Origin of the sequence: Pedobacter arcticus A12 (assembly GCF_000302595.1) — a bacterium.
GTDB classification, from domain to species: domain Bacteria; phylum Bacteroidota; class Bacteroidia; order Sphingobacteriales; family Sphingobacteriaceae; genus Pseudopedobacter; species Pseudopedobacter arcticus.
Genome location: NZ_AKZJ01000014.1, coordinates 115,344 through 173,014 on the forward strand (window position 1 = coordinate 115,344; position 57,671 = coordinate 173,014).

The following is a 57,671-nucleotide window of genomic DNA, read 5'->3' on the forward strand; positions in this document are numbered from 1 at the left end:
CTTTTGTAAACTTAAGGACGTAATTGAGGTTATAACTCAGGTTTTCCCAGCTTTGTTTATCGTAATTGTGGCTAAGGGCGTCACTAATTGTGGTGTTTGTGTTATTGTTTAACAAGATGTTGCCGGTATTGCTATCATGAGTGTATTTACCCGTATTGCCGTTAAATAATAAGCCAAAGGTGTTTTTGTCATTTAAAAAATAATCGGCGCCGGCTCTAAAATTGTGGGTGTTTAAAGGTTCGTTGGTTTTGGTGTTTTGTAAAGATGTACGATCGGGTTTGCCAGAAGTGTTGTTGTCATCATAAAAATTACGGACAAAATCCAAATACTCAGTTTCTCCGCGATAAGCATAATTGTAATTTCCGTAAAGGTTTACTTTTTCAGAACGATAGTTTAAACTTGTTCCGCTTCCATATCTTGCGTTTCTACTACTGCCACCGTTTACCGTAACCGAACCGTTGAAACCTACTGCCGTATTTTTCTTCATCACAATGTTGATGATTCCGCCGTTTCCAGCAGCATCATATTTTGAGGAAGGATTGCTCATCACCTCAATTTTACTGATGGAGGTAGAGCTAGTTCCTTTTAAAAGGTTAGCTAGTTCTTTGCCGGATAGGTAAGTTAGTTTTCCATTTAACAACACCATCGTCCCTGGGCGACCTTTCAACGAAACGCTACCTTCATCATCTACCGATACGCCAGGAGCTTTTTCCAACAGTTCTAGAGCGGTACTTCCTTCTGCCAAAATGCTATTTTCCACGTTGATTACCATACGGTCAATACGCTGTTCAATCAGTGGTTTTTGTGCAGTTACCACAACCGTATTTAGCATTTTACCTCCGTCTGGTTTCATTGCTAACACTCCTAAGTCGAGCCGTTTTAAGCCTTCGTGATTGAAAGCATCACTGTTGTAGGGTTGAAAACCGAGGGAACTGGCTTTTATCAGATATGTTCCGTTGATGATATTATCGAAATAAAATGAGCCAGCACTATCTGTTAAAGTGCTTTTAACTTGTACAGAGTCTGGGAGCTTTAACATAGCGACTCCGGCATACGGTATTGCTTGGGTATGGTGGTCAACTAATTTACCAATAATACGGTTGTTTTGGGCGTGTAATGTCCCGGTTGCCAAAATTAGGCAACTTATAAAAAGTGTCTTTTGAAACATAATAAGAAGAAGTATATCGCTTTGTTGAACCGATTAATTAGGTGCTGATTAAGCTTGGATATTGCTTATTAGCTGCTTTCGTCTTTTTCGGATTTTCTTTTTCCACCTGCCCCACCAAATGTAAAAGCCGGTAATAGGTAAACTAGCGCAAATAATACTGATGAAAAAGAAAAGTATTTTGGTGGGGAGTCCGCCAATAGCACCAACGTGTAAAGAGAAATTATTTCGCCTTAACCAATTAGCAAATTGTTCATCTTTTAGTTTGTATTGAGAGGACGGTAATTCTTTTAAAGTGTGTTGATCTAGATTAACATAGCGCCAAGAACCATTATGCATATCAACACATAGTTCAATAACATCTGATGCTTTTTTAGGGAACGAAACAATAATTTGGTCTTTGTTGTAGTCACCAATTTCATTCTTACCTTTTTTCCAGGCCTTATCAACTTGTTGTAAAGAAACAAGTTGTGGGTTTTTGGTAGTGTCTGATTTAGAGATAATTCGCTCTGTTTTAACTCCTCCACTTAGCCAATAAACTCCATTGTTAAACCAAGAAAAACTCATGATTAATCCAGTAACGGCAATAATTAATGCTATAGTGAGCGAATAGAACCCCAAAACGCTATGTAAATCATAATTTAAGCGTTTAAAACGAGCTTTCCATTTTACTGTAAAGCTGTTGTTTATTTCTTTTTTGTTCCACCTTTTTGGCCACCACATGATAACGCCACTAAGTAATAGAAAGAAAAAAATAAAAGTTCCCCAACCCACAATTGGTTCACCTATTTTTTCGGGAAACCAAAGATGAAAATGCCCTTCTTCAATGAAGTGGAAAAAATCTTCATGATGAACCATGGCCACTATTTCCGCAGTATATGGATTTACATATACCATAGAATCGGAATTCAAACTGAAATGGACGGTTTTCCCTTCTCCGTGGTACCAGATGGAGTAAATTTCTTTGTTCGGCAAAGCATTAGCCACAGCTTTATACAAAACCGAAGGCGCTAATTGTTCTCCTTGTTTTTCGGTATGTAGCCAAGGGCTTGTAAGCTGTCGAATCTCTTGTTCAAAGACTAAAATACAGCCTGTAATACTTAAAATTATAACGATAATGCCAGATACAATTCCAAGCCACAAGTGTAGCCAGGCATTAATTTTCAAAAAAATATTTTTTGCCATTTTAACTTTAATAAGAATCAGGAAAATTGTTGATTAACTGCATAAAAAGGCTGAGCGTTAGCTTGGTCAACCTTTCCACACGTGATTAGAATTATAGCTCATCAATTCTTAAGATGTAGTCAAAATCTCCCTTGATGTTTATTCCCTTAGTAACTTCATAAGTTGTAGTGTTTAAGCTCCAAACGTAATCGTTTGTGCCTTCACCATTAATTACAATATGAACTTTACTGCCATTTACAATAACGCTTTGTAAATAATCGCTGTTATCTCTTGGCAAATCAGTAAGCTTTTTAACCAGAGTTTTGTTGTGCAAGTCTATTATGGCAAACTCATAAGTATGGTTACTAGCAAGGATGCCTGTGTTGTTGTATTTTATAATAGCCTTACCGTTTCCAATAGCCCATAAGCCAATGGCATCGCTTCCGGTGACAGCACTTACGTTAAATTTATAAGACTGATCAATAGTTGTTGTGCCTTTCTTGTATCTATACACTACGTTTGGCAAAGTTTTGTTCACCATTTGAGGGGTAGTTAACATGTATACATCGCCATTGCTATCTACGTTTGAAGACGCAGTCCATAAACGGCTGCTTCCGTTTCCGGCAGATGCGGCATCTTCTTCTGTACCTATCATTGTTAAACCTGTACTGCTATATTTTGCTACGGCAAATAATGCTTTATCGTAACTTGGATCTGGCCAGTCTTTAGCATAATTGAATCCGAAATAAACATTCCCGTCAGAATATTCTAAATTCCCAATGCGGTAACCGGTATAACCTGTAGGAAGCGCAGGAAGTGTTAGTTCACCATTTACAAATTTGAAAGTTTCGATATCTACAATAGAATAAAGTGTTTTGGTATAGTCACCATTTGGACCAACAATAAGTAAGGTTTTATCGTTAACCCAAGTATAGGTGGCAGAAGCAAAATTCACGTGTACATACGGCACCTCTTTTACAGCCGTCCAGTTGTTGCTTTTTAGCTCAAATTTTACAAAAGATCCTTCTTCTTCATTGACGTAATAATAATATCCTTTATGAGGAATAATTCCGTAATCTGCCTTTCCTGTAATTTCTCTTCCGTTTCCTGATAAGGAAACACTGCCGGTGTCTACTGAATTTACACCAACCACATATTGTGCGGTATTTGGCCAATTACCAACTTGTATCCACAAAAAGTAATTTCCATCCGTTTGGTTGTCCGGAGATGTTTTATCTTTTGAGCAGGAGAACAAAACAACTGATAAAAGTAATAGTGCTACTGATTTGAATATAATTTTCATGATTTTTTTGGGTTTAATTTTTGCTAATAAAGTATCTTAATTTTACGTAAAAGGCTCTTCCTTCTTTCTGGAGCTTGAAATTATCGTATGCTAATTGATTTGTTAGGTTGTTACATTCTAAAGAGATGTTGTATTTCGATTTTTGGAAAGAAGAGGTAAGACTTGCGTTATGGATAGTTTGTGAAGGAATATCGTCGATTACGGCACCCAAACCCTCCCATGTTCTATAATACCAGTGAATGAAATTTGTGCTCCAGTTGAACTGAATTCTGGTATCTTTTCCAATCAAATCGTTTTTACCAATTCCAAGGTCTGCATTACCAAAAAACCAAGGTTGGTTGGGTAATCTCTTGTTGTAAGTATTTTCATTGCTAGTACTATTTGCCGAACTAAAACTGATAGATTTTTGATAGCTCGCGTTTACAGTTGCGCTTAAAAGATTTTTATAATTATATCTAATTTCCGCTTCAGCACCGCTGATGTTAATTTTATCTAAATTTTCGTAAATCGTTCTGGGTGTATTAGATTGATAGACTTTGGCATAAATAAAATCTTTTGCATAACGCAAAAAGCCATTCGCTTCTATAAATAACTGATGATTATGGTTTAATGTTTTAGAGTAAAATGTACCCAGATTTAAATTATAACTATGCTCGGGCTTTAAATCTAAATTAGCAATGGTGTTAACGCCATCTCCAAACATTTCTGAAGCTTCCTGTAACCTGTACGCTTTTTCAAACGAGAATTTCACCCCAAAATCCTTAATTACATAATAGCGGCTAGATAAACCATAACCGAGAGAATTGTCTGAACTACTAATATTCTCATAAACCGCAGTAGCCGAAGAGTATTTGTTTAGCTTTAACCCTAAACCATAATATTTTGTAAAAAAAACATTGCTCCATTTATTACTGAACAAATCTTGCTGATACGCCAAACCAACAATGTTTTTTCTCACAAGTCCGGGGTTATCATCCGAAGTGGTAACCAACTCATTAAAAGTGTTGTTTTCTACCCCGTCCAATACGTAATTTAGGTTAAATGAATGCTCGTTATTTATTTTATAGGAAACATTGGTACGTCCAATAATATGCGGTCTGGTTAAATTGTTTATAGTGAAAAAAGAGCCCATTTCTGGCGAGTCGCTATAAGCGTAAATATTGTTCCAATAATATTTTCTTCGGGCTGTATCGGTAACAATAGAAATATCTTTAGAGTAACCCCAATACGTATTTGCATCTAATCCTTTTACAAATAAGTTTCTTTTTGAATACCTAAGGCCGGCGTTTAAGCTATGCCCATGTCTTGTTGCCATACCGTAAACATTTCTCTGGTCCGTTCCGGTTTGCAATTGTTGGTCAAAACCAGTGTAAGAAAAGTTAGCAAACAAGGCATCTGCGTAAGACTTATTGCTGACGCCAACTTCTGCTTGCCCGAATGCAGATTTATACCGGTTATGGAAGCGTTCTGCGTCAAGCGTGATAAACTCGCTGGTTCCGTCTATCGTAATTTTATTGCCAACAATATTGTCTCCAGTGATTCCTCTAACACCTATCATTTTGTAATTGTTGTCCGAATAGTTGGTAAAACCATTCAGTCGCAAAGTGAGCCCATTTTTTTTATCGACAAACTGAGTGCTTAAAGCATTTTTGTTGGTATTAAAAGAACCGTAGGTGGTACTAAAATCAACATAATTTTTAGTATTTCTATTAGTGATGATATTTACCGCGCCACCTAACGCGTCTGAACCTAAAGAAACAGGAACCACTCCTTTATACACCTCAATGCTTTCCGCGAGATTTACAGGGATGTTGTTAAAACTCATGGCTGTTCCTAATATCTCCAGCGGAATACCATCAATAAAAAATTTAATCTGTTTACCTGAGAGTCCGTTTATCGAAAATTCAAAATCGCTACCCACGCCACCTTTTTCCCGAACTTTTACGCCAGTAGATTTATTTAAGAGCTGACTTAGATTGGTGTTTGTATTTGCAAACTGCTTAGTTTCTATGGTGTTTACCGCGAAACCAGATTCCCTTAATTCCTGCGTTTTGGTTTTCCCGATTACTGTAACCATTTGCATTTGCGTACTGCTTTCTTCAAGCATCAGCGTAAGGTTTAGAACCTCACCTGTTTGAACACTTACTTTCTTTTGCAAAGTTTGGTAACCTATATAAGAAACGATAAGAGTGTAATTACCTGCTTTTAGGTTTTCAAAGACAAACTTTCCGTCTTTATCTGTTTGGGTGGACTTAGCCAATTCCTTCAATTGTACGGAAACCTGCACCATTGACCCTTGTTGGTCTTTTACCTGCCCTGAAATTTTGCTGAAATTCTGAGCCGTGGTTATCAAAGAGAAGAAAGATAGCATTGCTATGAGTTGAAGTTTAAAACCTATGTTGTTCCAAGTAAGCATAGTTTATTGATTATGAGTTTTTTAGATTATTTATAGAAATGGTACTTCAATAAATCAAAGCATAAATACCCTGCATATATTCCGCTTCCTCCATGGCGGAGTAAAAGTTTGTCCATTCGTCTTCTGTAAAAGAAAAACAGATATCTGAGTTTGGGGTATGCAAAACCAAGCGTTCTTCGCCATCTGGGAAATGGTAAAAACTCTGGTTAAAATCAGGGCTTTCTGTATATTTTTTAAATGCACTAAACTGACTGGGCGAAAAAGTAAGCATAATGTTTCCATGCCAAATGTAAATGTGTTTGCAAGCCGCACAATAGCTAATGTGGGCTGTTCCTTTTTTGCTTAATGTTAGTTTGTTGCACATACGGATAGATGTTTTTCATCTTCCCAATCCTCTGCAGTTCCCTAAAAATTTCGGCAATTGCAAAGAAATCAGAAGATGGCGAATTTTATTTTATACAGGATTTAAACACCATATAATCCGGTCAACGAAAACACGAATTATATAGAACTTAGCTAAAGCAGTTTAATTTTTTGGAGACAATTTAGTAATGGCAGAAATATCTGTACCACCGCCTGTTATTAATGCACCAGCAGTAGCAATCCCAGTTTTAAGATCTATCCCATAAATACGGACTTCCGTGTTTGTTTTAAATGCTTTGTAAGCTTTTCCGTTTTCTGCGTATAAACTTCCTATTCCAAAATAGTAATCGCCACCATGTAAAGGCAATCCTGTTACCGGTGTAATGGTTTTTGTAGGAAGGTCAACAATTGCCGATTTGAATTCGTAAGAATCGAAAAGAAATCCCCAAAGTAAATTATCTTTTTCGCTAGGGACATAAACAATGTAAGCTTTCTCTCCTCCGATTGGGTATGCCGCCAACACTTTTCCTTTAAGTGAACTTGCTTGAATATCGAAGAAATAATTAGCATCAAAGGAGGTTTGTCCTTTGTTGATACGCAGAATCCCCGAATTTTTTGATGCTTCGAGCATTTCATAACCAGCTGCCAAAGAATTTGATGAAAATGTATAAACGTTTCCTGATGCTGTACGGATAATACCTGTATTTGTATAATACATGCCAATAGCTGTTGTACGCGTATCTTCAATTCTTGAAATAAAATTTAATGAGGGATAATCATAAATTCTTATAAATGCCTTATCTTGTTTCATATCCCAATCTGCATTTCTGTTGAAACCAGAAACATAAACTTTACCATCACTTACAGTAACGCCTGTAGGGAAATCGAAATATTCATTTCCAGTGCTAAAATCATTGAATTTACGGCTGGTAATAATCTGCTGTGCCGGATCATAGATCATTAATTCGTTGCTTGTTGAGCTTCCTTCCCAGGATGCACCGATAATTAATAATTTGTTATCGTCCGTTACTCCGTAAGCGTAAGTAGATTCAATAAATACCCTATTTCCTGCTATTAACTGACTTGCGCTATTCAAATAAAACGGCGCCGCACCTTCTACTTCATTATCACAGGCAAACATCGTATTGGCAACGGGAATATAAGAACCTCCTTGTTCGATACCTTTTCCTGTCATATCTATAGTGCCAGTCATTAACTGTTGAATAGAGTCAAGTGCCAGCATATAATTAGCGTTCCAAGTGTCTGTTTGGTAACCGATAACGTATCTGCTTCCCGGTATATCACCTGATTTTTCTGTTTTGTCCTTTTTACAAGAAAATAGTAATGCTGTAATTACCATTAGCGATAAAAAACTTTTAGTTGTTTTCATTATTGTGATTTTAGTTGATATGATTTGTTTTTAGTTTTTGAAATGGATTAATTTTTTATAAAATACCTGAGCTTTAGCGTAAAGGATCTGCCCGGTTTTTGAACATTGTAGTAGTCATATATCTGCACATTTGTAATGTTGCTGCATTCTAAAGCAATGTTGTACCTGCCATTTTTTAAAGAATAAGCTAAGTAGCTAGAGTAAAAAACTTGTTTAGGAATTTCTTTTTTGTTTTGCCCACCTAAAGAAGGGGGATTTAGATAATAACTATCGGCAAAACTGCCTACAAGGTTAATTGAAAAGACATCTTCAGCAGATCTGAGTTTTTTAAATTGGAAACCTAAATCGGCGTTCCCGTACAAAATAGGGACATTAGGTATTTGTTTTTTATATAGATAATTATTCAGCTCTGTACCCACCTGACCAGCTTTATCCATATTTAAGGTTTTTTGATAGGTACCATTTAACTCAAAAGTCATCCAGTTTTTAAAGCCATATAGTAGAGTAGCATCATAACTGGAAATTTGAACGTTTTTAAAATTAACGTACTGTATAATTATAGCGGGTTTTCCGGCTTGTATAAAATCAGAAGCTTTTCGGTAAAGAAAATTCCCTTGAATCCCGAAATGGTGATTAGGATATGATTTTTTATAGGAAGCCCCAAAGTTGAAGTTATTGCTACTTTCAGGCTTTAAATCAGGATTAGGTTTTGTTGTAAATCCTCCGTCGCCTAACAACTCTGTTGGTGATTGCAGTCTGTAAGCATGTTCAAAAGAGGCTTTAATTTGTAGCTGGTTTGGTATGATAAAATAAGCGGCCGCGGTCCCATAACCTATTTTGTTGAATGAAGATTTTATCATGGAACTATCAATCGCCATTACTGCGCCCTGCAAATCAAACATTTTAGTGAAAGCTGTGTAGGTTAGGTTTTTATCTAATGCAGATAAATTATACGAGAAACCTAGAATGTTTTTATTAAGATAGGGATTACTGATTTTGTAGGTAGTACTATATTCGTTGTTCTCTTTACGCTTATACCCTAAATAGGTGTAATTTAATGCCAGATAATGGTTTTCGTTAAGATTATATTTAAAGTTGGTATTGCTTTGCAGCGATTTAACATCAAACACCATGATTGTTTTGGTTGGTCTGATTTCGCCACCGCTAGTTTCATAGTTTCTAACTATAGAATTTCCGGTCCAATCATACCTTCTAGATGAAGTATCCACTTTTCGCTCCTCGGCAATGTTATAAGAAGCAGCGATACTTGCCTCAAGGCTTTTAGTAAATAATCCTGATTTTTTATATTTTAAAGACGGTACTAGGTTTTTGCTTTCGGTAAAAGCATCTCCCACCACCCTTAACATAGTAGCGCCCTGTTGTGTTTCTTTATGATTAATGCTTCCGGCTAAACCCAATAACAGGTAGTCTGCAAATTTTTTGTCTTTTACACCAACTTCTGCCATAAGCGTGGCTTGCCTATAACCATCATGAAAGTGTTTGTATTTTTGTATCGGTCCAAATGCGCCAGAAACAGGGTCTGCAATGCTAACATCAACTTTGTAACTATTGTCGGAATAGTTAGTAAAGGCACTGAAATTTGTTAGAATACCGTTTTTGCTAGTAAATCTGCTGTTAATGGAGGCTTTATGCGTATTAAAAGAACCGAAACTATAGGAGGCATCTATAAAACGATTGATACTTTTATTGGTTACAATATTTACTGCGCCACCAAGTGCATCTCCGCCAAGTTCAATGGGTACAACACCTTTATAAACATCTATGCGCTCGGCTACATTTGAAGGGATATTATTAAGGGTAAATGATGAACCATAATTATCTATCGGAATACCATCCATAAAAAACTTTACCTGATTTCCCGAGAAGCCATTTAGCGAAAATTTAAATTCTGACCCCATCCCACCAGATTCACGAACACGTATTCCAGTACTTCTGTTTAAAATTTGGTTTAAATCCACGCTGGTATTTGCGAATTTTTTTGTTTCTATGGAATTCACTGTAAAACCAGACTCTCTAATTTCTTGCGCTTTGGTTTTACCCATTACGTTAACGGACTCTAATGTCTGTACACTACTGGCCAAAGAAACATTGAAAAGTAGACTAGCACCTTCTTTAAGCGAAACCTGTTTTTGTTGTGCAGACATCCCCACAGAAGAGATAAGTAGCGTATAATTGCCTGCGTTAAGGTTTTCCAGCTTAAAAATTCCATCAACATCTGACACGGTGGAAGTTGCCGCGTTCTGAATTTTTATAAGCGCTCCTGGAATTGGCAAACCATCTTCATCGGTAATTTTACCGGTAATTTTTGAAGTTTTATTTTGAGCGAAAGAAACTGAAAACAGCAGACAGCAAATGCTAGTCAGCAAAATTTTTTTAATTTGCATTAATTTAATGTTACACGTTAAAGATTGCCGCTTCGCAGCGGTTATTTAGCCGTACGGTTGCCGCCGTACGGTTTTTTAAATAATCTTTTAGAATTGCCGTTCTATAAATTATTATTTAATTAGTGCCTGAGTGCTCTCGGCAACCAGCAAAGAGCAAACAGAGCTTTAATATTATTTAATTACTTCAAAGCTGGATGTTGCACCTTGCCAAGTTGCGGTATAGTTTTTTTCGTGATGCTCACCGGTTATTTTCTGATAATCGGTAACCTCCAACACATAACGACCGGCCCATAATGGAGAAAACTCAATTTCTCCGTTTTCATCTGTTTTATACTCTTTGCTCCATCCCGCTGGTGAAAAAACGCTTACATTTTTATCTGCTAAAACTTTTCCGTTTAATATTGCTTTAATTTTTACTGGCGTATTGGCTTTGTAAACTTTAGCATCAATAACAGATGCGTGTAAAGGGCTTGAAATTTCGTTCCAGTTTATAGCACCTGCTTTCCCTACCGCAACTGTTGCCAAAGAAGAAAACTCATATTTGGTAGTTCCGCCCAGTTCTTTAGCTTCATGCACTACGCTTAGCACATATACACCATCGCTTTCTGGTTTAAAACTCGCGGAATAAAAATTAGATCCGGGCGTAGTAACTAGCTTAATTTTTTCTTTTCCCGGAGTGCTTAGCCACAATGAAAAGTCTTTAACATCCGAATACCATTTGCTTACCGAATCTCTTTCATTGCTTACATATTCTCCATAAAATATTTTTACTTCTTGGCTTATGCCAATTTTACCTGTTATTTTAGTTTCTATCCATAAGGCATGGGCAAAAAGCTGGCTGCTTGTCGCGATTAGCAGTAATGTAAATAGTATTGATTTTAAATTATTCATCATTTTTTGTTTAGATTTTGTTTGTATTCGTTTGTAATATTGGAAGTTCTTCTTGTAGTACTAATTTCTTTGAGATCCTTTTGGGAACAAAGTTTCTTGGTACAGTACTTCGCGGTGTTGCACTAAAATCGGTCTGACTTGGTGCTTTAACTTTTCTATTTTTACCGTATTTTCTGCCCCACCATACCAAAAATCCCGTTATCGGTAACGATGCGCCAATTAGGCTTGCTAAAAAGGCCAGAACTTTCCCGGGGAAACCTAAAATGCTCCCTACATGGATATCATAATTCATTTTCCTCAGTTTTCCGCCAAATCCCGCTTGCTCATAATCCTGATCATATACCGGACTTGTTCCTTTGAGTTGTTTTAAGGTATGTTGGTCAAATTGGTAGCTTTTGTTATTATAAAACTGTCCGCTTGTTGGATAAACGTAGATGCTGATCACAGAGCTTGCTTTGGCTGTATCTGGGAAACTGTAGTAAAAACCTTCTGCTTTTGGGTTCTCTGCCATCGCAAATAAAAAGGCTTTGTCAATAGCTTGTTCTGACGCGTAAAATTTTTCGGTTTGTAAAGAATCAGATTTTAACCTGCTGAACTCTCCTAAAGATTGCCCGCCCGAAGTTGCCCAATACATACTTTCGCTATACCATTTTATCCCGTAAACCATCCCGGTTAATGCAATTGCCAATAGGAACAATAGCGAGTAGAATCCTAATACATTATGCAAATCGAGATTTACGCGTTTAAAAGAACCTCCCCATTTAATTTTAAAGCTTTTTTCTGTTGTTTTTTTGTTCCATTTTTTAGGGTACCACCAAACTAAACCGGTAATTAGCAATACCACAAAAATTAAGGTGGCATAATTTACAATCGGTCTCCCTATTTCATAAGGCATCCACAAAAACCGATGACCGCTTAATATGAAATCAAAAAAATTCACATCTCCTTTTTTGCGCTGTTTATTACTGATCACGTCTCCAGTGTAAGGATTCACTTTTAGGGTTGCTCCTTCGCCTTGTCGGCTCCCAATACCCACATTTACGGCTCTCCCTTGCTGATAAGTAACGTATAAAATATTTTTATCAGTGTATAGCTGTGTTGTGATTTTTGCTAATTGAGAAGGCACCAAAACTGGTTTGTCCTGTTGCTGTATAACGGTTTCGGGTGCTAATAATGCGTCTATCTCTTCATTGAAAACCCAAATGCATCCTGTAATGCAAACAATAAATACAATGATGCCGGACCCTAATCCCAACCATAAATGCAACCAGTTATTAACTTTTCTAAAAGCCATATTTTTATTTAGACTAATTATTAATAAGGCAAAGATATAAGTAGAATGTCAAATTCCAAGAGTTATTTATAATTATTCTAAATAATATTAAAATATTTACGTTGCCACCTAGAGCTCATTTGAGGTTTGCTTTTATTTAAGTACTAAGATTATCCCTTATAAAAACTGCGGGTGCGTGATGTCATTTAGAGCCTTTGGATGTAAAAGCGTATGATGTTACAAATGCCTAAATCAGTAAGATTATTAAACAATCAAGCCGAAATGTTAAAAAAAGCTAAAACATATAGCCTTTTAGCCTAAAAGCCTTAAATAAAATCTTATTTTTACCGCCCAACATTGCCATATTGACGTAAATTATTGCATGGCTTAGTTGTTGATTTCAAATAAAATATCCAAAAAAAGAAAATGTTAAGTTTTATCAATAAAATATTCGGTAGCAAATCCGATCGTGATGTTAAAGCTGCAAGACCTCTTGTAGAGAAAATTAAAGCAGAATACGAAAAATTAGGTAGTCTTTCTCATGACGAGTTAAGAGCGAAAACTCAAGATTTTAAGCAACGTATCAAAACTTCTTTAGCAGATATTGATGCCAAAATTGAGGAGATAAAAACAAACGTACTGGATAGCCCAGAAATGCCTTTGCATGAAAAAACGGAGTTTTACGATGAGATTGACCGTTTAGGCAAAGACAGAAACAAAAAACTAGAAGAAACTTTACTAGAGATATTGCCAGAAGCTTTCGCTGTGATGAAAGATACGGCTCGTCGGTTTACCGAGAATGAAGCGATTGAAGTTACGGCAACAGATTTCGATAGAGAGTTAGCAGCCCGCAAACCAAACGTAGTAATCAAAGGAACTACTGCCTTGCACCACAACAGCTGGTTGGCTGCCGGAACAGAGGTGAAGTGGAACATGGTGCATTACGATGTGCAGCTGATTGGTGGTATCGTTTTGCATGAAGGTAAAATTGCCGAGATGGCAACGGGTGAGGGTAAAACCTTAGTTGGAACTTTACCAATTTACTTAAATGCACTTTCTGGAGAAGGAATTCACGTAGTAACAGTCAACGATTATTTGGCTCGTAGAGATAGTGAGTGGAACGGCCCAATTTTCGAATTTCACGGTTTAGCGGTTGATTGTATCGATAAACACCAGCCTAACTCGCCACAAAGAAGAAAAGCTTACCAAGCAGATGTGGTTTACGGAACCAACAACGAGTTTGGTTTTGATTACCTGCGTGACAATATGACACGCTCGCCAGAAGAATTGGTACAAGGCAAACTACATTATGCAATTGTGGATGAGGTGGATTCGGTTTTAATTGATGATGCTCGTACACCTTTGATTATTTCGGGTCCAATTCCACGTGGCGATGAACATGAGTTTTATGATTTAAAACCACGTATTGAACGTTTGGTAAATGCGCAAAAAAACTATGTACAGGGCGCTTTAAACGAAGCAAAGAAATTAATTGCTGACGGTAAAACTGGTCCAGACGAAGGCGAAGGTGGTTTAGCTTTATTTAGAGCTTACCGTGGCTTACCAAAAAACAAAGCATTGATTAAGTTTTTAAGTGAGTCTGGGATGCGAACCATCCTAAACAAAACAGAAAACTATTACATGCAAGATCAAAACAAAGAAATGCCAAAAGCAGATCAAGAGCTTTTCTTTGTGATTGATGAGAAAAACAACCAAGTTGAGCTTTCAGAAAAAGGTATCGAATTGATTACCGCTTCTGGTGAGGATGCTGGCTTTTTTGTGATGCCAGATGTAGGGACGGAGATTGCAGATATTGAAAAATCGAGCATGACTAATGAAGATAAGGCCTCTAAAAAAGACGAATTAATTAGAGATTTCTCCGTAAAATCAGAACGTATCCACTCGGTAAATCAGCTTTTGAAAGCTTATACTTTATTTGAAAAAGATACAGAATACATCATTGACGAAGGAAAAGTTAAGATTGTTGATGAGCAAACGGGGCGTATCATGGACGGTCGTCGTTACTCAGACGGTCTGCACCAAGCTATTGAGGCTAAAGAAAATGTAAAAGTAGAAGATGCAACGCAAACTTACGCTACCATAACGCTTCAAAATTACTTTAGAATGTACCATAAGTTAGCCGGTATGACGGGTACTGCGGTTACAGAAGCAGGTGAGCTTTGGGAAATCTATAAATTGGATGTGGTAGAAATCCCAACCAACCGCCCGATAGTTAGGGATGATAGACAGGATAAAGTTTACCGTACCACTCGTGAAAAATACAATGCCGTAGCAGAAGAAATTGTAGAATTAACACAAGCTGGTCGTCCGGTTTTGGTAGGTACTACTTCGGTAGAAATTTCCGAATTATTAAGCCGTATGCTTAAGATGAAGGGAATTAAGCATAATGTATTGAACGCAAAACTACACCAACGTGAGGCGGATATTGTTGCTGAAGCGGGTAAACCAGGGCAGGTAACTATCGCTACAAACATGGCCGGTCGTGGTACAGATATTAAATTGGGCGAAGGCGTAAAAGCAGCGGGTGGTTTAGCCATTGTTGGTACCGAGCGTCACGAATCTCGTCGTGTGGATAGGCAGTTAAGAGGTAGAGCTGGTCGTCAAGGAGATCCAGGTTCTTCTCAGTTCTTTGTTTCTTTAGAAGACAACTTAATGCGTCTTTTCGGTTCAGAGCGTATTGCAGGCTTAATGGTGCGTATGGGTATTGAAGAAGGTGAAGTAATTCAGCATTCAATGATTACCAACTCTATCGAAAGAGCACAGAAAAAAGTAGAGGAAAACAACTTTGGTATTCGTAAGCGTTTATTAGAGTATGATGATGTGATGAACTCACAACGTACGGTAATCTACACCAAACGTAAAAACGCATTGTTTGGCGAGCGTTTAGATGTGGATATCGAAAACATGATTTTAGATGTTGTTGACGATGTTGTAGGTGAATATAAAGACAATAATAACTACGAAGGCTTTAAGTTGGAGGTGTTAAGACTTTTTGCTTTCGATAGTCAGGTTACAGCAGATGAGTTTACAACGTCGAACGTTGCCAAGTTAGGCGACCGCGTTTTTGACGAAGCGCAGGCTTTCTACAAACGTAAATCACAAGAAGTTGCAGACCAAGCTTACCCAGTTTTAAAAGACGTTTACGATACCCGTGGAGAAAGCATTGAAAGTATTATTGTTCCGTTTACGGATGGCTCTCACGGTATACAAGTTGCAGCACCATTAAAGAAATCGGTAGAAAACAAAGGTAAAGAAGTGGTAAAAGCTTTTGAAAAAACCATTTCGCTTTCGCTGATTGATGATACCTGGAAAGAGCATTTGCGTGAAATGGATGATTTGAAGCAATCTGTACAAAACGCAGTTTACGAGCAAAAAGATCCATTGGTTGTGTACAAAATGGAAGCTTTCAACCTATTTAAAGGCATGCTTGGCGTAGTTAATAAAGAAGTGGTAAGCTTCTTGTTTAAAGGAATGATTCCGGTACAAGGTAATGCTCCTTTAAGAGAAGCAATGCCACAACCAAAAACTGATATGAGCAAGTTAAAAACCTCTAAATCAGATACGGTAAACGAAAATAACGGTGTGCCAATTGAAGACACTAGAGAGTTACAAAAACCACAGCCTGTAAAAGCTGAAATAAAAATAGGCAGAAACGACCCTTGCCCTTGCGGTAGCGGTAAAAAATACAAAAGTTGCCACGGACAATCTTAAATGGATATTAAAAGGAACATATTTACAATAATAATTAGCTTAATCGCCACCGGTGCATTTGCACAAGAAGCCGGAAGGGTTACTGTTGTAAAAGATCCTTTAATAGATAGTTTAATAGCCCGAAGAATTGCACTCAACAAAGGCGTTACCAAAGACGGTACGCCTATTGTTGTTTTTGGTTACCGTGTACAGGTTTTTTTTGGCAACGATAGAAAAGAGGCTTATAATGAACAAGCCCGTTTTAATTCTTTATATCCCGAGTTGGCAACTTATATTTCATACACACAGCCAAATTATAGGGTTAAGGTTGGCGATTTTAGAACCCGAGCAGAAGCGCAGAAGCTGATTACCGAACTGCGCCCAATATTTCCAACACTTTTTATTTTTAATGAGCGCATCAATCCGCTTAAAGCTGATGAATACCATGTTGATAGATAAAATAAAGCATTTGGCTAAAGAAATCCATGCCGATGTAATCACAAACAGAAGACATTTACACGCAAATCCAGAGCTTTCTTTTGAAGAGTTTAAAACAGCTGCCTTTGTTAAGGCAGAGTTAGATAGACTTGGAATTCCTTATGAAGATATTGCCAATACTGGAGTTGTAGGGATTTTACAAGGAACAAAAGCATCAGAGAAAGTAATTGCCTTGCGGGCAGATATGGATGCTTTACCAATTACAGAAGCAAACGAGGTAGCATATAAATCAAAAAATATTGGGGTAATGCATGCCTGTGGTCATGATGTACATACTTCATCTTTATTAGGTACAGCTCGGATTTTATCACAATTAAAAGATGATTTTGGCGGAACCATTAAATTGATGTTTCAGCCAGGAGAAGAAAGGTTGCCCGGTGGCGCAAACTTGATGATCCAAGAAGGTGTTTTAGAAAATCCGAAACCTACGGCGGTAATGGGACAACACGTAATGCCTTTGATAGAAGCCGGAAAAGTAGGCCTTCGTTCTGGTAAATACATGGCCTCCACAGATGAACTTTATGTAACTATAAAGGGCAAAGGTGGACACGGTGCACAACCCCAGCAAAATATCGATCCGGTGGTGATTATGGCGCAAATTATTACGGCGTTACAAACTATTGTAAGCCGTTACGCAGATCCTAGGTCTCCATCTGTGCTATCTTTCGGAAAAGTGATTGCTAATGGTGCTACCAATGTTATTCCTAACGAGGTTTATATGGAAGGTACTTTTAGAACGCTAAACGAGAAATGGAGAGCAGAAGCACACGTGAAGATGAAGAAAATGGCAGAAAGCATTGCCGAGGGCATGGGCGGAACTTGTGATTTTAATATTCAGAAAGGTTATCCTTTTTTGGTTAACGAAGAGAAGCTAACCGCTAGAGTAAAAGAAGCAGCTATAGATTATTTAGGTGAAGAAAATGTTTTGGATTTAGATATTTGGATGGCAGCAGAGGATTTTGCTTATTTTTCGCAAGCAAGCGATGCCTGTTTTTACCGTTTAGGAACACGTAACGAAGCAAGAGGGATTACCTCTTCTGTACATACACCAACATTTGATATCGAAGAAAATTCGTTGGGCTTAAGTACCGGTTTAATGGCTTATTTGGCTGTTAAAGAGTTAGGGAATTAAGCTTCCATCTTTTTATACTCCCGATTTTCAGAATCGGGAGTTTGAATAAAAACTGTGTTATGAAACTCAAATTAGCTTTACTTGGATTTTTTATAGTGATTGGCACAAGTATTCTGTTTGCACAGGAACCAGTTGCCAAACCAAAACTCTACAATCCAGAAGCTGATGCAAAACAAGAAATAGTTGATGCCGTAGCAAAAGCTAAAACTGAAGGAAAACATGTTTTTTTGCAGATTGGCGGTAATTGGTGCGTATGGTGTTTGCGCTTCAACAAACTGGTAACCGAAAACCAAGGACTCAGTACCATCCTCAAAGAAAACTACGTAACCCTACACGTAAATTATAGTAAAGAAAATAAAAACGAAGAAGTATTGGCTAGTTTGGGTTATCCGCAACGTTTCGGTTTTCCTGTATTTGTAGTTTTAAACGCAGAGGGTGAACGCATTCATACGCAAAGTTCCGCTTACCTCGAAAATGGAGAAGGGCATGGCGTTAAATTGGTTTCGGAGTTTTTACAATCATGGACCCCAAAAGCGATAAGCCCAGCTACTTATAACAAATAGTGGTAAATTTCGTTATCTTCGGGTACATCAAACCAATTTCTCATGAAAACCTTTATCACACTATTATCAGCTACTGCTTTTTTATTTGCTGCTTGTAACCAAAACCAGCCTAAACAAACTACAGAAGAAACCACAACAGAAAACACAAAAGTAGCTACACAATGTTACCTAGGCTTATCTGGAAAAGATTCTGTTACCATGTCTATAAATAATATTGATGGAAACGTAACTGGTACTTTAGTTTTTAATTTTTTAGAGAAGGATGATTCTAATGGTGATATTAAAGGCTCTTTCAGTGGTGATACACTATTTGTAAATTACGTTTTCAATGCTGAAGGAACGGTTTCTAAAAGCCCTTTAGTTTTCCTTAAAAAAGGAGATGATTTACAACAAGGTTACGGAGACATTGTAACTTACTTAGGCAAAACTTATTTCAAGGATCATTCAGCAATCAAGTTTGATCAAGGGTTTTTGCTTAAACCAGTTGATTGTAAATAGGTTAGTTTTTATTTATTTTGGAAGCTTCCCATCCTAGCATCGCAGTTTTCCTATTTAGTCCCCACATGTAACCACCCAACTTCCCACTATTTTGGATCACCCGGTGACAAGGAATTAGAAATGCAACCGGATTATTCCCAATCGCTGTGCCCACTGCTCTGGCTGCGTTCGGCGAACCAACTTCCAATGCAATACTCCCGTAAGTATTTAATTCACCAAAAGGAATGTTTAACAAAGCTTCCCAAACTTTCAACTGAAAATCGGTTCCTTTTAAATGTAGTTTAATTGATTGCGGAGCAGTAAAATCTTGTTGTAAAACATAAATTACCGATTGCTGCAAATCGTCTAAAACTTCTTTAAAATCGGCTTTAGGGAAATCAGTTTTTAATAATTCCAATGCCAATTTACTATCCTCATAAAAAGCCAAATAGCAGATTCCTTTTGTGGTGCTTGCAATTAAAACATCGCCAAAATAAGAAGAAGTAAAACTGTAATTGATATGTAGTGCTTGTCCGCCATTTTTAAATTCTCCGGGTGTCATTCCTTCAATTTTTACAAACAAATCATACAATCTGCTGGTGCCAGATAAACCTGTTTCTAAGGCCGTATCAAAAAGATTTAGAGTTTCATTTTTATGCAACAACTGTTTGGCATAATTGACATTGAGGTATTGCGCAAACTTTTTCGGGCTGACACCTGCCCAATCGGAAAAAATCTTTTGAAAGTGGAACGGACTTAAGTTTACATGCTCGGCAATTTGCTCTAAACTAGGTTGTTGCTTAAAATTATCAACAAGGTAAGCGATTGCTTTTGCAACGAGCTGATAATTAAATCCTGTTTCTGTTTTCATCGTTTGCAAATTAAGATTTATTGAAAGATTACGAAACCCGAAACTTGCGGTTTGTTGGAAAAAGGTTTACTTTGATAAATGAGTATGGACAGTAAGTCACCAGAATAAAAAAAATGACATTATTTAAAAACAAATATCGGATAGAGTCAGCAAGATTGCAAACATGGGACTATGCTAGCGAAGGATCCTATTTTATAACAATCTGCACCAAAGATAGAAACCACTATTTTGGAGAAATTGTTGGGGGCGAAATGAAATTATCAGGGGCAGGGATATTGGCAGACGTTTTTTGGTATGAAATAAAAAACCATGCAAAGAATATTGAATTGGGCGAATTCGTGGTGATGCCAAACCATATTCACGGGATTTTGATTTTACATGCAATGGATATATCGGGTGTAGAGACAAGGCATGCCTTGCCTCTATCACCCGTTGCATCACCCGTTGCATCACCCGTTGCATCACCCGTTGCATCACCCATCGCACCGCCACCCAATTTACCATCAATCCCGTCATCGCCCGAAAAAACCATCGGACAAACCCGTTTTCAAAATCCCGGTAAAAATTCAATATCATCCATTATCGGAGGATATAAATCTGCAGTAACCAAACATTGTAATCGTTTAGGTTTTGAAAATTGTTGGCAACCTCTTTTCCACGATCATATTATTCGCGATGCCCAAGCGTTTGAAAACATACAAAATTATATCGCCACAAATGTTAAGAACTGGAAAGAAGACAAATTTTGCTCACCTAAACGATAGTATGATTTCTTTCGCGACATTCAGTTTAAACGGTAAAAACATTATAAACGCTCAAAAAATTAGTATTGATCCATGCACCTAACCTACAAACCCTTCAACCTACAACTAAAATACCCATTCACCATCGCCAAATTCTCCAGAACATCAACACCCTTGATGCTGATTGAATTGGAGTACGAAGGTTTTATTGGTTACGGCGAAGCATCCATGGTTCCCTATATGGGCGAAAGTGTGGAAACCGCAACTGCGTTCCTAAAAAAAGTCGACCTCAACAGATTTTCCTTTCCTTTTGATATGGAAGAAATCATCAATTACTTAGATGAAACTGCATCAGGACAACCGGCGATAAAAGCCGCAATTGATATTGCTTTGCATGATTTAACCGGGAAACTATTAGATAAACCCTGCTACGAATTATTTGGGTCGCAGCTCAGTTTAATGCCACAAACAACTTACACCGTTGGGATTGATGAACCAAAAATCATCATTAAAAAAGTAAACGACGCTTTAACTGACGGTTTCAAACTGCTAAAAGTCAAACTCGGCAGAGACAGCGATAAAATCCTAATTGAGACCATCCGTAAAATAACCGATCTACCGATTTATGTGGATGCAAACCAAGGTTGGGTAAATAAAGAAAAAGGGTTGGAAATGGCACATTGGTTAAACACCCAAAATGTAAAACTGATTGAACAGCCCATGCATAAAGAAGACGTTGACGGAAACGCCTGGCTTACCGAAAGAAGCCCGATCCCAACGGTTGGTGACGAAGCCGTACAACGCCTGCCTGATGTAGCGAAAGCAAAAGGTGTTTATCATGGCATCAACGTTAAAGTGATGAAATCTGCTGGAATGTATGAGGCTTCCAAAATGATTGCTTCGGCAAAAGCCAATAATTTAAAAGTGCTGATTGGTTGTATGAGCGAAACCAGCATTGCGACTTTGGCCGGTGCGGCGCTTGCACCACTTTGCGACTGGGCAGATTTAGACGGCCCTTTCTTAACTTCCAACAACCCCTTTAAAACGCCAAGATTTGAAAACGGTCGCTATGTTTTATCTGCAAAACCCGGGTTAGGAATTGAATTTATTTAAGCCGTATTAGCGAGCAAACACAAGGCTTTTAACTTTTCGCTTTTAACTTTCCACTTTTTTCTCTTCTTAAGTATTAACTTTATCGCACAAACAGAATTGAGCATGGTTTTTGCTAAATCTGTTGTTTAAGATACACCCAAATGAAAGATAAAGTTAGAGTTAGATTTGCTCCTAGTCCAACCGGAGGGCTACATATTGGCGGGGTTAGAACCATTTTGTTCAATTACCTTTTTGCAAAACACCACAATGGTGAATTTATTTTAAGGATTGAGGATACAGATCAAACTCGCTTTGTACAAGGAGCCGAGGATTATATTTACTCTTGCTTGAAATGGTGCGGTATTACAGTAGATGAAGGTACACGAGAAGGTGGCAATTACGGTCCTTATAGACAGAGCGAACGAAAATCTTTATACAGAGAGTATGCTGAGAAATTGGTAGCTGCCGGACACGCCTATTACGCTTTCGATACTTCGGAAGAATTGGAATGTAAAAGACAGGTAATTGAGAATTTTAGATACGATCATAGTTCTAGAAAGCAGTTAAGAAACTCATTAACTATTCCACATGAAGCCGTAGAAAGTTTAATTAGAGAAGGAGCGCCACATGTGATCCGGATAAAAATGCCAGAAGATGAGCAGGTAGCCTTTCACGATATGATTCGTGGAGATATTGCTTTTCACAGTAGCGAGGTTGACGATAAAGTATTGCTTAAGGCAGATGGAATGCCTACGTACCATTTAGCAGTTGTAGTGGATGATTATTTGATGAAGATAAGCCACGTTTTTAGAGGCGAAGAATGGTTGCCATCTGCACCGGTGCATATTTTACTTTGGAAATATTTTGGATGGGCTGATGAAATGCCAAAATGGGCGCATCTTCCGTTAATCTTAAAACCGGATGGAAACGGTAAGTTGAGCAAACGTGACGGTGAACGATTTGGTTTTCCCGTGTTCCCTATCAATTGGGTTGATGCGAATACAGGTAACAAAACTGAGGGATTTGTAGAAGCAGGTTTTGTACCAGAAGGCTTTATAAATATGCTTGCCATGTTGGGCTGGAATGATGGTACCGACCAAGAGATTTTTAACATGGAAGAATTGATTGCCAAATTCTCTTTAGACCGGATACATAAAGCAGGCGCTAAGTTTGATTACGAGAAAGCAAAATGGTATAATGCCGAATGGATTAAAGCAAGTTCGGCAGGGCATTTACTGCCACAGGTAAAGCCATTTTTAAACCATAAAGGAATCAACAATATCGACGATGCTTATTTGTTAGATGTGATTGAAATGGTAAAAGAACGTTGTGTTTTATTACCCGATTTTTATGAGCAAGCTTCGTTTTTCTTTACCGCACCAGTTCACTGGGATAGCAACGCTGTTAAACCAAAATGGAATACAGGTAAAGACGCATTTTTTAGAGAATTTGCTGATCAGATCAAAGACAAGAACGATTTGTCTAGTGCAGCATTAGAAACTATATTTAAAGATTTAGCCACCGAAAAAGGAATGAAAGTTGGCGAGCTCATGCTTCCCTTCCGTATTATGTTGGTTGGTGGTAAATTTGGTCCACAGGTTTTTGACATTGCAGAAAAAATTGGTATTACTGAAACCATCCATAGAATCCACAACGCTTTAGAAGCATTCAAATAACCAAGATTATGATTATCCTTAAAATAAAAATCCCTGTTCTAATTAAAGAACAGGGATTTTTTATGTTTGAGCGCTTTCAGCCTTAAACTTATTGCTTTCGGCTAGGAAAGAATTACATCATACCGCCCATTCCACCGCCACCCATTGGAGGCATTGGAGCTGAACCTGCTTCTTCTGGCTCATCCGCTAACACACATTCTGTGGTTAACAACATCGCTGCAATTGAAGCTGCGTTTTCCAAAGCTACACGAGAAACTTTAGTTGGATCGATAACACCAGCGCTAATCAAGTTTTCGTAAACATCTGTACGGGCATTGTATCCGTAATCTGCTTTACCTTGTTTTACATTATGAACAACGATTGAACCTTCGATTCCAGCGTTTGCACAAATTTGACGTAAAGGCTCTTCGATTGCTCTTTTGATAATTTTGATACCAGTAGTTTCATCTTCGTTAAGTCCTTTTAAGTCGTCTAAAGAAGCAACCGCTCTAATGAAAGCAACACCACCACCAGCAACAATACCTTCTTCAACCGCTGCTCTGGTTGCGTGTAAAGCATCGTCAACTCTGTCTTTCTTCTCTTTCATCTCAACCTCTGAAGCAGCACCAACATAAAGTACAGCAACACCACCAGAAAGTTTAGCTAAACGCTCTTGTAATTTTTCTTTATCGTAATCAGAAGTAGTAGTCTCAATCTGAGTTTTAATCTGATTTACTCTAGCTTTGATATCTTCAGAAGCACCAATTCCATTAATAAGGGTAGTGTTATCTTTATCGATAGTGATTTTTTCAGCCTGACCTAAATCTGCTAATTCTGCGTTTTCTAATTTGAAACCTCTTTCTTCAGAAATTACCGTTCCGCCAGTTAAAATAGCGATGTCTTCTAACATTGCTTTTCTTCTGTCTCCAAAACCTGGAGCTTTAACAGCAGCAACTTTCAGAGAACCGCGAATTTTGTTAACTACCAAAGTAGCTAATGCTTCGCCATCTAAATCTTCAGCAATAATTAAAAGAGGCTTGCCGGTTTGAACTTGTTTTTCCAAAATTGGCAACAATTCTTTCATGTTGCTGATTTTTTTGTCGTAGATTAAAATGTAAGGATTTTCTAATTCAACCTCCATTTTATCTGCGTTGGTAACAAAGTACGGAGAAAGGTAACCTCTGTCAAACTGCATACCTTCTACAGTTTTAACTTCAGTTTCAGTTCCTTTAGCTTCTTCAACAGTAATTACACCGTCTTTACCAACTTTAGCCATAGCTTCAGCAATTAAAGAACCGATAACATCATCATTGTTTGCAGAAATAGATGCAACTTGTTTGATTTTGTTATTGTCTTCGCCAACAGATTGTGACTGAGATTTTAAGCTTGCAACAACAGCAGTAACTGCTTTGTCAATACCGCGTTTCAAATCCATTGGATTTGCACCAGCAGCAACGTTTTTAATACCCGCAGTAACAATTGCTTGAGCTAAAACCGTAGCAGTTGTTGTTCCGTCACCTGCAATATCAGCAGTTTTAGAAGCAACTTCTTTTACCATTTGCGCACCCATGTTTTCCACGGTGTCTTTCAATTCAATTTCTTTAGCCACAGTAACACCATCTTTGGTGATGATTGGAGAACCGAATTTTTTATCGATAATTACGTTTCTACCTTTTGGACCTAAAGTTACCTTAACAGCATTAGCTAAGATATCTACACCGCGTTTCAAAGCATCGCGAGCTTCTACATTATATTTAACTTGTTTTGACATTTTTTTTAGATTTTTAGTATTTAGTAGCTAGTATCTAGATGACCTGCGTACTGAAAACTTATAAACTTAATTTTACTTTATTGGTAGAACGTAACTAGCATTTGCCACACTATAAGTGTCTTAATACTTGTTACTAACATCTTGCTATTCTTACAGTACTGCGTAAATATCAGCTTCTTTCATAATCAAATACTCTTTTCCTTCGTAAGTGATTTCAGTACCTGAGTATTTTCCGTATATAACTTGATCCCCAACTTTAACAGTCATTGGTTCATCTATTTTACCGTTTCCAACTGCTACAACAGTTCCACTTTGAGGTTTTTCTTTTGCTGTATCAGGGATGTAGATACCTGAAGCGGTTTTTTCTTCTGCAGGAGCAGCTTCTACCACTACTCTATCTGCGATAGGTTTAATGTTCAATGCCATAATTGTTTATTATTTATAATTTTTATTTTCTGTTTGTGATTCATCACACAATATGCCAAATGAGAAAAGTGTCAATATTTCACCACATACGTCAGCAAGCTTAAAAGTATAGAAATAAAAAATGCCAGCTTGTCAGTTTTTAAAAATAAAAAGGTCACTCCTTTATTGGGAGTAACCTTTTTATTTTTGAGGCGTTTTATTTATTTATACCAATCGGTAAACTGAGTGCCACCAGAAGCTGCCCAGGCACCAAATTTCGCATAAGCTTCGTTTACTGCTTTGGCTTCGGCAGGGTAGGTAAAAGGCTCGGTAAACTGTAAAGCCCAAGGCCAGTTATTTGTACCGATATAGTAATTTCCCATACTCGCATTTGACCTGTCGTCTTGGTAACCGAACAGCGCATTATCTGCTAAATTTGTTGGTGTTTTACCGGGTAAATGAATTTCGTGACTTCTTCTTCCATCACTAATTAAAAATGGATTATAAGGTGCACCGCTCAATATATTAGCAGGCTGTGGACTAACAAATTTAATCTTCACACTTACCATATTATTTCCATCACTGAGTGATTTTTGATCATCAAATGGGATGATTACTGCCTTAGCTTGACCGGCTTCTGTACCGTTAGCATTGGTTTGGATGTAATTTTTTGATCTAACCTGCCCGCTGGTTGAAGCAATTACGGTTGAACTAAATGGTAATTCTAAACCAAAACCATTATGGTAATAAGCTAAAGCCGTTGTTACTTTATAATCTGCGGTCATCTCTACCACATTATTACTTGCATTGGTAATGTAGGTATATCTGTAATTGATACCTAAATCATTCATATCGTAATCACCTTTTAATGGCCAATTATCCTCAAAAGCTAAGGTACCCCAGCTGTTTTTTGATGGGAAGTAATTATTATATGCTTTTGTAGCATCGGTTGGATATTCATCAAATTGGTCAGTAACGCCATCACCATCGGTGTCTTTAGGCGTATCTAAATTAACTACCCCAAGTTTTGATATTGCATCTTTTGGAAAACAATCAGCATATAAAACCACGTCGTTAAAATCATGGTCACAAACAGCTTCTGTTTCGCGGTTTAAATCCTCAATCCCGATTACAAAAATATCCTCTTGTGCAAAATTTAATAATACAATGTGTTTCTGTAAAGCGTCTGTGCTTTCGGGGTTGTACTCTTTATTGCTGTAAAATTTTGAAACACTGTTTTTAACCGCTTTGCTTGCGCTATCCCAACCGTTTGATAATAATAAGATACCGATGCTTGTACCTGCGTTAAAAGTACCTAAACTTACCCGATCGCCAGAAACCATTGTTCCACCTGCGCCAATTGCCGATGCATTAGGGAAAATGTATTTCACATCTGAAATTTGCGAAGCACTTGTTGGTGGATTGTTTGTTGGATAGCTATAGTAAGCGATAGAATTTGTTAAACCAGCACCCTCAGAAACAAAAGTTACAAAAACTTCGCCTGTTTTTCCCAGATTTAACGTTTGGGTAGCACTGTTTGCTAAAAAAGCTGGGTGATGCGCTCTAACATCTGAACCGTCAGGAATAGAAGCGTTGATATGATTTAATAAATTAACACTTACGTCCCCGGGTTGTGGTGTTAAATAGTTTGGTCTTCCGTTATCATCATAAGTGCCCATGTAGCTGTAGCTGGCATCCATTGTTTTGACAGACTGTGTGGTTTTAGAACTTAATGCGGCTTTGTTTGTTATTGGTGTAATGAAGTTACCTTCCAGCCCTTTTTTGCCCCCAATAATTAAATCCAATTTGTTGTTTTCGAAATAGCTAATTACCTCGTTTTGTAAACCGATGTAGTTTGGTTTTACAATCACCTCGTCAATATAACTCGCAATATTCAAATCAGTGTTGATTTTTCCGTTAGCATCTGTTAAAGATTTTAACAGCTGATTCCCGTTTTTAGCATTGTAAAAAGTAACGGGAATATTAGCTAGTGGCTTATTGTTATTTGTTAACAGGCTAACATTAATTTTTACGCTTTTGATGGTTGAGAAATTAAAACCATTTGGCGCTATGTTTTTAGGATTAGCCATTTCTTCAGCAGCATTTGGGTTGTCTTTTTTACAGGCAACAATCGAAGCTAAAACTAACAAGGCTAAAATTGAACGTTTCATAATACTTATTTTTTGTGTTATAAAGAGTTAAACGTTTTAGGTTTAATTCTTATTAATACCTATGCTAGAAGCATACCACAGCCAATAGCCTTTTACTGGGCTATTAATAAAACAAGATAAATTGCGCTTTGAAGCGCATGAGAGGCTTTTTTGCTCATTAAAGCAAATAAATAACTATTTAGTTGTAAATCGAGAAGCTAGAAAACTGGGGCGTAAGTAAGAATATTTGAGGAAAATAAATCTCAATTTTTATTATTTCCCCATCATTTATTGGGGAAATTATGGAAGAAAGACAGCGTTGTACTTGGCTTTAATTGTTGAGATAAAAATAAAGCGGGGTTTTTAATCCTCATAAAAAGGAATTAAAAACCCCGCCAATTATCGCTTAGCAAAATGATTTATTAAGAGTTAAAGAACTCTTTCTCTGCTTTTTGTTTTTTCTTCTGCACTCTTGCTGATACCGATATACTAAACTCGTATAAAAGAAACAGCGGTAAGCTTACTGTTAACATTGTTGGGATATCTGGTGTAGGTGTTACGATTGCTGCAATCACTAAAATAATAATTACTGCATACCTCCTTTGCTCCCTCATAAACTTAGGCGTCATTATACCTAGCTGAGAGAGGATGTAAATTACGATTGGAAGTTCAAAAACTGCGCCTGTGCATAGGGTCAAAGTAGCCACAGACGAAAAGTAAGAATCAATGGTGATGGTGTTTTCAATATCGGGGCTAATGCTGTAATTAGATAAGAAGTTTACAGATAGTGGCGCTACAATAAAATACCCAAATAATATCCCAACTACAAACAACAAAGTTGCATAGAAAACAAAACCGGTAGCGGATTTGCGCTCGTTATCTTTTAGTGCTGGTTTTACAAAACGCCATATTTCCCAAAGTAAATATGGGAATCCTAAAACTACACCTGTCATTAAAGCCGAATTAATCTGTAGTGTAAACTGCCCAGCCATTTCTGTATTGATGATTTTTCCCGGGATATTTGTAATACAGAAATCAGGTCCCATATTAAAATACTCGCCTATTTTACACATCATCCGATAAGTCCAAAAGCTAGACTTACGCGGCCCCATGATGATGGTATCGAAAATAAAATCGTAATAGACAAAACAGAAAATAGTAGTGATAACAATAGCAATAGAAGAACGCACCAAGTGTATCCGCAATTCCGCTAGATGATCGAAAAAAGACATTTCGCCTTCAATACTTTTACCTTTATTTTTTACAGATTTTAGTAAATCTGTTTTTCTTTCACTACCCATTGCTATTTATTATTAAACAAAAATACCATTTTGAATTACGTCAAAATGGTATTTTTAGTTTTAAATTTTATTTAACTATTCTTCTGTACCTAAATCAAAGGTTTCCATAAACTTAGTGGTAAAATTACCAGCCCTAAAGTTTGGGTCTTTTAAAAGTTTAAGGTGGAAAGGTATAGTGGTTTTTATACCTTCAATTACAAATTCACTAAGTGCTCTTTCCATCGTGTTTAACGCTTCTTCGCGGGTTTGAGCCACACATATTAGCTTCGCAATCATGGAGTCGTAATTCGGTGGAATTACGTAGCCTGCGTAAACGTGGGTATCAACCCTTACACCATGCCCGCCCGGAGAGTGGAAATGTGTAATTTTACCCGGACAGGGTCTAAAGTTATTGTAAGGGTCTTCGGCATTTATGCGACATTCGATAGCGCACATTTCTGGAAAGTAAGATTTTCCTGAAATTGGAATGCCTGAAGCCACTTTAATCTGTTCTTTGATTAAATCAAAGTTGATTACTTCTTCTGTAACCGGGTGCTCTACTTGGATACGGGTGTTCATTTCCATAAAGTAGAAATTACGATGTTTATCTACCAAAAATTCTACGGTACCCGCACCTTCATATTTTACAGCTTCTGCACCTTTGATAGCAGCTTCTCCCATTCTTTCACGCAGTTCTTGCGTCATAAAAGGAGAGGGAGCTTCTTCAACTAATTTTTGGTGACGACGCTGGATAGAACAATCTCTTTCTGATAAATGACAAACTTTACCAAACTGATCTCCAATAACCTGAATTTCGATATGGCGAGGATCTTCAATGTATTTTTCAAGGTACATTCCATCGTTCCCGAAAGCAGCAGCAGATTCCTGACGAGCAGAGTTCCAAGCATCTTCGAAATCTTCATCTTTCCATACTTGTCTCATTCCGCGACCACCACCACCGGCTGTAGCTTTTAAAATTACAGGATAGCCAATTTCGTTTGCAATCTTTATTCCTTGTTTAACATCGGTCAATAAACCTTCAGAACCTGGAATTGTAGGTACACCAGCTAATTTCATGGTGTCTTTTGCCGAAGCCTTATCACCCATTCCATTAATCTGTTCTGCAGTTGCACCAATAAATTTAATACCATACTCTTTACAGATTGCCGAAAATTTTGCGTTCTCAGACAAAAATCCGTAACCCGGATGGATGGCATCTGCATTGGTTAATTCTGCAGCAGAAATTATATTTGGGATATTTAGGTATGAATCTTTACTCGGAGGAGGACCTATACAAACAGCTTCATCAGCAAAACGTACGTGTAAACTTTCTCTGTCTGCGGTAGAATATACTGCCACTGTTTTTATACCCATTTCTTTACAGGTACGGATAATGCGCAGTGCTATTTCTCCTCTATTAGCAATTAATATTTTTTTAAACATAATAACGGTTTTATCAATCTGTTAATTTGTGTGGAAGGGCACTTGAAATGCCCAATAAGTAATACAAATAAACTATGATGGATCTACCAGGAATAATGGTTGGTCGTACTCAACAGGTTGTGAGTTTTCTACCAATACTTTAACAATTTTACCCGAAACTTCTGACTCAATCTCGTTGAAAAGCTTCATTGCTTCAATAATACACAACACTTGTCCAGTTGCTATTTCATCGCCCACATTTGCAAAATTTGGTTTATCTGGTGAAGCAGAACGATAAAAAGTTCCGATCATTGGAGACTTTATGGTAATGTAGTTACTATGATCTTCAACCGCGATAGCTGGCGCAGCAACCGGAGCTACTGCTGGTGCAACAGCAACAGGTGCTTGCATTTGCTGAGCAACAGGTATGTTTGCATTTACGTAAGTTGGCTCTTGCGTAGTTTTTATGGTAATTTTAAAGTCTTGTTCTTCAATAGAAACTTCATTCACTCCTGATTTTGCTACAAATTTAATCAGATCTTGAATTTGTTTAATGTCCATTCCCATATTGGTGAGGTTTTAAATTATGTGTTTAATTTAGAAATCTAATATAATAATTATCTGTAAAAATAACTTAGTATGCCCACTTAAGGTATAAAGAACCCCAAGTAAAGCCGCCGCCAAAAGCCGCCAATACTACATTATCTCCTTTTTTTAATTTGCTTTCCCATTCCCATAAACAAAGAGGGATGGTGCCGTTTGTTGTGTTGCCGTACTTCTCGATGTTGATCATTACTTTCTCGGATCCAACACCCATACGGTTTGCCGTAGCATCAATAATTCTTTTGTTGGCTTGGTGTGGCACTAACCATGCAATATCGTCTGCAGTAAGGTTATTCTTCTCCATAATCTCGGCAGAAACATCTGCCATGTTGGTAACTGCAAATTTAAATACAGCCTGTCCTTCTTGGTAAACAGTATGTAAACTCGCATTCACAGTTTCGTGGGTAGCAGGATTTAAAGAACCGCCAGCTTTTATATTTAAGTATGATTTACCAGCACCATCACTTTTTAAAATGGAATCAATAATACCATATCCCTCTGTGTTGGGTTCTAACAATGCTGCACCACATCCATCACCAAAAATAATACAGGTTACCCTGTCTTTATAATTAATAATAGACGACATTTTATCGCCACCTACTACCAAAACTTTTTTGTGTTTGCCCGATTCAATAAACTGTGCTCCTGTGCTTAAGCCGAATAAAAATCCTGAACAAGCAGCCTGTAAATCATATCCCCAAGCATTTTTGGCGCCAATTTTATCGGCCAAAATATTTGCAGTTGCAGGGAAAGGCATATCTGGTGTTGAGGTACAAAAGATAATCAGATCTATTTCTTCTGCGCCAATACCTCTTTTCTTAAGCAAGCCTTCTACAGCTGGCACTGCCATATCAGAAGTTGCTAAACCTTCACCTTTTAAAATTCTTCTTTCTTTTATTCCTGTACGTGTTGTAATCCACTCGTCATTGGTATCAACCATTGTTTCTAACTCTTGATTAGTTAAAACATAATCTGGCACATAACCATTTACAGCGGTGATTGCAGCATGAATTTTGCTCATATTTTGATATGTTTAAGAATTGAAAGCTGTTTTAAACTTTTCAATAATTTGAGTTTCCACCATGTCTTTAGACAATAGTATCATATTTTTGATAGCTTCTGGGCTAGAAATCCCATGTCCAATAACAACAGGTGCATTTACACCTAAAATTGGGCTTCCACCATATTGTTCGTAATTGAACCTATCGAAAAACTCATCTTTTAAACCTTTTTTAAGTGTTAAAACATAAAAAGATTCTGCTAATTTTAAAACAACGTTGCCTGTGAAACCATCACAAACCATTACATCTGATTTTGCGTTGAATAAATCCCTGCCTTCAATATTGCCGGCAAAGTTTATTTCAGAAGCGGCTTTTAATAAAGGATAAGTAGCTTGCGTAAGCATGTTTCCTTTTCCTTCTTCCTCGCCTAAGTTCATTAAACCAACTTTAGGATCGGCAATGTGGTAAACGTGTTTTGCGTATAAGCTGCCCATTATTGCAAACTGAACTAAGTGTTCTGGCTTACAATCTGCATTGGCACCAGCATCCAGCAACATTCCAAAACCACCTTTTTCTTTAGGGATAACAGTAGAAATTGCAGGTCTTAAAACTCCTTCAATCGCTTTTACACTAAACATGGCACCAACTAACATGGCACCGGTATTTCCTGCTGATGCAAAAGAATCAATTTTTCCTTCTTTCAACTGTTGAAAACCTACCGATATGCTGGAATTCGCTTTTTGAACAATAGCTTTTGTAGGATGTTCTCCCATACCAATTACCTCTGTAGTATGTACATACTCAAATAAATCGGGGTTAAAACTATGCTCTTTAAGGATGGGTGTAATTTGGTCTTTATCTCCAAATAATACGAGGTGTTGGTCTTTTGATAGGGTTTGATGTGCTGCAATTGCTCCTAATACGGTTGCTTTTGGCGCATAATCACCGCCCATTATATCTAAACCAATTTTCATTGAGATAAGTTGCTTTTAATGAAGTTGTGCTCGAAAATAACAGTCTTGGCTATTCTGAGGTTAAAAAAAATCCTTGTGTAAGGTAATAAATAAATTTTTACCAACACAAGGATTTTTATTCGCATAAACTATGCTATAGACGTGTTCTCTATTAACAATTTACCTCTAAGGTAAAGGTTTCCGTCAACATTATAAGCTCTGTGTGGCAAGTGTACTGCGCCAGTTTCTTTATCTAACCACAAAGAAGGTGCTGTTGCTTTATAGTGAGTTCTTCTTTTGTCTCTTCTTGATTTGGAGACTTTTCGTTTTGGATGTGCCATTTTTTCCTATTTTTTAATTTTTCCTAATGTTCTTTAATATGTCCCACCGTGGATCTTCTTGTTCGCTTGCATTTTGTTCTGTTTCTCCAGAAAACTCTTCTATTTTTTTGAGCATTTCTAGATCACATGATGGGGTGTTTCCTGGATCCTCACAAATGTTGAGGTAAGGAACCGCTAAGTTGATGATTTCATAGATGAATGATGAAACGTCAACTTCACTTTCACTTTTTGTGATAACGATAACCTCTTCACTGTCCGACATGTCGTCAGACTCAGTGAATTTGGCAATTAACCTGTCTTCCGCTTCCATTTCGTGTGGAAATCCAGCTAAGCACTTATCACAACTTAATTGTACTGTACCTTTGATTTTAAAATTGAGAACCATTAAGGTTTCTCGCTTCTCTAAAAGCAAGCTTACACTTAGTAAGCCGTCTTTTACCAAAGAATATTCAAATTCATCAAAAAAGCGTCTGTCAACATCATAGTTAAATTGATGTTGGCCAATCTTTAATCCCGTAAAGGGTATTGAATATTGTTTTAACGATTTCAAAGTTCGACAATTAAGCCTGCAAATTTAGGAAAAATTATTAAGGGCTAAAGGTTTTTTTTAAAAATTGGAAAAGCCTAGAAAAATACATTTGTTTTTACATAAATACACACTAAAAACGCGGTTTCGGTACTTTGAAGGATGATTTTTTGAGGTGAGCTATGCTTTTATAAAGTAGCCTTACACTCGGTTTTTCAACTTCTCTGTAGCCGTTTGTTTTTTTAGTCGGCTTATTTCTGCTTAAAACGCCTTAATGGTTTTTAATCTCTATCCCTACTGTGCTTACTAAAAGGTAAAGTGTTTTGAACCATTTCCGCATGTTCTCTCCTGCGTTTTACAATGTGTATTGCCTGAAATAATGCGTCTCTAAATGAACTTGCCGAAGCTGTGTTTTTTCCCGCGATGTCATATCCGGTACCGTGATCTGGCGAGGTACGTACAACCGGCAAACCTGCGGTAAAGTTTACACCGTGGTGAAAGGCCAAGGATTTAAAAGGGATTAAACCTTGATCATGGTACATCGCCAATATGGCATCGAACTGGCTAAAAGCTTGATTACCGAAAAATCCATCGGCTGGGAAAGCACCAAAAGCAAAAATGCCTTCTTTTTGAGCAGCGTCAATTGCCGGATGAATAATTTCTTCTTCTTCCATACCAATTAAGCCACTATCGCCAGCATGCGGATTTAATCCTAAAACAGCAATCTTAGGTTTTTCTATCCAAAAATCATATCGTAAAGAATGATCCATTAACCTCAGTTTTGATAAAATAGCTTCTTGGGTAATGCCTTTTGCAATATCTTTAACAGGAATGTGCCCCGTAACTACCCCCACTTTCAACTCGTTGCTTACTAAAAACATCAACGAATCTGGCGAACCAGTCATCGCCTGAATGTATTCTGTATGTCCATTAAAAGTAAACTGGTCACTTTGTATATTATGCTTGTTGATTGGAGCCGTAACTAAAGCATCAATTTTACCGGCTACCAGATCTGCAGTTGCTCGTTCTAACGATAAAAACGCATATTTTCCACCAATGTCATTTGCTTTTCCCAGTTCAATCTTCACATCTTCTTCCCAACAGTTGATCATATTTGCTTTGCCGGCGTGTGCATTTTCTGGTTGGTTGATCACCTGAAAAATAAATTCTTGTATGCCCGCTGCTTTTCTGTGAAATGAAGCAACTTTGGTATGTCCGTAAACAATAGGTGTGCAATATTTATAAATTTCGGATTCGGAAAGCGTTTTAATAATTACCTCTAAACCTATTCCATTTACATCTCCAATAGATATTCCTACCTTTAACAACTCGCTCATACAAAAAATGCTTTTATAAAATTTCTTGCAAAATAAAGATTTTGGAACGAATGTTAATTTTAAAGATTAAACTTTCCGTAATTTGTAGCTCATCTTTACAAAATAATGAGTCAGGTAAAAGCCAAAAAGCATTTAGGACAGCATTTTTTAACCGATAAAAATATCGCAGAAAAAATTGTGAACAGCTTAATACATCACAATAAGTACGATAAAGTTTTAGAAGTTGGACCAGGAATGGGCGTTTTGTCTGATTTTTTATTGCAGAAAAAAGAATACGAAACTTACTTGATAGATATTGACACCGAGTCGTTCAATTTTCTCCATAAAAAATACCCGCATTTAGGCGATAAGTTGCTGAACGCAGATTTTTTGCATCTTAATTTTAAGGATGTTTTTCCGGCTAGCTTTGCGATAATAGGGAACTTTCCTTACAACATCAGTTCGCAGATTTTATTTAAGATTTTGGATAACAGAAACCAAGTGCCAGAGGTAGTTGGAATGTTTCAAAAAGAGGTTGCAGAACGTTGTACGGCAAAGCCAGGAAGTAAAGAGTATGGCATTTTGAGCGTTTTTTTGCAGGCCTATTTTAAGTGCGAGTATTTGTTTACGGTAAAGCCTGGGGTTTTTAATCCGCCACCGAAGGTGATGTCTGCAGTAATTAGGTTAAGTAGAAACGAAGTAAAGGAGCTCGGTTGTAACGAAAAATTGTTTTGGACAGTGGTTAAGGCCGGCTTTAACCAGCGAAGAAAAACCCTGAGCAATGCGGTATCCGGCGTAATCCCAAAAGAAAAGCAGAATGACGATGCAGTTTGGACATTAAGAGCAGAACGTTTAAGTGTGCAGGATTTTGTGGATTTAACCAATTTGATTGAGAAAAGTAATGAAAAAGACAGTTAGTTACATAACACTGTTAGCGATGCTGTTTGTAATTGGATGTGGTAACACAAACAACCCAGCTTATACTAATGCATCATCACTTAACGCAGATAGCACAACTAATCAAAGTATAATTTTACGAGACTCCGTAGTTGTGTTAAAATATAAAACACAAACCGATACTATTGCTTTTCCAGTAGTCAACGCTCAGTTTCCACAGTTAGCAGCTGCCTTAAATCCGGAAGCAGTTTTAGGAGAGAGGCTTTCCAAAATCAAAGAAAATTATGAAGATTGCGGTTGCGGTTACACTTCTCTGATGTATAAAAAAACTTTTTCAAACGCAAAAATCCTCTCTTTGTGGTTTTATGCAGAATTTATCGGAGCATACCCTAGTCAAACCACCATTTATCAAACTTTGAGTATTAATACCGGCTTAGTTTATAAATTAACCCAGCAGCTGAATGAAGCAGGAGAAAAATATGTGTTAACAAAATATAAGGCTACATTATTGAAAAGGTTAGAAGCAGACAAAGCAAATCATACAGAAAAAGACTATGATAGTGCTTGTAATCAGATAAAAGAAAATATTAATCAACTTACTTTTGAAGCAATTAATGACAATTATATAGTTAAAGATAGCTCCGTTATCGTAAAAACAGAACCAATTTTGCCTCATGTAGTTTTGGCTTGGGAAATAGATAGAATGGTTGATTTTTCTTTGGATGAGTTAAAGCAATTTAAAAAAGAGGGCGCAAGTATTTAAGCCCGCAAAAAACAGAAATGAAAAAAATATTAATAGTTGATGATTTACACCCAGCTTTTAAACTAGCAGCAGAAGCAATGGGTTTTGAGGTGGACGACCGCCCGCTAATCAAAAAAGAAGAAGTTTTAGCGATATTAAAGGATTACGCGGGTATAGCGATAAGAACTAAATTCCGTGTAGATGCAGAAGTTATAGCAGCCGGTCCGAACCTAAAATTTGTCGCCAGAGCAGGTGCGGGAATGGATAACATTGATGTGGCTGTGGCCGATGAGAAAAACATTCAGTTAATTAACGCACCAGAAGGGAACGCTGATGCTGTTGGGGAGCACACTTTAGGTATGTTGCTTTCGATGATGAACAATTTCCGTAAAGCGGATATTGAAATACGCAACGGTATTTGGGACAGAGAAGGTAATCGTGGTTACGAATTAATGGGAAAAACCGTCGGGATTATTGGCTATGGGCACATGGGGCAAGCATTTGCAAAGCGCTTAACCGGCTTTGGTGTAAAGGTAATTGCTTACGATAAATACAAGACGGGGTTTTCTGACCAATATGCTACCGAAGCGAGTATGGAAGAAATTGTAAAATACAGCGATGTTTTAAGCTTACACATCCCGTTAACCAAAGAGACCAAGCAATTGGTAGACGATGAGTATCTATTGCATTTTAGAAGACCGATTTTCTTTTTAAACGCTGCCCGTGGAGAAATTGTGAATACAAAAGCAGTTTTAAAAGCAATTGATACTGGGAAAATTTTAGGTGCAGGTTTAGATGTGCTCGAAAAAGAAAAATTCCCAGGTTTGGATGATGCCGATTTTTATAAAGAACTTATTGCAAACCAGAAAGTGCTTTTAACACCTCATGTTGGTGGCTGGACATTTGATTCGTACCGAAAAATATCTGAGGTTTTAGCGACTAAGCTTAAAAATTTGGAAATATAAAACCAAAAGTTATATCTTCGTAAAAAAGGAAACAAGACTATGTATGCGAAAAGCAGATGTAGTCTTGTTTGTTTTTTAGAGCTTGGCCAACGCCGGGCTTTTTTTACAATAACCGATTAATAATACAGAAGAAGATGGCAGATGTAGCTTATTTTACCAAAGAAGGTTTAGAGAAACTGAAGGAAGAATTACATTATTTGAAAACCGAGGGAAGAAGAAAAATATCGGCAGCTATTGCAGAAGCGAGAGATAAAGGTGATTTATCTGAAAACGCAGAGTACGATGCGGCAAAGGAAGCTCAAGGGCACCACGAAACTAAAGTTGCGCAGTTGAGTAATATTTTAGCTTCGGCCAGATTGATAGACGAATCTAAATTAGATACTTCGAAAGTTTTGGCGCTATCTATTGTAAAGATAAAAAACGTTAAAAACGGCGCTACCATGACTTACCAACTGGTATCAGAAAATGAAGCTGATATGAAAACTGGAAAGATCTCTGTAAAGTCACCAATTGCAAAAGGATTGTTGGGTAAATCTGTTGGCGAAGTTATTGCTATTGATGTACCAGCCGGTAAAATGGAATTTGAAGTTTTGGAGATTAGTCGATAATAGCGGGAGTTCATTTAGTCATTAGGACTTTGTTGTGGAAACTGTAATGTAGATAAGGAAGCAATTTCCTGCCAAACATCATGACTAATTTAACTAGTCCATTAAACCAGTATAATCAACTAACAAACTAAATCCTAACAAACTAAAAAAATGGCAAGCATATTCACAAAAATAGTAAACGGAGAAATTCCTGCACATAAAGTTGCAGAAACGGAAGAGTATTTAGCCTTTTTAGACATCAGTCCGCTAAAGATGGGTCATGTGCTGGTAATTCCGAAAAAGGAAGTTGATTATATTTTTGATTTAGATGATGAAACCTACACAGGTTTAATGATTTTCGCGAAAGTAGTAGCGACAGCAATTAAAAAGGCGATTCCTTGTACAAGAGTTGGTGTTGCAGTTGTTGGATTGGAGGTTCCTCATGTACACGTCCATTTAATCCCGATAGATAATATTACTGATATGGATTTTAGTAATCCTAAATTAAAATTATCCGAAAAAGAACTGAGCGACGTTGCTCTAAGAATATTAGGTACGTTTTAAAATATTCTTCCCATAATTACAGCAGTGGCGCCAGTATTGTGCGTCACATAACTTTTTGCTTTTTCTCCAGCTTCCATTCTAAATCCAGCTTGTTCAATTAATTTATCAAAAACCGAATCAAGATCTTCCTGATCTGTAATGGTAAATCCGCCACCAACAGCAATTAAGTCTTTAGCTTCCTGAAATTTTTGGTACTTGCTTCCAAATACAACAGGTAATCCCCAAGCAGCGGCTTCCAAAGTATTGTGAATTCCTACACCAAAACCACCACCTATGTAAGCTATTTCTCCATAACTATACAAAGAAGAAAGCATCCCAATGTTATCTATGATGATACATTTAATAGAAGAATTCAATTGCTTAGTGCCGTTTACTAGCAATGAATAGCGTACAGATTGATTCCCAATCAACTTCTCCAAACCTGCAATTTTATCCTCGCCAATTTCGTGGGGTGCAAAAATCATTTTCCAGTTTTTATCCAAATTTTTAATGTATCCAGCAATTAGTGCTTCATCTGCCGGCCAGGTGCTTCCGGCAATAATCAGTTTTGTGTTCCCTTTAAACGCTTCAATCAAAGGGAAATCTTTCTTGTTCTTAGCTAAGTCTAAAACGCTATCAAACCTTGTATCGCCACAGTTGGTATAATTATTCAACCCAATTCTAATTAATAATTCTGCTGATTCTGTGTTCTGCACAAAAAAGTGGGTTACAAAACTTAAAATGTTACGGTTGAAGCCACCATACCATTTAAAAAATATTTGATTGGGTCTAAAAATAGCAGAAGTCACATAAACAGGAATTTGCTTTTGGTGAAGTTTTTTATAAAAGTGATACCAGTATTCATATTTATTAAAAATCGCCAGCTCTGGCTTAAATAAATCAATAAATTTTTCAGCGTTTCTTGCGGTATCTAACGGCAGATACAAGATATAATCGCCCAAAGATGAGTTTTTTCGAATTTCGTAACCAGACGGAGAAAAGAAAGTAATCACAATCTCTTTCTCAGGATAATCTCTTCTGATTGCCTGCAAAAGAGGTTTCCCCTGTTCAAATTCGCCTAAAGAAGCGAAATGCAACCAAATCTTCTTTTTTGTAACGTTTGGACTGAATTTTCTTTCCCAATTTTTCCTTCCATCTATCCATAGCCTTGCTTTTTTATTGAAAAAAGAAAATAAAAGAACCAGGAAATAATAAACTTTAATCGCAATGTTATAAAAAATAGGCATTTATCTCTCGAATGATTAACTTCGTCCAATTTAAAAATTTGATAAAAATACTCAATTTAATATGAAGATAGCAGTAATTGGGACGGGATATGTGGGCTTAGTAACCGGCACTTGTTTGGCCGAAACAGGAAATGACATCATCTGTGTAGATATCGTTGAAGAAAAAGTAAACAAGATGAAAAACGGGGAACTACCTATTTACGAGCCCGGTTTGGATATCCTTTTTCACCGAAATATTGAACAGGGAAGGTTGAAATTTACCACCAATCTTGCCGAAGCTATCAAAGACGCACAAATTATTTTCTTGGCATTACCAACGCCTCCAGGTGGTGATGGTAAAGCAGACTTAAGCTACGTTTTAGGCGCAGCAAAAGACATTGCTTTGTTGGTGAAAGATTATAAAGTAATTGTCACAAAATCTACCGTTCCGGTTGGTACAGCAGATAAAGTGAAAGCCGTTTTCAACGAAAACACTTTGGTAGAAGTAGATGTGGTTTCAAATCCAGAGTTTTTACGTGAAGGTGTTGCCGTTGACGATTTTATGAAGCCAGACCGTGTGGTTGTGGGTACAAGAAGCGACCAGGCGAAAAAACTAATGGAAGAACTTTACGCACCTTATGTACGTTCTGGAAATCCAGTTATTTTTATGGACGAACGTTCTTCTGAACTCACAAAATATGCGGCCAATTCATTTTTAGCAACAAAAATCACGTTTATGAACGAGGTTGCCAACCTTTGCGAACTGGTTGGTGCGGATGTGGATATGGTACGTAAAGGTGTGGGCGCCGATGACCGCATCGGAAAAAGATTTTTATTTCCAGGCATCGGTTACGGCGGAAGCTGTTTCCCGAAAGATGTTCAGGCATTAGCTTTATCCTCTAAAGAATATAATTACGATTTCAAAATTTTAGATGCGGTAATGGAAGTTAACCAAACGCAAAAACTAAAAATCGTTGAAAAAATGATGAAATACTATGGTGGCGATGTAAAAGGTAAAAAGTTTGCACTTTGGGGCTTGGCTTTTAAACCAGAAACTGACGATATTAGAGAAGCGCCTGCGTTATATATTATCGATGAATTAACTAAAGCCGGAGCAGAGATTGTAGCTTATGATCCAGAGGGTATGGAAAATGTAAGAAGAATGAAAGGTGATATTTTAGCTTTCGCCGATAATGCTTATGAAGCTTTGGAAGGTGCTGACGCACTGATTATCGCTACAGAATGGCAAGCTTTCAGAAATCCTGATTTCAAGCAGATTGAAGAAAAGCTAAAAGCAAAAGTGATTTTTGACGGGAGAAACCTTTACGATTTAAATAAAATGATTGATTTAGGATTTTATTACAACAGCATAGGAAGAGCAGAAGTTAAAGCATAAAAAAATCCGGAAGATGAAGAAAAGAGTATTGATTACCGGTGCAGCCGGATTTTTAGGATCGCATCTTTGTGATCGTTTTATAAAAGAAGGTTACCATGTAATTGGCATGGATAACTTGATTACTGGCGATTTGGCCAATATCGAGCATCTTTTTAAACTGGAGGATTTTGAGTTTTACAATCACGATGTTTCAAAGTTTGTTCACGTTCCGGGCGAGTTAGATTATATTTTGCATTTCGCATCGCCGGCAAGTCCTATCGATTACCTAAAAATCCCAATCCAAACTTTAAAAGTTGGTTCCTTGGGTATTCATAATTTATTGGGTCTGGCCCGAGTTAAAAAAGCTAGGCTGATTATCGCATCAACATCAGAAGTTTACGGTGATCCAGCTGTAAATCCGCAACCAGAAGAATATTGGGGAAATGTAAACCCAGTTGGTCCACGTGGTGTTTATGACGAAGCAAAACGTTTCCAAGAAGCCATCACAATGGCGTACCACACTTTTCACGGTGTTGAGACCCGTATTGTGAGAATATTTAACACTTACGGACCACGCATGCGTTTAAATGATGGACGTGTTTTACCTGCATTTATTGGTCAGGCTTTACGCGGCGAAGATTTAACAGTTTTCGGCGATGGAACACAAACCCGTTCATTCTGTTATGTAGACGATTTGGTAGAAGGTATTTACAGATTGTTATTGTCTGATTACGCACAACCAATGAATATCGGTAACCCAGATGAAATCACCATTGGTCAGTTTGCAGAGGAAATCATTAAACTAACTGGCACTAATCAAAAAGTGATTTACAAAGAATTGCCACAAGACGATCCAAAACAACGCCGTCCGGATATTACTAAAGCCAGAGCAATTTTAAATTGGGAGCCCAAAGTGAACAGAGCCGAAGGCTTGAAAATCACTTATGCGTATTTTAAAACTTTAACCAAAGAACAGTTGGATAAAGTAGATCATAAAGATTTTACGAATTATAATAGATAGAAAATGGGAAATAAGATTTTAGTAACCGGAGGAACAGGATTTATTGGCTCGCACACTGTTGTGGAGCTTTACAATGCAGGTTATACGCCGGTGATTGTTGATAATCTTTCAAACTCCTCGATAAAAATATTAGATCAAATTGAGAAAATAATTGGTTACAAGCCAGAGTTTCATGAGTTTGATTTGTGTGATGAAGCTAAAACAGCAGATTTCATTAAAGCAAACCCAGACATTACTGGCATTATCCACTTCGCAGCTTTTAAAGCAGTTGGCGAATCGGTACAAAAACCTTTAGAATATTATAAAAACAACTTTTTCTCACTCATCAACTTATTAACTCCCTACAAAGGAAAAAACATCAATTTCGTATTTTCTTCGAGCTGTACAGTTTACGGTCAGCCTGATGCTTTGCCTGTTACAGAAGCGGCGCCAGTTAAAAAAGCAGAATCTCCGTACGGAAATACCAAGCAAATTGCCGAAGAAATTTTAGCCGAAACTGCAGCCGTAAGCAAGAATTATAACATCGTTGCGCTAAGATATTTCAACCCAGTTGGCGCACATAAAACTGCGCTGATTGGTGAATTACCTATCGGCGTTCCACAAAACTTAATTCCTTTTGTAACACAGACTGCCATCGGCAAAAGAGAAAAAATCACTGTTTTTGGCGATGATTATGATACTGAAGACGGAAGTTGCATTAGAGATTACATCCATGTGGTTGATTTAGCGAAAGCTCACGTTGCTGCTATCAAACGTATGGAAGAAGGGAAATCTGCTGATAATTACGAAGTTTTTAATATCGGTACTGGAAATGGAACAACTGTTTTAGGTGTAATTAAAGCCTTTGAAAATTCAACTGGCGAAAAACTGAATTACAAAGTTGGTCCACGCAGAGAAGGAGATATCGAAAAAATTTATGGCGATGTGACTAAATCAGCAGAAGAGCTGGGCTGGAAAGCCGAATTAAATGTGGACGACATGATGAAATCTGCATGGGAATGGGAAAAATATATTAGTAAGAATCCTTTTTAGTTTAAAGTAGCAAGATTTTAGTATCAAGTATAATTAAGACACAAGATATTAGTATCAAGTATAAAGACCCTACACAGTCGTCATGCGATATGTCTTGATACTTACTACTCAATACTTCTTACTTGATACTCACTACTTCATACCCTATCACTTATCAAATGAAAAAAATACTCATCACCGGCGGAGCCGGATTTATCGGTTCACACGTTGTTAGGCGTTTTGTGAACACCTATCCAAATTATCAGATTGTTAACTTGGATAAGCTGACGTATGCTGGGAATCTTGAAAACTTAAGAGATGTTGAGCAATCTGCGAATTACAAATTTGTAAAGGGAGATATTGTTGATGCTGCTTTTATTCAGGATTTATTTGATAAAGAGAACTTTGATGCAGTTATACATTTAGCGGCCGAATCTCATGTTGATCGTTCAATCACAAATCCTACAGAATTTGTGATGACTAACGTTGTGGGTACGGTAAATTTGTTGAATTCTGCCAGAACAACTTGGAAAGGCGACTACGATAGAAAACGTTTCTATCATGTTTCTACTGATGAGGTTTATGGTGCTTTAGGCGAAGGAACAGAAATGTTTACCGAAGAAACCTCTTACGACCCGCATTCTCCATATTCAGCCTCAAAAGCAAGTTCAGATCATTTTGTAAGAGCCTATTTTGATACTTATGGAATGGATTGTGTGATCTCTAACTGTTCTAACAATTATGGTTCACACCATTTTCCGGAGAAATTGATTCCACTTTCAATCCATAATATCCAACAAAACAAAGCCATCCCGATTTACGGAAAAGGCGAAAATATAAGGGACTGGCTTTGGGTTGAAGATCATGCGAGGGCGATTGATGTAATTTTCCACAAAGCGAAATCTGGCGAAACTTATAATATCGGTGGTCATAACGAATGGACGAATATTGATTTGATTAGGACTTTGTGTAAAGTGATGGATAGAAAGTTAGGTAAAGCAGAAGGCACATCAGAAAAACTAATTACTTACGTTACCGATAGAGCTGGCCACGATTTGCGTTACGCAATTGATGCTACAAAACTTAAAAACGATTTAGGTTGGGAGCCAAGTTTACAGTTTGAAGAAGGTTTAGAAAAAACGGTGGATTGGTATTTAGCAAACGAAAAATGGTTGAATAACGTTACATCTGGTAATTATCAGAGTTATTACGAAGATCAATACCAAAACAGATAAATGTTCGGTCTTTTTAAAAAGAACAAAAAAATACCAGAATTTGATTTTAGCACTATCGGGATTGATATGCACTCGCATGTCCTTCCCGGTATTGATGATGGCGCACCAACGGTAAAGGAATCGGTGATGATGGTGAAACGTTTTCAGCAACTCGGCTTTAAAAAACTGATTGCTACGCCACATATCATGGCAGATTATTACCGCAATACGCCAGACACCATCAACAGAGCTTTGGATGAACTGCGGGAAGAACTAGTAAAGCAAAATATCGATATGCCCGTTGAAGCTGCAGCGGAATATTACTTGGATGAAACCTTTGAGAATAAAATCAATAAGGGAAATCTGATGACGATGGGTGGCGATTATATTTTGTTTGAGCTTTCCTACATCAATTATCCAAACAACATCAAAGATATCATCCAAAAACTTAATGATAAAGGCTTAAAGCCGATTTTAGCGCACCCAGAGCGATATCCTTATTTAGGTTCGATAGAAAATTATTATAAGATTAGGGAATTCGGCTGTTACTTCCAACTTAATACGATTTCTTTGGCTGGATATTACGGCAAACAAACCCAAAAAATAGCAGAACAATTAGTGGACAATATGATGATTGATTTCATCGGTTCAGATATGCACCATCTTAGGCATGCTGATGCTCTGCGGCAAAGTCTTTTTACACCACATTTAAAAACTTTGTTTGAAGAAGCATCTTTGCAGAATGTGATGCTTTCGAAATAGTCTATTTTAGTTTTTCGAGTATTTTTTTTAGGAGTTCGATTTGTTCTTTTTTTAGTTTCTGGCTTTTCCTAAAAAATCTGATAATTACGATAATGATTATCAGCGGTATTACAAACCAAATTAGAAGTAGAATTATTTCAGATGTACCAAGAACCATATCTTTGAATTTGATTTAAATTTTTGGTTATCTCTCTGGTTAAAACAAATCGGAATGCGTACCCGTTCTTATCAGTTCGATCAATTTTAAAGTCTCAGTTTGCTCCCATATTAAAAGTAAGTCTGGTTTCACATGGCATTCCCAATATCCGATAAATTTACCCGATAGTTTATGCGGTTTGTGTTTTGATTTAATCCTTTATGCCCTTCATTAGCCAAAATCTCAATAAAATCCTTGAGAACAACGAAATCTCTATTAGACCGTTTCTTCAGTAAAGTCAAATCTTTAAGAAACTTATTGGATGCAGTAATGCGATACATTATTTTATACTATCAAACAACGCAGCAACACTCTCGAACTCAATTCCTTTCCCCGCTTTCAATTCCTCCATCGCTTTTAGTGTTTCTACGTTAGGATTTTTACTCTTCTTGACTTTTACATCTAGCGCTTTCAAAACAGCAAGTACATCTTTGATTTTCTTTTCTGGAATCTCTATTTCGTAAGTCATTTTAGATAAATTAGATAAGCTTAAATCTTCTGAAATTCGGTATAAATATAACGTAATTTGATTTAACGAAAAAACAAGAGATAAAATGTGCAGTAAATTCTCAAAACATCCACTCTTTTCCAAATAAAAGCTGGCTGGTCGGGTTTAAATTTTTATTTTCGCTGATATATCATAAATCGTAGCAATGGATTATCAATTTAAGCAGATAGAGAAGGACTGGCAGAAGTTTTGGGCAACAAACGAAACGTTTAAAGCAGAGGTAGACGAAAGCAAGCCGAAATATTATGTGTTGGATATGTTTCCTTACCCAAGTGGAGCGGGATTACATGTTGGACACCCGCTAGGCTATATCGCTTCTGATATTTTTGCTCGATATAAAAGACTAAAAGGTTTCAATGTTTTGCATCCAATGGGTTACGATTCTTTTGGTTTGCCTGCAGAGCAATACGCCATTCAAACTGGTCAGCACCCAGCAAAAACTACTGAAACCAATATCAATAGATACAGAGAACAATTAGACAATTTAGGTTTTTCTTTCGATTGGAGCAAGGAAGTGCGTACCAGTTCGCCCGAATATTACAAGTGGACGCAGTGGATTTTTATGCAGCTGTTCAACTCTTGGTACAACAAAGAAACCGACAAAGCCGAGCATATTTCAACGCTGATTGCAAAATTAGAAACCATCCCGGCCAAAGAAATCAATGCAGTTTGTGATGACGATGTTTTACCGTTGCTCCCAAGCGATTGGAGCACCATGACCGCCGAAGAAAAGCAAGCTGAATTGTTGAAATACCGCTTGACATTTTTAAAAGAAAGCACTGTAAACTGGTGCGCAGCTTTAGGAACTGTTTTAGCAAACGATGAGGTAAAAGACGGCTTTAGCGAGCGTGGCGGTCATCCCGTTGAGCAAAAGAAAATGATGCAATGGAGTATGCGAATTACAGCTTACGCTGAAAGATTATTACAAGGTTTAAACCATATCGATTGGCCAGAACCGTTAAAAGAAATGCAACGCAACTGGATTGGGAAAAGTGTTGGGGCGATGGTGAAATTTAGCCTCATCCCCAACCCTTCTCCGAAGGAGAAGGGAGCGCAGGAGAACTTGGAGAATTTGAATGACGTAGCTGGGCGGAGAGGATATGAGACTGCGAATTCTTTCGCTTGGGATATTTTAAAAGGAAATTCTAAAGAGAACAGGAAGCAACAGACAGATGCTGAGATTGTTCTATGGAATGAATTACGAGACAGTCAAACTGGATTTAAAATTAGGAGACAACATGTTATTGAAGGGTATATCGCTGATTTTGTTTGTTTACCGAAAAAACTAGTAATAGAAATCGACGGAGGATATCACAATACTGTAGAAACTATTGAATACGATAACCAAAGAACCGAATTCCTAAACAAAGCCGGATTCCAGGTCATCCGCTTCACTAACGAAGAAGCAATAAACAACACAAATAAGGTAATAACAACAATAAAAGAAAAACTCCAGGCAAGTCCTTCTTACCCAGAAAAAGCAGAGCCAGTAAGCACATCCACAACGCAAGTGGCTCCTTCTCCTTCGGAGAAGGCGGGGGATGAGGCTTCTTTTATTGAGGTCTTCACAACTCGTGTCGATACATTATATGGCGTTTCATTTTTAGCAATTGCTCCAGAGCATGAGCTAGTTGCCTCATTGACTACGCCAGCGCAAAAAGCGGATATAGAAAACTACATTTTAGCGACTAAAAAGAAATCGGAATTAGACCGTATGTCTGATGTGAAAACGGTTTCGGGTGCTTTTACAGGAAGTTATGCGATAAATCCGTTAAGTGGCGAAAAAGTGCCGGTTTGGATTGCTGATTACGTTTTGGCCGGTTACGGAACAGGTGCGGTAATGGCGGTTCCGTCTGGCGATCAACGTGATTATCTTTTCGCACAGCATTTCGACTTACCGATTATCCAGATTTTGGATGCGCAGGTTTGCGATAAAGAAGCTGATGCAACCAAAGAAGGTCGATATATCAACTCTGGAATTATCAACGGTTTGAGCTACAAAGAAGCTACTCAAAAAATTGTTACCGCATTAGAAGAAGTTGGAATGGGTTACGCAAAGGTGAATTTCCGCATGCGTGATGCGATTTTTGGCCGCCAAAGATATTGGGGCGAGCCAGTTCCGGTTTATTTTAAAAACGGTTTACCTTATCTTATTAAAGAAGAAGAACTTCCTTTGCTGTTGCCAGAAGTAGATAAATATTTACCTACCGAAAGCGGAGAACCACCTTTGGGTAGAGCAAAAGACTGGAAATACCAAGACGAATACGAATATGAATTAAGCACCATGCCAGGTTGGGCGGGCAGTAGCTGGTATTGGTACCGTTATATGGATGCAAAAAACGATGCTGCTTTTGCAGATAAAGACAAAATAGCTTACTGGAAAGATGTGGATTTGTACATCGGAGGTAATGAACATGCCACCGGACATCTTTTGTACAGCCGTTTCTGGAACAAATTTTTGAAGGATTTAGGTTATGTGAACGAAGAAGAACCATTCAAGAAGTTGATTAACCAGGGGATGATTCAGGGGCGGAGTAACTTTGTTTATAGATTGAATTATTCTGTAAATAATCTGAAAGAAAATCTTGAAAATCCTGATGAGGATCTCGATAAGATTAACTATCTAACTCAAGAATTACCTCTAGTTTTCATTTCATATGATTTAGTTGACAAAATAACGAATGACGCTGATTATAGGATGATGACCCAGAACAACATCAACGATAATCTTTTGAGTTTGGAACTAAAAGCTAACGGGATTGAAATATTGTTGGACAATGAAAATCTTATTACTAAAATTCATGTTGACGTAAATATAGTTGAAAATGACATTTTAAACATCGAAAAATTTAAAGCTTCAAGGCCAGAGTTTAAAGACGCAATCTTCATTTTTGAAGACGGTTCAAACCCCCTCTCCTTCGGAGAGGGCCGGGGTGAGGCCAAATACGTTTGTGGTCACGAAGTAGAAAAAATGTCTAAATCCAAATTCAACGTGGTAAATCCCGATGATTTAGTAGAACGTTACGGTGCAGATACATTGCGGATGTACGAGATGTTCTTAGGTCCTTTGGAGCAAAGTAAACCATGGAATACCAACGGGATTGAAGGTGTTTTCAAATTCTTGAGAAAATTCTGGAAACTTTTCCATGATGATAGCTTCAACTTCGTAGTTTCTGATGAAGCACCAACAAAAGCAGAATTAAAAGCTTTGCATAAAATTATTAAAAAAGTAGAAGAAGATATCGAGCGTTTTTCTTTCAATACATCGGTTTCCAGCTTTATGATTGCGGTTAACGAGTTAACGGATTTAAAATGCAACAAAAGAGCAATCTTACAAGAAATGGTCATTCTTCTTTCATCTTATGCACCCCATATCGCAGAAGAGCTTTGGAAACAATTAGGCAACGAAGAAGGAACACTTTCTTACGCCCAATTCCCGGTTTTTAATCCGGAGCACCTTGTAGAAAACGAATTTGCTTATCCCGTATCAATCAACGGGAAAACAAAGATGAACCTAACGCTTTCCTTGACTTTAGAACCAGTTGATGTTGAAAAGGAAGTGTTAGCGAATGAACAAGTGTTGAAATATCTAGACGGTAAAACGCCTAAAAAGGTAATTGTTGTAAAAGGAAGAATAATTAACGTGGTAATCTAGAAAAAACAAAGATCATTTCTTGTTTTTTTTCGTGTAAAGAAACAAATTATTTGTACTTTGCTGTATCTAATTGAATCGTTAAAACGTAAAAGGATAAACTAAGACTATGAAATTTTACACTACACTAATTTTATTCTTTTTTTATGCCTTCATCTTCCGAGCGGAAGCCCGCGTAACTGATTTAACAGATTCCATTAGCGATGTGAAGATTGAGAACCAGCAGATTATCTTTGATACAAAGGTGTTAGGAATAGTAAGAAAGCTAAAAGTTCATCGCAACACTTCAAAAACCGAAAATTATACATACCAGATTTTTGAAAAAAAAGGGAAATTGATTGCAGAGTATGAAATGGAAATCTCAAGTAATGAGAAGAAAACTAAAGAAGGAATTTTATCTGCACAGATAAAAACGTTAAAGGATAACGTAGTCCATAATGGCAATAACTTTCTTGATTACCATATGAAACCATCTAAGAATAATGTGGAACGCATTTTGCAATTAGATAAAGTTATTAAGTATCTCTTAACCTATAAATACCTTTAATTTAGCATTGGTGCTAATATCTTCAAGTTTTTTAATTAAAATTGGCGGTAATGCAAATCTCTATTGTAACAGCCACGTTTAATTCCGAAGATTTTATTGCTGACGCGATAAAATCCTATCAAGATCAAATTCTCTGTGATAAAGAACTGGTGGTTATAGACGGTAAAAGCTCCGATAGAACGCTGGAAATCCTCAAGCAAAATAACTCAGCCATAGCGACCTTAATTTCCGAGCCCGACAAAGGTATTTACGATGCACTGAACAAGGGAATTGGACTTGCAAACGGAGATATTATTGGCATTTTGCATTCCGATGATTTTTTGGCACATAATGAGGTGTTAGCACTGGTAAACAAAAAATTTGCTGAAAACCCAAATTTAGATGCCGTTTACGGAGATCTACAATACGTGAATAGGCAGGATCCTAATAAAGTAATCAGACATTGGAAATCTGGCGAGTACCACCTTAATAATTTTAAAAAAGGTTGGATGCCACCACACCCGGCACTTTTTATAAGAAAAGATTGTTTTAATAAATTTGGAGCTTATAACCTAGCATATAAATCTGCAGCAGATTATGATTTGATACTCCGTTTTTTGTTTAAAAACCAGATTAAGGTTGCATACATTCCACAAGTTTTGGTAAAAATGCGAGTTGGTGGTTTAAGCAATAAATCGTTAAAAAACCGGATAAATGCAAACAGGGAAGACCGTTTAGCGCTAAAACTAAATGGCGTACCCAATCCGCTATGGGTTTCTGTTTTAAAACCACTATCTAAAATTGGTCAGTTTTTGAGATAAATATTTAACTTTGAACGTGGCTATTGACTTCTCATTTCTCGAAATTGAATGGATTTATTATTTAGTAGTAATAGTAATTTCGAGTGTAATTTCCTTTATCGCTATCCCGTCTATCATGTTCGTAGCTCGAGAACGCCATTTGTATGATGATGCAGAGAGCATGCGTAAGGACCATGACCACGGTATTCCGCGTTTAGGAGGTGTTGCAATTTTTTGCAGCTTTACCATCGTATCCTTGTTATTTGCAAAATATGATGCTGTGCTTCCCACAAATATCCTCTTAACATCCTGTATTATCCTTTTTGCTGTAGGTTTAAAAGATGACTTGGCAGGTTCCGGACCGGGGACAAAATTTGTAATGCAGTTTTTAGTTGCATCTATATTGGTTTTTCTTGGAGACGTCCGCCTAACCAGTCTATACGGAATCTTCAACGTAGCAGAAATTCCGGTGTATCTAAGTATCCCTGTCTCTGTGTTAATCATCATGTTTATTGTTAATGCATTCAATTTAATTGATGGTATAAATGGCTTAGCAGGCACTATCGGCTTAGTAGTTAACCTTACTTTTGCAGTTTTATTTATACACATGGGCCAAATAGAAATGGCTTCTTTGGCATTTAGCATGGTTGGGGCAATAGTTGGCTTTTTATATTACAATTATACGCCTGCCCGAATTTTTATGGGAGATACCGGGAGTCTTTTGATTGGCTTAATTTCCGTAGTGCTAGCAGTCAAATTTATCGAATTGAATAAATTCACAGACTTTGGCCCTCGACCCTCATTTTTCTCTGCGCCAGCAATTGCCGTTTCGGTGTTAATTATCCCCTTATTTGATACTTTTAGAGTATTTTCAATACGTGTTTTAAAAGGAAACTCTCCCTTTAAGGCCGACAGAAATCATATTCATCACCGGATATTACGTTTAGGCTTTAGCCATACTCAAACAACCTATTTATTGGCATTCACAAACCTGGTATTTATTTACCTTTCGCTCAATTTAAGAGACTGGGGTAATTTTACCTTGATTTTTATGTTTATGGGGATCTGTGTTTTAATTAATTGGGTAACCACAATATTGATACGTATAAAAGATCGAGGGCATTTTAAAATTACTTTCCTATATAAATAAGCTTCCCTGTTTGTTTTTTGAGTGGCTCTTGTTCAAAAATCGGGTGTAAAACTTACTGTCGTTTGCAATTTTGGGCGTTTTAACACGCCTTACACTGTATCTTTTTTGTCTGGAGAATTATCACTCCGAGCGGAGTCGAAGAAGGGAGTCGAAAGACAAAAAAAGAACACCGTTCCAGTCGTTAACGCAAAATTTCTATTCCCGAATTTGAGTATAACCAAGAAAGAAACGGCGAAGATCAGGAAGTGTAATTAGCTTAACTCTCCCAGTTTCAAAAATCCATACATCAAACCCGTAACATGTAATGCTTGTGGAATTTCGTTCTTTAACAACATTTCTTTTACTTGCGGAATGGTGTATAATTCTATGTCAATATCCTCATGTTCATCTAAATCCTGTTCCTGAACTTTTTTTCCGCCTTTTGCCAAATAGCAATATGTAACATTGTTTGATGTGGCAGGGTTGGGGTAAATGGTGCTCACCAATTCAAAATCTTCAAACAGATAGCCTGTTTCCTCCAATAGCTCTCGTTTTGCGGCATCAACGGGCTTTTCATCACCATCAATTACGCCCCCTGGTATTTCTATAGAAATGATATCCCCGCTATGGCGGTATTGCCTAACCATAATTACCTGTTCGTCTTCTGTAATTGCAACAACATTTACCCAGTTCGGATATTCTAATACATAATATTCAGAAGCAATTCTACCATCCGGCAGTTCACATTCGTCCACACGTAAAGTTGCCCAAGGTTTTTGTACTAAATACGCTGATGAAACTGTTTTCCACTTTAAAATGCTCATGGCTAAAATTAATGATTTATTGTAGTAAAGCGCTAATATTTTAAACATGTTTCCTTTCGGTATGGCCTTGCAAATCCTAAAATCGGCACAAATCAGATTGCTTTTTGGACTCTCAAACATCATAATTAAAAAATATTCATTCCTACTCACCCTTGTGGCAGAGTTAATTGTTTTGTTATAAAAGGAGGACTTCCTCCGACCAGTTATACATAAGAATTGATTAAGATTTTATTGAGGTAGAAAAGCTATTCGGTGCCTGTACGATGAAAATTTAGGAAAGAGGCTCGCTCTTAAACCGCTGTTTTTAGAAGAGCAGAGACCTAATCACTATGGCAGAGTACGTTTTATTGAAAAGAGAATTAGGGTGCTTTAAGCACATAATATGTAAACAACCAATTATTAATTAACCATTTAAATTAAAATTATGAAACAAAAATTTTTACTTATTTTATTATTAGCCTTTGTTGGCCTAGGTGCAAGCGCTCAAAGTTTTACCAATAATTGGGAAATAAGCGCAGGTAATGCTGCTTATCCTTGGCTTAGTGCGACTGTCGGCACTGTTAACGGACTTGCATATAATCCTATAACCAAAAAGCTATATGTGGCTGAGAGAGGCGTCGGTGTTAATATTATAAACCCAGCAACTGGTGCTGTGCAAGTCAGCCCTTTACCTTCGACCCTAGATAAAGGTGGTGCTACAGGGCTTTTTTTTACAAAAATTGCTGTAACCGCTACTGGTGAGATATTTGCAACCTCCGTAAATACCGCTGGAAAATGTGATATTTATTATTGGACTGATGAAACAGCTGAGCCGGTAAAAATTAGTGATGATATTCCCACTAGCGAATGGGCGATAACGGGCGGTGAAAGATCTGGCGATACATTTGCAGTGAGCGGATCTGGAGCTAATGTGGTGTTGTATGTAGGTGGACTTAAGGCTCTAAATGTCAAAGTACTCGTGAAAAACCCAACCACGCATAAGTTTGAAATAAATAAAACTATAGAATTAGACGGAACCAAACAAGGTTATGCGGCCGGTGGTATTTCACCTGAATCTCCGGATACAAAATCAAATATCTGGGTGAGTGGTTTTTATGGGACTACTAATTATCAAATCCGAAAGTATGATGTAAGCAATGGCGCTAGTATTGCAGAGCTAGCTGATGGCGGATTGGATGCTACTACAGGCGTTCCAGCTGCCAATTCCATCAGTAAAAAGTTTTTAGCGGTAAAGCATTTTCAAATAGGTACCAAAAAATTCTTAGCTGTAACAGGGGCTTATTATGAGTATAAGGCTCCGCCAAATACTGTTGCTCCTACTGGAGAAGAGTTGGCTTTACATATCTATGATATTACTAATGCTCCTTCCGTAGTGTCGTTTATTGCTGGAACAAAGTTAACAAACACTCCAATCAATAGTAATGTTGTGGCTGCTGCGGATGTTGATTTCAAAAAGACAGTGAATGTTGATGGAAGTATAGATCTACAGTTTTTTCAATTAATACCCAGAAACGGTTTTGCGTCACACACTATCACGTTTAATGCAGACGGTACTTTGCCTGTTTCTCTTTCATCGTTTAACGCTTCTTTAGTAAATAATCAAAGTCAGCTCAATTGGTCAACCGCTTCAGAAAGCAATAATGCCGGTTTCGAGATTGAAAGCAGTACAGACGGAATATCTTTTAATAAAATCGGGTTTGTGGCTTCAAAATCATCAAATAGCAGTAGCAAATTAAGTTATACTTTTAACGATAAATTAGCTTCAACTGGTATAACGTACTACCGCTTAAAGCAATTAGATTTAGATGGAAAGTTCGCTTATTCCGATGTTAAATTTATCAATAACCAAATTCTAATTAAAGGTATAACCATATCTCCAAATCCAACTACCGACGTTATTGAAGTTAATGGTTTGAATATGGATGGCGTAACTTTTGGTTTATTTACTGCAAATGGCGCAAAATTAAACACTAAAGGTTTGGTAGAGGGTAATAAACTATCTATGGCAGGCTTAAAAGCTGGAATCTATATTTTGAAAGTTTCTAAAAATGGCCAGTTATTACAAACAACTAAAGTTGTAAAGAATTAGGTTAGCCAAATAAGAAAGTACTTCTAGCTTTTCTAAAGCAGGAACAACAAAACCTCAAGATATAATCTTGGGGTTTTGTTGTTTTAACTTAATTTTTCTTTTGATAATTTCAGGCATCGCGATGCTGGTTTTTACGTTTTTTAAATTTAAACTTGCATATTATTGCTATTTTAGATTTATTATTCTTATACTTACACTATAAACCAATTATTTATGAAGTCAAGTGTAATCCTGTGCGCATTGATTTTTACGCTTAATTTTAATCTAAAGGCACAAGATAGCCCTAAGAGAGAACTGCGTGGCGCCTGGATAGCTACATTTTCTAATATTGATTGGCCCATAAAAACACAAACGCCTCAACAGCAAAAAAACGCATTTATAGATATTTTAAATCACCACCAAGCTACCGGTATAAATGCGGTGTTTGTACAAATCCGTAGTCAATGCGATGCTTTTTATCCAAGCGAATTAGAACCTTGGTCGGCAGATTTAACTGGTAAGCAAGGAGTGGCTCCCTCTCCATATTGGGATCCTTTAACGTTTATGATTGCCGAATGCCACAAAAGAAATATGGAGTTTCATGCTTGGTTGAACCCTTACAGGGCAATAAGTTCTGTTGCAAACCTCAGTTCTTTTTCTGCAAATCATGTAGCAAAGCAACACCCAGATTGGCTAATTACTTCTGGTAATTTAAGAACCTTAGACCCTGGATTACCGGCGGTGCGTACCTATATTTTGGAGGTTATCAAAGATATTGTTAATCGCTACGACGTGGATGGTGTTCATTTTGACGATTATTTTTACCCAAACAGTGCTTTCAGTGATGATCAAACTTTTGCAAATTTTTCACGAGGATTTACCAACAGGGACGATTGGAGAAGAGATAATGTCAATATTTTAATAAAAAATACTTATAGCGCCATCAATTTGTTAAAACCCTGGGTGAAATTTGGCGTTTCTCCCTCGGGGATTTATAGGAATAGTACTAACCCGGATATTGGAACTCCAACATCCGGATTAGAGCATTATAATTCCCTTTATGCCGACTCAAAGAAATGGATTGCAGAAGGCTGGGTGGATTATTTGGCACCACAGATTTATTGGTACAGAGGGCAAGCAAATGCCGATTACAGTAAAATTACACCTTGGTGGAATAATAATGCTTATGGTCGGCATATATATATCGGTCAGGCCGGATACAAAGTAAATGACGCCACGCAAGGTAGCCAATGGTTGGTGGCGGCAGAAATTCCAAATCAGGTAAGATTAAATAGGCAATCGCAGTACAGTAACCTTAAAGGTCAAGTTATTTATAATACAAAAAGTTTACTGGCAAACAACAACAAAGCATTTAGAGATTCTTTAAAACTAAATGTTTACAATAAGCTTTCCCTAATACCAATCATGCCTTGGAAAGACAATGTTGCGCCAGCATCTCCAACAGCTTTAATTGGAAATAAATACGGACAAGATTCGCTGGTTTTAACATGGACTGCCCCGCCAGCTGCCATCAGCGAATTTGATAAAGTAAAAGCTTATGTGGTCTACAAATCTGCGAATGCAAAAATTGATACGCTAAGCAATGTAGAAATTATTGCCGTTGTGAACCAACCAAAGTATGTGGATATGCAGTTGGCGAATGGTTACAACTTTCAATATAAAGTAACCGCTTTAGATCGCTTCCATAATGAAAGCCTATCCAGCAATACTATTTCTACTTTAACCACCGCTATTGATGATTTGGAGAGTAGGTCAATAGCTAAAATTATAGTTTATCCAAACCCAAGTACGCAGCATATTACCGTTGAACTGAAAGATTATGCTGCCAATAAAGTTTGGATTCAGATTATTGATATGCAAGGGAAGGTTCGCTTACGTGAAACTTTTAAGCGGAATGTTGAAAACACGTATGTCGTTGATTTTCAGAACAGGTTAAACCCAGGTCAATATATAGTAGCCGTTAAAGGAGAAAATTTTCAAGAACACACCAAAATCATTGTGCGGTAAGGCACATTTTATAAACCAATTATTAATTATTTAAAAATTTACATTATGAGAAAATTATTACTAGCATTTGTCGCTGTTATCGTTGGAGGGTATGCTTACGCACAAGGTCCACTAACTAAAAATTGGGAGGTTAAGGCATTAGTGACAGGATCTCTTGTCGGTACAGCAAGTTTACAAACTACTATAGCCTATAATAGTGTTACTGAAAAGCTTTATTTGCCAGAAAAAAATAATAAGATTAGTATTCTAAAGCCATCCGACGGAACAATTAGTAGTCCGGCAACATTAACAACGTTGTCTGGTGGTGCTTGGGCAGCCAGTTATAAATATAATAAAATTAGAGTAACCACTGCTGGTGTAATTTACGCATGCAACATGACTGTTCCAACAGGACCTACCGCTACCACAACCGCTGGCACTGTATATATTTACCGATGGGGTTCGGAAGCTGACGCAAGCCCAGTTACATCTGCAATATCGGTTATCGGACGAACAGGAGACTCTTTTGCGGTAAGTGGAACTGGCGTAAATACAATCATTTACATAAGTGGTGCGGCTAATCAACTTATATACGTTTGTAAAACAGCAGACGGAACTAACTTCGTTCTAGATCATACAATTACTTTAACTAACCCAGCTGATGCTCGTTCAAGTATTTCCGCGGTTTCAAATTCCTTAACGTCAGATTTGTGGATAAATACCTTGAATGTAGAGGCA

The 57,671-nt window shown here is 37.3% G+C and carries 50 protein-coding genes (2 of these 50 cut by a window edge); 25 read left to right on the top strand and 25 right to left on the bottom strand.

The window, feature by feature from the left end; translation table 11 throughout:
• The 9 genes from B176_RS18720 to B176_RS0100530 form a co-directional block, all read right to left on the bottom strand.
• Window positions 1–1,132: the 5' end (the start) of an outer membrane beta-barrel protein gene (locus tag B176_RS18720; protein WP_017256811.1), read on the bottom strand. Its footprint begins 1,277 nt before the window's first position; only the first 1,132 of its 2,409 coding nucleotides appear in the window; it begins with the start codon at window positions 1,130–1,132; the stop codon falls past the left edge of the window.
• 84 nt (window positions 1,133–1,216) lie between these two features.
• Window positions 1,217–2,350: a PepSY-associated TM helix domain-containing protein gene (locus tag B176_RS0100495; RefSeq protein ID WP_017256812.1), complete on the bottom strand. Its 1,134-nt coding sequence runs from the start codon at window positions 2,348–2,350 to the stop codon at window positions 1,217–1,219.
• A 91-nt stretch (window positions 2,351–2,441) separates the two neighbouring features.
• On the bottom strand, window positions 2,442–3,632 hold the full coding sequence (locus B176_RS0100500; protein WP_017256813.1) for a DUF4374 domain-containing protein: 1,191 nt from the start codon (window positions 3,630–3,632) through the stop codon (window positions 2,442–2,444).
• A 13-nt stretch (window positions 3,633–3,645) separates the two neighbouring features.
• Window positions 3,646–6,003: a TonB-dependent receptor gene (locus tag B176_RS0100505; RefSeq protein WP_017256814.1), complete on the bottom strand. Its 2,358-nt coding sequence runs from the start codon at window positions 6,001–6,003 to the stop codon at window positions 3,646–3,648.
• Window positions 6,004–6,094: 91 nt separating this feature from the next.
• Entirely contained in the window at window positions 6,095–6,412 is a 318-nt protein-coding gene (locus B176_RS0100510) for a DUF6686 family protein (RefSeq protein WP_017256815.1), read from the bottom strand.
• 162 nt (window positions 6,413–6,574) lie between these two features.
• The gene (locus B176_RS0100515) at window positions 6,575–7,801 is read right to left on the bottom strand and encodes a DUF4374 domain-containing protein (RefSeq protein WP_017256816.1); all 1,227 of its coding nucleotides are present in this window, start codon (window positions 7,799–7,801) and stop codon (window positions 6,575–6,577) included.
• A 47-nt stretch (window positions 7,802–7,848) separates the two neighbouring features.
• The gene (locus tag B176_RS0100520) at window positions 7,849–10,206 is read right to left on the bottom strand and encodes a TonB-dependent receptor (protein ID WP_017256817.1); all 2,358 of its coding nucleotides are present in this window, start codon (window positions 10,204–10,206) and stop codon (window positions 7,849–7,851) included.
• Window positions 10,207–10,377: 171 nt separating this feature from the next.
• Entirely contained in the window at window positions 10,378–11,100 is a 723-nt protein-coding gene (locus B176_RS0100525; protein ID WP_237739781.1) for a DUF4198 domain-containing protein, read from the bottom strand.
• A gap of 7 nt (window positions 11,101–11,107) precedes the next feature.
• Complete coding sequence (locus B176_RS0100530) at window positions 11,108–12,391, bottom strand: PepSY-associated TM helix domain-containing protein (protein WP_017256819.1); 1,284 nt, start codon at window positions 12,389–12,391, stop codon at window positions 11,108–11,110.
• Window positions 12,392–12,796: 405 nt separating this feature from the next.
• Here B176_RS0100530 and secA point away from each other — a divergent pair, with 405 nt between their 5' ends.
• Genes secA through B176_RS0100555 form a run of 5 tightly spaced genes read left to right on the top strand, consistent with a single transcriptional unit; the run spans window position 12,797 to window position 18,772 of the window.
• Window positions 12,797–16,102, top strand: a complete 3,306-nt coding sequence (secA, locus tag B176_RS0100535) for a preprotein translocase subunit SecA (RefSeq protein ID WP_017256820.1) — start codon at window positions 12,797–12,799, stop codon at window positions 16,100–16,102.
• Window positions 16,103–16,540, top strand: coding sequence for an SPOR domain-containing protein (locus B176_RS0100540; RefSeq protein WP_017256821.1), 438 nt, complete (start codon window positions 16,103–16,105; stop codon window positions 16,538–16,540).
• Complete coding sequence (locus tag B176_RS0100545; protein WP_026063064.1) at window positions 16,527–17,711, top strand: M20 metallopeptidase family protein; 1,185 nt, start codon at window positions 16,527–16,529, stop codon at window positions 17,709–17,711. The genes B176_RS0100540 and B176_RS0100545 overlap by 14 nt, the downstream gene beginning before the upstream one ends.
• Before the next feature lie 59 nt (window positions 17,712–17,770).
• The gene (locus B176_RS0100550; protein WP_017256823.1) at window positions 17,771–18,274 is read left to right on the top strand and encodes a thioredoxin family protein; all 504 of its coding nucleotides are present in this window, start codon (window positions 17,771–17,773) and stop codon (window positions 18,272–18,274) included.
• A gap of 42 nt (window positions 18,275–18,316) precedes the next feature.
• Complete coding sequence (locus tag B176_RS0100555) at window positions 18,317–18,772, top strand: hypothetical protein (RefSeq protein ID WP_017256824.1); 456 nt, start codon at window positions 18,317–18,319, stop codon at window positions 18,770–18,772.
• A gap of 1 nt (window position 18,773) precedes the next feature.
• Here the strand turns inward: B176_RS0100555 and B176_RS0100560 are convergent, their stop codons facing one another.
• Window positions 18,774–19,622 (bottom strand): bifunctional helix-turn-helix domain-containing protein/methylated-DNA--[protein]-cysteine S-methyltransferase, encoded by an 849-nt coding sequence (locus tag B176_RS0100560; RefSeq protein ID WP_017256825.1) that lies wholly within the window; start codon window positions 19,620–19,622, stop codon window positions 18,774–18,776.
• 113 nt (window positions 19,623–19,735) lie between these two features.
• Here B176_RS0100560 and B176_RS0100565 point away from each other — a divergent pair, with 113 nt between their 5' ends.
• The 3 genes from B176_RS0100565 to gltX all read left to right on the top strand — a co-directional run bounded on the left by B176_RS0100565 (window position 19,736) and on the right by gltX (window position 23,133).
• Complete coding sequence (locus tag B176_RS0100565) at window positions 19,736–20,386, top strand: transposase (protein ID WP_026063065.1); 651 nt, start codon at window positions 19,736–19,738, stop codon at window positions 20,384–20,386.
• Between the two features lie 72 nt (window positions 20,387–20,458).
• On the top strand, window positions 20,459–21,478 hold the full coding sequence (locus tag B176_RS0100570; RefSeq protein ID WP_026063066.1) for a dipeptide epimerase: 1,020 nt from the start codon (window positions 20,459–20,461) through the stop codon (window positions 21,476–21,478).
• A gap of 140 nt (window positions 21,479–21,618) precedes the next feature.
• The gene (gene gltX, locus B176_RS0100580) at window positions 21,619–23,133 is read left to right on the top strand and encodes a glutamate--tRNA ligase (protein ID WP_017256829.1); all 1,515 of its coding nucleotides are present in this window, start codon (window positions 21,619–21,621) and stop codon (window positions 23,131–23,133) included.
• A gap of 112 nt (window positions 23,134–23,245) precedes the next feature.
• Here the strand turns inward: gltX and groL are convergent, their stop codons facing one another.
• The 11 genes from groL to pdxA all read right to left on the bottom strand — a co-directional run bounded on the left by groL (window position 23,246) and on the right by pdxA (window position 34,901).
• The gene (gene groL, locus B176_RS0100585; RefSeq protein ID WP_017256830.1) at window positions 23,246–24,883 is read right to left on the bottom strand and encodes a chaperonin GroEL; all 1,638 of its coding nucleotides are present in this window, start codon (window positions 24,881–24,883) and stop codon (window positions 23,246–23,248) included.
• A gap of 150 nt (window positions 24,884–25,033) precedes the next feature.
• The gene (locus B176_RS0100590; protein ID WP_017256831.1) at window positions 25,034–25,309 is read right to left on the bottom strand and encodes a co-chaperone GroES; all 276 of its coding nucleotides are present in this window, start codon (window positions 25,307–25,309) and stop codon (window positions 25,034–25,036) included.
• Between the two features lie 200 nt (window positions 25,310–25,509).
• Complete coding sequence (locus B176_RS18725; protein ID WP_017256832.1) at window positions 25,510–27,459, bottom strand: LruC domain-containing protein; 1,950 nt, start codon at window positions 27,457–27,459, stop codon at window positions 25,510–25,512.
• A 401-nt stretch (window positions 27,460–27,860) separates the two neighbouring features.
• The gene (tatC, locus tag B176_RS0100600) at window positions 27,861–28,739 is read right to left on the bottom strand and encodes a twin-arginine translocase subunit TatC (RefSeq protein ID WP_017256833.1); all 879 of its coding nucleotides are present in this window, start codon (window positions 28,737–28,739) and stop codon (window positions 27,861–27,863) included.
• Window positions 28,740–28,814: 75 nt separating this feature from the next.
• Window positions 28,815–30,161 carry an acetyl-CoA carboxylase biotin carboxylase subunit gene (gene accC / locus B176_RS0100605; RefSeq protein WP_017256834.1) on the bottom strand — a complete coding sequence of 449 codons (1,347 nt, stop codon included), beginning with the start codon at window positions 30,159–30,161 and terminating at the stop codon, window positions 28,815–28,817.
• Between the two features lie 72 nt (window positions 30,162–30,233).
• Window positions 30,234–30,707, bottom strand: coding sequence for an acetyl-CoA carboxylase biotin carboxyl carrier protein (gene accB / locus B176_RS0100610; RefSeq protein ID WP_017256835.1), 474 nt, complete (start codon window positions 30,705–30,707; stop codon window positions 30,234–30,236).
• A gap of 67 nt (window positions 30,708–30,774) precedes the next feature.
• Complete coding sequence (locus tag B176_RS0100615) at window positions 30,775–31,764, bottom strand: beta-ketoacyl-ACP synthase III (protein WP_017256836.1); 990 nt, start codon at window positions 31,762–31,764, stop codon at window positions 30,775–30,777.
• A 12-nt stretch (window positions 31,765–31,776) separates the two neighbouring features.
• Window positions 31,777–32,718 (bottom strand): phosphate acyltransferase PlsX, encoded by a 942-nt coding sequence (gene plsX / locus B176_RS0100620; protein ID WP_017256837.1) that lies wholly within the window; start codon window positions 32,716–32,718, stop codon window positions 31,777–31,779.
• Window positions 32,719–32,846: 128 nt separating this feature from the next.
• The gene (gene rpmF / locus B176_RS0100625; protein ID WP_017256838.1) at window positions 32,847–33,038 is read right to left on the bottom strand and encodes a 50S ribosomal protein L32; all 192 of its coding nucleotides are present in this window, start codon (window positions 33,036–33,038) and stop codon (window positions 32,847–32,849) included.
• 13 nt (window positions 33,039–33,051) lie between these two features.
• Window positions 33,052–33,588 carry a YceD family protein gene (locus B176_RS0100630; RefSeq protein WP_017256839.1) on the bottom strand — a complete coding sequence of 179 codons (537 nt, stop codon included), beginning with the start codon at window positions 33,586–33,588 and terminating at the stop codon, window positions 33,052–33,054.
• A gap of 257 nt (window positions 33,589–33,845) precedes the next feature.
• Window positions 33,846–34,901 (bottom strand): 4-hydroxythreonine-4-phosphate dehydrogenase PdxA, encoded by a 1,056-nt coding sequence (gene pdxA / locus B176_RS0100635; RefSeq protein WP_017256840.1) that lies wholly within the window; start codon window positions 34,899–34,901, stop codon window positions 33,846–33,848.
• A 105-nt stretch (window positions 34,902–35,006) separates the two neighbouring features.
• Between pdxA and rsmA the strand changes: the two genes are divergently transcribed.
• The 5 genes from rsmA (at window position 35,007) to B176_RS0100660 (ending at window position 38,635) form a co-directional block, all read left to right on the top strand.
• Window positions 35,007–35,798 (top strand): 16S rRNA (adenine(1518)-N(6)/adenine(1519)-N(6))-dimethyltransferase RsmA, encoded by a 792-nt coding sequence (rsmA, locus tag B176_RS0100640; protein WP_017256841.1) that lies wholly within the window; start codon window positions 35,007–35,009, stop codon window positions 35,796–35,798.
• The gene (locus tag B176_RS0100645) at window positions 35,770–36,540 is read left to right on the top strand and encodes a hypothetical protein (protein ID WP_154647846.1); all 771 of its coding nucleotides are present in this window, start codon (window positions 35,770–35,772) and stop codon (window positions 36,538–36,540) included. The genes rsmA and B176_RS0100645 overlap by 29 nt, the downstream gene beginning before the upstream one ends.
• A 17-nt stretch (window positions 36,541–36,557) precedes the next feature.
• On the top strand, window positions 36,558–37,484 hold the full coding sequence (locus B176_RS0100650; protein ID WP_017256843.1) for an NAD(P)-dependent oxidoreductase: 927 nt from the start codon (window positions 36,558–36,560) through the stop codon (window positions 37,482–37,484).
• Between the two features lie 134 nt (window positions 37,485–37,618).
• Window positions 37,619–38,092 carry a transcription elongation factor GreA gene (greA, locus tag B176_RS0100655; protein ID WP_017256844.1) on the top strand — a complete coding sequence of 158 codons (474 nt, stop codon included), beginning with the start codon at window positions 37,619–37,621 and terminating at the stop codon, window positions 38,090–38,092.
• A 150-nt stretch (window positions 38,093–38,242) separates the two neighbouring features.
• Window positions 38,243–38,635, top strand: a complete 393-nt coding sequence (locus B176_RS0100660) for an HIT family protein (protein ID WP_017256845.1) — start codon at window positions 38,243–38,245, stop codon at window positions 38,633–38,635.
• Here B176_RS0100660 and B176_RS0100665 read toward each other — a convergent pair.
• The gene (locus tag B176_RS0100665; RefSeq protein ID WP_017256846.1) at window positions 38,632–39,861 is read right to left on the bottom strand and encodes a 3-deoxy-D-manno-octulosonic acid transferase; all 1,230 of its coding nucleotides are present in this window, start codon (window positions 39,859–39,861) and stop codon (window positions 38,632–38,634) included. The two genes, B176_RS0100660 and B176_RS0100665, sit on opposite strands and share 4 nt — an antisense overlap.
• Window positions 39,862–39,922: 61 nt before the next feature.
• Between B176_RS0100665 and B176_RS0100670 the strand changes: the two genes are divergently transcribed.
• From B176_RS0100670 to B176_RS0100690, 5 genes are all read left to right on the top strand, one after another.
• Window positions 39,923–41,236, top strand: a complete 1,314-nt coding sequence (locus B176_RS0100670) for a UDP-glucose dehydrogenase family protein (protein ID WP_017256847.1) — start codon at window positions 39,923–39,925, stop codon at window positions 41,234–41,236.
• A 13-nt stretch (window positions 41,237–41,249) separates the two neighbouring features.
• Window positions 41,250–42,236, top strand: a complete 987-nt coding sequence (locus tag B176_RS0100675; protein WP_017256848.1) for a UDP-glucuronic acid decarboxylase family protein — start codon at window positions 41,250–41,252, stop codon at window positions 42,234–42,236.
• 3 nt (window positions 42,237–42,239) lie between these two features.
• Window positions 42,240–43,268: a UDP-glucose 4-epimerase GalE gene (gene galE, locus B176_RS0100680; protein ID WP_017256849.1), complete on the top strand. Its 1,029-nt coding sequence runs from the start codon at window positions 42,240–42,242 to the stop codon at window positions 43,266–43,268.
• Window positions 43,269–43,426: 158 nt separating this feature from the next.
• On the top strand, window positions 43,427–44,482 hold the full coding sequence (gene rfbB / locus B176_RS0100685; protein ID WP_017256850.1) for a dTDP-glucose 4,6-dehydratase: 1,056 nt from the start codon (window positions 43,427–43,429) through the stop codon (window positions 44,480–44,482).
• The gene (locus tag B176_RS0100690) at window positions 44,483–45,223 is read left to right on the top strand and encodes a tyrosine-protein phosphatase (RefSeq protein WP_017256851.1); all 741 of its coding nucleotides are present in this window, start codon (window positions 44,483–44,485) and stop codon (window positions 45,221–45,223) included.
• A gap of 196 nt (window positions 45,224–45,419) precedes the next feature.
• Here the strand turns inward: B176_RS0100690 and B176_RS21555 are convergent, their stop codons facing one another.
• Both B176_RS21555 and B176_RS0100705 read right to left on the bottom strand, forming a co-directional pair.
• Entirely contained in the window at window positions 45,420–45,575 is a 156-nt protein-coding gene (locus tag B176_RS21555; RefSeq protein ID WP_083852664.1) for a type II toxin-antitoxin system YafQ family toxin, read from the bottom strand.
• A 124-nt stretch (window positions 45,576–45,699) separates the two neighbouring features.
• Window positions 45,700–45,888: a hypothetical protein gene (locus tag B176_RS0100705; RefSeq protein WP_017256854.1), complete on the bottom strand. Its 189-nt coding sequence runs from the start codon at window positions 45,886–45,888 to the stop codon at window positions 45,700–45,702.
• Between the two features lie 184 nt (window positions 45,889–46,072).
• Between B176_RS0100705 and B176_RS0100710 the strand changes: the two genes are divergently transcribed.
• The 4 genes from B176_RS0100710 to B176_RS0100725 all read left to right on the top strand — a co-directional run bounded on the left by B176_RS0100710 (window position 46,073) and on the right by B176_RS0100725 (window position 52,055).
• Window positions 46,073–49,582 (top strand): leucine--tRNA ligase, encoded by a 3,510-nt coding sequence (locus B176_RS0100710; RefSeq protein WP_017256855.1) that lies wholly within the window; start codon window positions 46,073–46,075, stop codon window positions 49,580–49,582.
• A 106-nt stretch (window positions 49,583–49,688) separates the two neighbouring features.
• Window positions 49,689–50,126 (top strand): hypothetical protein, encoded by a 438-nt coding sequence (locus B176_RS0100715; protein ID WP_017256856.1) that lies wholly within the window; start codon window positions 49,689–49,691, stop codon window positions 50,124–50,126.
• Between the two features lie 50 nt (window positions 50,127–50,176).
• On the top strand, window positions 50,177–50,926 hold the full coding sequence (locus B176_RS0100720; protein ID WP_017256857.1) for a glycosyltransferase family 2 protein: 750 nt from the start codon (window positions 50,177–50,179) through the stop codon (window positions 50,924–50,926).
• 16 nt (window positions 50,927–50,942) lie between these two features.
• Entirely contained in the window at window positions 50,943–52,055 is a 1,113-nt protein-coding gene (locus tag B176_RS0100725) for an MraY family glycosyltransferase (protein ID WP_237739782.1), read from the top strand.
• A gap of 251 nt (window positions 52,056–52,306) precedes the next feature.
• On the opposite strand, the gene B176_RS0100735 is transcribed toward B176_RS0100725, so the two are convergent.
• Window positions 52,307–52,981: an NUDIX hydrolase gene (locus B176_RS0100735; RefSeq protein WP_017256860.1), complete on the bottom strand. Its 675-nt coding sequence runs from the start codon at window positions 52,979–52,981 to the stop codon at window positions 52,307–52,309.
• A 301-nt stretch (window positions 52,982–53,282) separates the two neighbouring features.
• On the opposite strand from B176_RS0100735, the gene B176_RS20030 reads away from it, so the two are divergent.
• From B176_RS20030 to B176_RS0100750, 3 genes are all read left to right on the top strand, one after another.
• A complete protein-coding gene (locus B176_RS20030; RefSeq protein ID WP_017256861.1) occupies window positions 53,283–54,947 on the top strand; it encodes a T9SS type A sorting domain-containing protein in 1,665 nt (554 codons plus the stop codon).
• 213 nt (window positions 54,948–55,160) lie between these two features.
• Entirely contained in the window at window positions 55,161–56,954 is a 1,794-nt protein-coding gene (locus B176_RS18735; protein WP_017256862.1) for a family 10 glycosylhydrolase, read from the top strand.
• A gap of 45 nt (window positions 56,955–56,999) precedes the next feature.
• Window positions 57,000–57,671, top strand: the start of a protein-coding gene (locus B176_RS0100750; RefSeq protein ID WP_017256863.1) for a T9SS type A sorting domain-containing protein. The gene runs 906 nt beyond the window's last position; only the first 672 of its 1,578 coding nucleotides appear in the window; its start codon is at window positions 57,000–57,002; its stop codon lies off the right edge, out of view.

Coding starts and splice junctions, on each gene's coding strand:
- B176_RS0100565 (WP_026063065.1), top strand. CDS start 19,736: ATGACATTATTTAAAAACAAATATCGGATAGAGTCAGCAAGATTGCAA.
- plsX (WP_017256837.1), bottom strand. CDS start 32,718: ATGAAAATTGGTTTAGATATAATGGGCGGTGATTATGCGCCAAAAGCA.
- B176_RS0100710 (WP_017256855.1), top strand. CDS start 46,073: ATGGATTATCAATTTAAGCAGATAGAGAAGGACTGGCAGAAGTTTTGG.
- rfbB (WP_017256850.1), top strand. CDS start 43,427: ATGAAAAAAATACTCATCACCGGCGGAGCCGGATTTATCGGTTCACAC.
- tatC (WP_017256833.1), bottom strand. CDS start 28,739: ATGGGTAGTGAAAGAAAAACAGATTTACTAAAATCTGTAAAAAATAAA.
- B176_RS0100665 (WP_017256846.1), bottom strand. CDS start 39,861: ATGCCTATTTTTTATAACATTGCGATTAAAGTTTATTATTTCCTGGTT.
- B176_RS0100590 (WP_017256831.1), bottom strand. CDS start 25,309: ATGGCATTGAACATTAAACCTATCGCAGATAGAGTAGTGGTAGAAGCT.
- B176_RS0100515 (WP_017256816.1), bottom strand. CDS start 7,801: ATGAAAACAACTAAAAGTTTTTTATCGCTAATGGTAATTACAGCATTA.
- accB (WP_017256835.1), bottom strand. CDS start 30,707: ATGGGAATGGACATTAAACAAATTCAAGATCTGATTAAATTTGTAGCA.
- B176_RS0100705 (WP_017256854.1), bottom strand. CDS start 45,888: ATGACTTACGAAATAGAGATTCCAGAAAAGAAAATCAAAGATGTACTT.
- B176_RS0100660 (WP_017256845.1), top strand. CDS start 38,243: ATGGCAAGCATATTCACAAAAATAGTAAACGGAGAAATTCCTGCACAT.
- B176_RS0100550 (WP_017256823.1), top strand. CDS start 17,771: ATGAAACTCAAATTAGCTTTACTTGGATTTTTTATAGTGATTGGCACA.
- gltX (WP_017256829.1), top strand. CDS start 21,619: ATGAAAGATAAAGTTAGAGTTAGATTTGCTCCTAGTCCAACCGGAGGG.
- B176_RS0100670 (WP_017256847.1), top strand. CDS start 39,923: ATGAAGATAGCAGTAATTGGGACGGGATATGTGGGCTTAGTAACCGGC.
- B176_RS18725 (WP_017256832.1), bottom strand. CDS start 27,459: ATGAAACGTTCAATTTTAGCCTTGTTAGTTTTAGCTTCGATTGTTGCC.
- B176_RS0100720 (WP_017256857.1), top strand. CDS start 50,177: ATGCAAATCTCTATTGTAACAGCCACGTTTAATTCCGAAGATTTTATT.
- B176_RS0100525 (WP_237739781.1), bottom strand. CDS start 11,100: ATGATGAATAATTTAAAATCAATACTATTTACATTACTGCTAATCGCG.
- B176_RS0100500 (WP_017256813.1), bottom strand. CDS start 3,632: ATGAAAATTATATTCAAATCAGTAGCACTATTACTTTTATCAGTTGTT.
- B176_RS0100555 (WP_017256824.1), top strand. CDS start 18,317: ATGAAAACCTTTATCACACTATTATCAGCTACTGCTTTTTTATTTGCT.
- greA (WP_017256844.1), top strand. CDS start 37,619: ATGGCAGATGTAGCTTATTTTACCAAAGAAGGTTTAGAGAAACTGAAG.
- B176_RS20030 (WP_017256861.1), top strand. CDS start 53,283: ATGAAACAAAAATTTTTACTTATTTTATTATTAGCCTTTGTTGGCCTA.
- B176_RS0100735 (WP_017256860.1), bottom strand. CDS start 52,981: ATGATGTTTGAGAGTCCAAAAAGCAATCTGATTTGTGCCGATTTTAGG.
- rsmA (WP_017256841.1), top strand. CDS start 35,007: ATGAGTCAGGTAAAAGCCAAAAAGCATTTAGGACAGCATTTTTTAACC.
- B176_RS0100690 (WP_017256851.1), top strand. CDS start 44,483: ATGTTCGGTCTTTTTAAAAAGAACAAAAAAATACCAGAATTTGATTTT.
- pdxA (WP_017256840.1), bottom strand. CDS start 34,901: ATGAGCGAGTTGTTAAAGGTAGGAATATCTATTGGAGATGTAAATGGA.
- B176_RS0100495 (WP_017256812.1), bottom strand. CDS start 2,350: ATGGCAAAAAATATTTTTTTGAAAATTAATGCCTGGCTACACTTGTGG.
- B176_RS0100545 (WP_026063064.1), top strand. CDS start 16,527: ATGTTGATAGATAAAATAAAGCATTTGGCTAAAGAAATCCATGCCGAT.
- B176_RS0100540 (WP_017256821.1), top strand. CDS start 16,103: ATGGATATTAAAAGGAACATATTTACAATAATAATTAGCTTAATCGCC.
- groL (WP_017256830.1), bottom strand. CDS start 24,883: ATGTCAAAACAAGTTAAATATAATGTAGAAGCTCGCGATGCTTTGAAA.
- B176_RS0100560 (WP_017256825.1), bottom strand. CDS start 19,622: ATGAAAACAGAAACAGGATTTAATTATCAGCTCGTTGCAAAAGCAATC.
- B176_RS0100570 (WP_026063066.1), top strand. CDS start 20,459: ATGCACCTAACCTACAAACCCTTCAACCTACAACTAAAATACCCATTC.
- B176_RS0100650 (WP_017256843.1), top strand. CDS start 36,558: ATGAAAAAAATATTAATAGTTGATGATTTACACCCAGCTTTTAAACTA.
- rpmF (WP_017256838.1), bottom strand. CDS start 33,038: ATGGCACATCCAAAACGAAAAGTCTCCAAATCAAGAAGAGACAAAAGA.
- B176_RS0100615 (WP_017256836.1), bottom strand. CDS start 31,764: ATGAGCAAAATTCATGCTGCAATCACCGCTGTAAATGGTTATGTGCCA.
- B176_RS0100520 (WP_017256817.1), bottom strand. CDS start 10,206: ATGCAAATTAAAAAAATTTTGCTGACTAGCATTTGCTGTCTGCTGTTT.
- B176_RS0100510 (WP_017256815.1), bottom strand. CDS start 6,412: ATGTGCAACAAACTAACATTAAGCAAAAAAGGAACAGCCCACATTAGC.
- secA (WP_017256820.1), top strand. CDS start 12,797: ATGTTAAGTTTTATCAATAAAATATTCGGTAGCAAATCCGATCGTGAT.
- B176_RS0100530 (WP_017256819.1), bottom strand. CDS start 12,391: ATGGCTTTTAGAAAAGTTAATAACTGGTTGCATTTATGGTTGGGATTA.
- galE (WP_017256849.1), top strand. CDS start 42,240: ATGGGAAATAAGATTTTAGTAACCGGAGGAACAGGATTTATTGGCTCG.
- B176_RS18735 (WP_017256862.1), top strand. CDS start 55,161: ATGAAGTCAAGTGTAATCCTGTGCGCATTGATTTTTACGCTTAATTTT.
- B176_RS0100675 (WP_017256848.1), top strand. CDS start 41,250: ATGAAGAAAAGAGTATTGATTACCGGTGCAGCCGGATTTTTAGGATCG.
- B176_RS0100715 (WP_017256856.1), top strand. CDS start 49,689: ATGAAATTTTACACTACACTAATTTTATTCTTTTTTTATGCCTTCATC.
- B176_RS0100505 (WP_017256814.1), bottom strand. CDS start 6,003: ATGCTATCTTTCTTCTCTTTGATAACCACGGCTCAGAATTTCAGCAAA.
- accC (WP_017256834.1), bottom strand. CDS start 30,161: ATGTTTAAAAAAATATTAATTGCTAATAGAGGAGAAATAGCACTGCGC.